Origin of the sequence: Pseudoalteromonas sp. MTN2-4, assembly GCF_042848605.1 — a bacterium.
Classification (GTDB): Bacteria; Pseudomonadota; Gammaproteobacteria; order Enterobacterales; family Alteromonadaceae; genus Pseudoalteromonas.
Genome location: NZ_BTGK01000002.1, coordinates 692,056 through 749,726 on the forward strand (window position 1 = coordinate 692,056; position 57,671 = coordinate 749,726).

At 37.9% G+C, this 57,671-nt stretch carries 45 protein-coding genes (2 of these 45 only partly in view); 11 read left to right on the top strand and 34 right to left on the bottom strand.

Going from position 1 to position 57,671, the window contains the following annotated elements; all coding sequences use genetic code 11:
* Window positions 1-398: the 5' portion of a hypothetical protein gene (locus ACGHEH_RS08030; protein ID WP_138634174.1), read on the bottom strand. 163 nt of this gene lie to the left of the window's left edge; the window shows 398 of its 561 coding nt (coding positions 1-398); the start codon lies at window positions 396-398; its stop codon lies off the left edge, out of view.
* Between the two features lie 103 nt (window positions 399-501).
* On the opposite strand from ACGHEH_RS08030, the gene ACGHEH_RS08035 reads away from it, so the two are divergent.
* Complete coding sequence (locus ACGHEH_RS08035; RefSeq protein ID WP_390443759.1) at window positions 502-1,455, top strand: GlxA family transcriptional regulator; 954 nt, start codon at window positions 502-504, stop codon at window positions 1,453-1,455.
* 209 nt (window positions 1,456-1,664) lie between these two features.
* On the opposite strand, the gene ACGHEH_RS08040 is transcribed toward ACGHEH_RS08035, so the two are convergent.
* The 15 genes from ACGHEH_RS08040 to ACGHEH_RS08110 all read right to left on the bottom strand — a co-directional run bounded on the left by ACGHEH_RS08040 (window position 1,665) and on the right by ACGHEH_RS08110 (window position 17,228).
* The gene (locus ACGHEH_RS08040; protein WP_390443761.1) at window positions 1,665-1,952 is read right to left on the bottom strand and encodes a hypothetical protein; all 288 of its coding nucleotides are present in this window, start codon (window positions 1,950-1,952) and stop codon (window positions 1,665-1,667) included.
* 87 nt (window positions 1,953-2,039) lie between these two features.
* Window positions 2,040-2,519, bottom strand: coding sequence for a cache domain-containing protein (locus ACGHEH_RS08045; protein ID WP_390443764.1), 480 nt, complete (start codon window positions 2,517-2,519; stop codon window positions 2,040-2,042).
* Between the two features lie 12 nt (window positions 2,520-2,531).
* Window positions 2,532-2,813 (bottom strand): hypothetical protein, encoded by a 282-nt coding sequence (locus ACGHEH_RS08050; protein ID WP_390443766.1) that lies wholly within the window; start codon window positions 2,811-2,813, stop codon window positions 2,532-2,534.
* A gap of 13 nt (window positions 2,814-2,826) precedes the next feature.
* Complete coding sequence (locus ACGHEH_RS08055; RefSeq protein ID WP_390443769.1) at window positions 2,827-4,275, bottom strand: SLC13 family permease; 1,449 nt, start codon at window positions 4,273-4,275, stop codon at window positions 2,827-2,829.
* A 284-nt stretch (window positions 4,276-4,559) separates the two neighbouring features.
* Complete coding sequence (locus ACGHEH_RS08060) at window positions 4,560-5,654, bottom strand: DUF1513 domain-containing protein (protein WP_390443771.1); 1,095 nt, start codon at window positions 5,652-5,654, stop codon at window positions 4,560-4,562.
* 12 nt (window positions 5,655-5,666) lie between these two features.
* Window positions 5,667-6,842, bottom strand: a complete 1,176-nt coding sequence (locus ACGHEH_RS08065; protein WP_390443774.1) for an imelysin family protein — start codon at window positions 6,840-6,842, stop codon at window positions 5,667-5,669.
* Between the two features lie 12 nt (window positions 6,843-6,854).
* The gene (locus ACGHEH_RS08070; RefSeq protein ID WP_390443776.1) at window positions 6,855-8,273 is read right to left on the bottom strand and encodes a di-heme oxidoredictase family protein; all 1,419 of its coding nucleotides are present in this window, start codon (window positions 8,271-8,273) and stop codon (window positions 6,855-6,857) included.
* A complete protein-coding gene (locus ACGHEH_RS08075) occupies window positions 8,270-9,976 on the bottom strand; it encodes a di-heme oxidoredictase family protein (RefSeq protein ID WP_390443778.1) in 1,707 nt (568 codons plus the stop codon). The genes ACGHEH_RS08070 and ACGHEH_RS08075 overlap by 4 nt, the downstream gene beginning before the upstream one ends.
* Window positions 9,977-10,048: 72 nt before the next feature.
* On the bottom strand, window positions 10,049-11,482 hold the full coding sequence (locus ACGHEH_RS08080) for an imelysin family protein (RefSeq protein WP_390443781.1): 1,434 nt from the start codon (window positions 11,480-11,482) through the stop codon (window positions 10,049-10,051).
* Between the two features lie 422 nt (window positions 11,483-11,904).
* Window positions 11,905-13,899: a TonB-dependent receptor plug domain-containing protein gene (locus ACGHEH_RS08085; RefSeq protein ID WP_390443784.1), complete on the bottom strand. Its 1,995-nt coding sequence runs from the start codon at window positions 13,897-13,899 to the stop codon at window positions 11,905-11,907.
* Window positions 13,900-14,023: 124 nt separating this feature from the next.
* Entirely contained in the window at window positions 14,024-14,284 is a 261-nt protein-coding gene (locus ACGHEH_RS08090) for a hypothetical protein (protein ID WP_138479577.1), read from the bottom strand.
* A gap of 217 nt (window positions 14,285-14,501) precedes the next feature.
* Window positions 14,502-14,906: a DUF1761 domain-containing protein gene (locus ACGHEH_RS08095; protein WP_390443786.1), complete on the bottom strand. Its 405-nt coding sequence runs from the start codon at window positions 14,904-14,906 to the stop codon at window positions 14,502-14,504.
* A 68-nt stretch (window positions 14,907-14,974) separates the two neighbouring features.
* The gene (locus ACGHEH_RS08100; protein ID WP_390443789.1) at window positions 14,975-15,502 is read right to left on the bottom strand and encodes a response regulator transcription factor; all 528 of its coding nucleotides are present in this window, start codon (window positions 15,500-15,502) and stop codon (window positions 14,975-14,977) included.
* Window positions 15,499-16,728 (bottom strand): sensor histidine kinase, encoded by a 1,230-nt coding sequence (locus ACGHEH_RS08105; protein WP_390443792.1) that lies wholly within the window; start codon window positions 16,726-16,728, stop codon window positions 15,499-15,501. Before ACGHEH_RS08105 ends, ACGHEH_RS08100 begins: the two co-directional genes overlap by 4 nt.
* Before the next feature lie 98 nt (window positions 16,729-16,826).
* On the bottom strand, window positions 16,827-17,228 hold the full coding sequence (locus tag ACGHEH_RS08110; RefSeq protein ID WP_138566634.1) for a DUF4440 domain-containing protein: 402 nt from the start codon (window positions 17,226-17,228) through the stop codon (window positions 16,827-16,829).
* Window positions 17,229-17,357: 129 nt separating this feature from the next.
* On the opposite strand from ACGHEH_RS08110, the gene ACGHEH_RS08115 reads away from it, so the two are divergent.
* Window positions 17,358-18,422 (top strand): ketoacyl-ACP synthase III, encoded by a 1,065-nt coding sequence (locus ACGHEH_RS08115; protein ID WP_390443795.1) that lies wholly within the window; start codon window positions 17,358-17,360, stop codon window positions 18,420-18,422.
* 72 nt (window positions 18,423-18,494) lie between these two features.
* On the top strand, window positions 18,495-19,964 hold the full coding sequence (locus ACGHEH_RS08120) for an aminoacyl-histidine dipeptidase (RefSeq protein ID WP_390444190.1): 1,470 nt from the start codon (window positions 18,495-18,497) through the stop codon (window positions 19,962-19,964).
* 64 nt (window positions 19,965-20,028) lie between these two features.
* Here the strand turns inward: ACGHEH_RS08120 and ACGHEH_RS08125 are convergent, their stop codons facing one another.
* Complete coding sequence (locus ACGHEH_RS08125; RefSeq protein ID WP_390443798.1) at window positions 20,029-21,393, bottom strand: leucyl aminopeptidase family protein; 1,365 nt, start codon at window positions 21,391-21,393, stop codon at window positions 20,029-20,031.
* A 59-nt stretch (window positions 21,394-21,452) separates the two neighbouring features.
* Window positions 21,453-21,824: a hypothetical protein gene (locus ACGHEH_RS08130; RefSeq protein ID WP_390443801.1), complete on the bottom strand. Its 372-nt coding sequence runs from the start codon at window positions 21,822-21,824 to the stop codon at window positions 21,453-21,455.
* Between the two features lie 84 nt (window positions 21,825-21,908).
* Between ACGHEH_RS08130 and ACGHEH_RS08135 the strand changes: the two genes are divergently transcribed.
* The 3 genes from ACGHEH_RS08135 (at window position 21,909) to ACGHEH_RS08145 (ending at window position 26,527) form a co-directional block, all read left to right on the top strand.
* On the top strand, window positions 21,909-22,070 hold the full coding sequence (locus ACGHEH_RS08135) for an oxidoreductase-like domain-containing protein (RefSeq protein WP_390443804.1): 162 nt from the start codon (window positions 21,909-21,911) through the stop codon (window positions 22,068-22,070).
* 278 nt (window positions 22,071-22,348) lie between these two features.
* Window positions 22,349-24,976 (top strand): TonB-dependent receptor plug domain-containing protein, encoded by a 2,628-nt coding sequence (locus ACGHEH_RS08140; protein ID WP_390443806.1) that lies wholly within the window; start codon window positions 22,349-22,351, stop codon window positions 24,974-24,976.
* A gap of 93 nt (window positions 24,977-25,069) precedes the next feature.
* A complete protein-coding gene (locus ACGHEH_RS08145) occupies window positions 25,070-26,527 on the top strand; it encodes a sulfotransferase (RefSeq protein WP_390443808.1) in 1,458 nt (485 codons plus the stop codon).
* Here ACGHEH_RS08145 and ACGHEH_RS08150 read toward each other — a convergent pair.
* Entirely contained in the window at window positions 26,487-27,392 is a 906-nt protein-coding gene (locus ACGHEH_RS08150) for an alpha/beta fold hydrolase (RefSeq protein ID WP_390444192.1), read from the bottom strand. The two genes, ACGHEH_RS08145 and ACGHEH_RS08150, sit on opposite strands and share 41 nt — an antisense overlap.
* A gap of 121 nt (window positions 27,393-27,513) precedes the next feature.
* Between ACGHEH_RS08150 and rlmF the strand changes: the two genes are divergently transcribed.
* A complete protein-coding gene (gene rlmF / locus ACGHEH_RS08155; protein ID WP_390443810.1) occupies window positions 27,514-28,410 on the top strand; it encodes a 23S rRNA (adenine(1618)-N(6))-methyltransferase RlmF in 897 nt (298 codons plus the stop codon).
* Between the two features lie 9 nt (window positions 28,411-28,419).
* Here the strand turns inward: rlmF and ACGHEH_RS08160 are convergent, their stop codons facing one another.
* Together ACGHEH_RS08160 and ACGHEH_RS08165 are read right to left on the bottom strand one after the other, a co-directional pair.
* Window positions 28,420-29,001 carry a thymidine kinase gene (locus ACGHEH_RS08160; protein WP_390443812.1) on the bottom strand — a complete coding sequence of 194 codons (582 nt, stop codon included), beginning with the start codon at window positions 28,999-29,001 and terminating at the stop codon, window positions 28,420-28,422.
* A gap of 138 nt (window positions 29,002-29,139) precedes the next feature.
* Window positions 29,140-29,334: a bacterioferritin-associated ferredoxin gene (locus tag ACGHEH_RS08165; RefSeq protein WP_349286917.1), complete on the bottom strand. Its 195-nt coding sequence runs from the start codon at window positions 29,332-29,334 to the stop codon at window positions 29,140-29,142.
* 269 nt (window positions 29,335-29,603) lie between these two features.
* On the opposite strand from ACGHEH_RS08165, the gene ACGHEH_RS08170 reads away from it, so the two are divergent.
* Window positions 29,604-34,100, top strand: coding sequence for an EAL domain-containing protein (locus tag ACGHEH_RS08170; protein WP_390443815.1), 4,497 nt, complete (start codon window positions 29,604-29,606; stop codon window positions 34,098-34,100).
* A gap of 284 nt (window positions 34,101-34,384) precedes the next feature.
* Here the strand turns inward: ACGHEH_RS08170 and ACGHEH_RS08175 are convergent, their stop codons facing one another.
* The 5 genes from ACGHEH_RS08175 to ACGHEH_RS08195 all read right to left on the bottom strand — a co-directional run bounded on the left by ACGHEH_RS08175 (window position 34,385) and on the right by ACGHEH_RS08195 (window position 41,549).
* The gene (locus ACGHEH_RS08175; protein ID WP_390443818.1) at window positions 34,385-37,141 is read right to left on the bottom strand and encodes an ATP-binding protein; all 2,757 of its coding nucleotides are present in this window, start codon (window positions 37,139-37,141) and stop codon (window positions 34,385-34,387) included.
* 75 nt (window positions 37,142-37,216) lie between these two features.
* Window positions 37,217-38,107: a cation diffusion facilitator family transporter gene (locus ACGHEH_RS08180; protein WP_390443821.1), complete on the bottom strand. Its 891-nt coding sequence runs from the start codon at window positions 38,105-38,107 to the stop codon at window positions 37,217-37,219.
* Between the two features lie 103 nt (window positions 38,108-38,210).
* Window positions 38,211-39,542, bottom strand: coding sequence for a nuclease-related domain-containing protein (locus ACGHEH_RS08185; RefSeq protein ID WP_390443824.1), 1,332 nt, complete (start codon window positions 39,540-39,542; stop codon window positions 38,211-38,213).
* A 91-nt stretch (window positions 39,543-39,633) separates the two neighbouring features.
* Window positions 39,634-40,620, bottom strand: a complete 987-nt coding sequence (locus ACGHEH_RS08190; RefSeq protein ID WP_390443827.1) for a WD40 repeat domain-containing protein — start codon at window positions 40,618-40,620, stop codon at window positions 39,634-39,636.
* Between the two features lie 11 nt (window positions 40,621-40,631).
* The gene (locus ACGHEH_RS08195; protein ID WP_390443830.1) at window positions 40,632-41,549 is read right to left on the bottom strand and encodes a WD40 repeat domain-containing protein; all 918 of its coding nucleotides are present in this window, start codon (window positions 41,547-41,549) and stop codon (window positions 40,632-40,634) included.
* Between the two features lie 1,404 nt (window positions 41,550-42,953).
* Between ACGHEH_RS08195 and ACGHEH_RS08200 the strand changes: the two genes are divergently transcribed.
* Window positions 42,954-43,130 carry a hypothetical protein gene (locus tag ACGHEH_RS08200; RefSeq protein ID WP_390443833.1) on the top strand — a complete coding sequence of 59 codons (177 nt, stop codon included), beginning with the start codon at window positions 42,954-42,956 and terminating at the stop codon, window positions 43,128-43,130.
* 139 nt (window positions 43,131-43,269) lie between these two features.
* On the opposite strand, the gene ACGHEH_RS08205 is transcribed toward ACGHEH_RS08200, so the two are convergent.
* The 5 genes from ACGHEH_RS08205 to ACGHEH_RS08225 all read right to left on the bottom strand — a co-directional run bounded on the left by ACGHEH_RS08205 (window position 43,270) and on the right by ACGHEH_RS08225 (window position 49,501).
* On the bottom strand, window positions 43,270-45,420 hold the full coding sequence (locus ACGHEH_RS08205; RefSeq protein WP_390443836.1) for a winged helix-turn-helix domain-containing protein: 2,151 nt from the start codon (window positions 45,418-45,420) through the stop codon (window positions 43,270-43,272).
* Window positions 45,421-45,675: 255 nt separating this feature from the next.
* Window positions 45,676-46,068, bottom strand: a complete 393-nt coding sequence (locus tag ACGHEH_RS08210; RefSeq protein ID WP_390443839.1) for a DUF3325 family protein — start codon at window positions 46,066-46,068, stop codon at window positions 45,676-45,678.
* Window positions 46,065-47,648: a PepSY-associated TM helix domain-containing protein gene (locus tag ACGHEH_RS08215; protein ID WP_390443841.1), complete on the bottom strand. Its 1,584-nt coding sequence runs from the start codon at window positions 47,646-47,648 to the stop codon at window positions 46,065-46,067. Before ACGHEH_RS08215 ends, ACGHEH_RS08210 begins: the two co-directional genes overlap by 4 nt.
* Window positions 47,645-47,941, bottom strand: coding sequence for a hypothetical protein (locus ACGHEH_RS08220; protein WP_390443844.1), 297 nt, complete (start codon window positions 47,939-47,941; stop codon window positions 47,645-47,647). Before ACGHEH_RS08220 ends, ACGHEH_RS08215 begins: the two co-directional genes overlap by 4 nt.
* Window positions 47,942-48,253: 312 nt before the next feature.
* A complete protein-coding gene (locus ACGHEH_RS08225; protein ID WP_390443846.1) occupies window positions 48,254-49,501 on the bottom strand; it encodes a hypothetical protein in 1,248 nt (415 codons plus the stop codon).
* A gap of 261 nt (window positions 49,502-49,762) precedes the next feature.
* Here ACGHEH_RS08225 and ACGHEH_RS08230 point away from each other — a divergent pair, with 261 nt between their 5' ends.
* The gene (locus ACGHEH_RS08230; protein ID WP_390443849.1) at window positions 49,763-51,958 is read left to right on the top strand and encodes a DUF5916 domain-containing protein; all 2,196 of its coding nucleotides are present in this window, start codon (window positions 49,763-49,765) and stop codon (window positions 51,956-51,958) included.
* Window positions 51,959-52,071: 113 nt separating this feature from the next.
* On the opposite strand, the gene ACGHEH_RS08235 is transcribed toward ACGHEH_RS08230, so the two are convergent.
* Together ACGHEH_RS08235 and ACGHEH_RS08240 are read right to left on the bottom strand one after the other, a co-directional pair.
* Window positions 52,072-54,234 (bottom strand): winged helix-turn-helix domain-containing protein, encoded by a 2,163-nt coding sequence (locus ACGHEH_RS08235; protein WP_390443852.1) that lies wholly within the window; start codon window positions 54,232-54,234, stop codon window positions 52,072-52,074.
* Window positions 54,235-54,345: 111 nt separating this feature from the next.
* A complete protein-coding gene (locus tag ACGHEH_RS08240) occupies window positions 54,346-55,059 on the bottom strand; it encodes a hypothetical protein (protein ID WP_390443855.1) in 714 nt (237 codons plus the stop codon).
* Window positions 55,060-55,283: 224 nt separating this feature from the next.
* Here ACGHEH_RS08240 and ACGHEH_RS08245 point away from each other — a divergent pair, with 224 nt between their 5' ends.
* Window positions 55,284-55,967, top strand: a complete 684-nt coding sequence (locus tag ACGHEH_RS08245) for a hypothetical protein (protein ID WP_390443857.1) — start codon at window positions 55,284-55,286, stop codon at window positions 55,965-55,967.
* A 497-nt stretch (window positions 55,968-56,464) separates the two neighbouring features.
* Here ACGHEH_RS08245 and ACGHEH_RS08250 read toward each other — a convergent pair whose 3' ends face one another.
* On the bottom strand, window positions 56,465-57,671 hold the 3' portion of the coding sequence (locus ACGHEH_RS08250; protein ID WP_390443860.1) for a S24 family peptidase. Its footprint extends 344 nt past the window's final position; 1,207 of the gene's 1,551 nt are visible here — the last part of the coding sequence; the start codon falls outside the window, past its right edge; the stop codon is at window positions 56,465-56,467.

Sequence of the window (57,671 nt, forward strand, 5' to 3'; positions counted from 1 at the left end):
ATGCCTAATGAAAAATCAGTTAGATCGGCTTTTCTGAAAGCCTCTGCAAGTATTTTGTGAGGGCCTTTATATTCAGTAATCAAATGGTGCATATCTATAATAATTTGAATTTCTTCTTTCCAGTCATCAAGACCTTGCTTTTCTAGCCACTGATGACAATCTTGATAAGATGGGACAAGATAATCCACTCTGTTATGAGTCCACAATGCAATATCATGGAAAACTGCGGCTATCTGAATTTTCTTACTTTCTTCTTGAGAAATATTTGGCAATAAGAAGTGACAATAATTAAGCATTCTGGTTATGTGATTTCTATAACCGTCAAAATCATTGTTAATTACATCACGAAACTCCTCTAAAATTTCATCAACAAGCTTATAACTAGTAACGACACTCATGCTTCACCTTTCAATAATTTAATTAGTGCACTCATTATATTGGTATGAATTCTATACGATATGGCTATAATGGCATTAAACATTACTATCTAGCCAAAATTACATGAAAGAAGTAGTCATTGTTGCTTTTGAAGGAATTAGCTTATTTCACCTTTCAGTGCCAATAGCTATTTTTGGAGACGCTGTACTGGAAGAAAAAAAGTTGTTTAATGTTCGTGTGTGTTCAGAAACAAACGGAAAAATAAACTCTGCAAATGGGTTAGGTATAGATATTGAAGACGACCCATCTATCATTCACCAAGCCGATATAATCATTATTCCTAGCTGGCAACCTGAAAAGCTTCCTAGCCCAAGTTTGATAGAACTGCTTGTCGACGCACATAAAAATAAAAAGTTAATCGTTGGTTTATGCTTGGGAGCTTATGCTTTAGCGTATAGTGGCCTACTGAAAGGTAAGAATGCGACAACTCATTGGAGATACGGAGATGATTTTAAAACAAGGTTTCCTCTCACCTCTTGCGATATTAATTCTTTATATTTATCTGAAAATAACATAATCACGTCTGCTGGAAGTGCTGCGGCAATAGACTGTTGCCTTTATATTGTAAGGCACTGTTATGGAGTTAAAACATCCAATAAAATTGCTAGAGTAATGGTTTCATCTCCAGAACGTAGTGGCGGACAAAAACAATATATAGAGAATCCAACCTTAGAAAAACCAAGAGATGAGCGGATTGCAAAGTTGATAGGTTTTGTTATGCAAAACACTACATACAATCATACTTTAGAAAGTGCTGCTAACTACTGCATGATGAGCACTCGTAGTTTCAGTCGAAATTTTAAATCAGCAAATGGTATCAGTTTTACATCTTGGTTGATTAACCTTCGGCTTAACAATAGCTTAGAATTATTAGAATCTACTAACTTTTCTATTTCCAAAATATCAGAGCAAATTGGCTTTAGTTCTGAGCAAGTATTTCGTAAGCATTTCAATAAAAAATTTGATACTACTCCAACGTCATGGCGAAAATTGTTCAATAGTTCTCACGGGAATTAAAAGTTATCTCTACGTCTGCTTTTCGCTCATTTGCGTAATTTAGTACAACGCCAATTAAAAACACTTTTAAAAGAGCTTGGTTAAAATTATTTAAATAAATCTCAGTTTTAGTGCCAAAGTGAGTAAAAAATCTCAAGTTGAGTGGCAAAATTAAAAAGTGACAATTTTTTAAGTCACTGAGAAGAGATAAGATAGTCTGCCTGAGATTCTCAAGTTAAGTGGCAGTCACCACTCATGGCCGTAAGCGGCTGACTGATCTCATGTTTAATTCCGGCACTGAGTTGACCTATGGTTGCCAATTTCGCTGCGCGCAGCAAAGCTTGATGTGTTTCAAGTAGCAGCTCAGAGCGGGAGTTAATTTGCGCCTCTAAGCTTCTTTGTGTAAAGAGAAACTGCTTGTAGCCTGCCAGCTTGACCAAAATCACTTCAAAAAGAATAAATAACGCAAGTAATAATACTGAACTCAGTGCCAAGCGGCTCCATTGATTGGCTGTCACATCATCAATTGCTGACAGAAAATATAATTAAGCATTGAGTGAATCAAGGGGCTTTTTGGCATACACAAAGTGTTTGGCTAAACGCTCTTATGTCGAAATTTGTAACTGTTCTACTTGCTCGTCAAAGCGCCAAGGTTGCGTGTTGATCTCACGTCCTGAGAATTGCCGAAAAGCATCAAATTCAGCGATGTCAGTTTGGCTTAAAGGTTGCGTTGAGACTAATCGCCATTTTTCTTGATCGGACATCAATACAATGCCTGATTTATCCATCAAGATGAAACTATGCTGATGACCTGTATCTAGGCTGTCACGAACCACTTCAAAATGGCTGGCGTTTACCTTAACAACAATAACGCCTTTAACTTCTCCTTGCTGCTCTATTGCCTGAGAAATATAAATGCCTCGAGCACCTGAGCGAAGCCCTACAGCAAAATCTATCGCACTATCCTTTTCAACCGCTACATAAAAGTATTTTCGAAAAGCAAAGTTACTTCCTATGTAACTATGTGGTGTTTGCCAGTTACTGCTGGCAGTCACCCATCCTTGCTCATTCAAACACATACACATCTGATGCGCCACTTAATGAATATCTGCAAGGTATTCATTAAGTGGCTTTAAATCATGACTTGTTTCGTTATCTAGTAGATCCAACATATGCGTGTTTTGTAGCACTAAATTTGGAATTGAAGTAAAACGCGCAAGTTCTGAGGTGAAATATTGATGAAGCTTTTCTAGATTTTCAGTGCTGTTTTGACGAGTCTGTTTGAGATCGTATTGCACGCCAACATGATAGATGGCGCACAACCCGATAATTAAACCCAAAAAATAAACACAAAGTTTGGTCGAAAGTTTTTGCTGCAAAAGTCTGCCTGTTTTAGTAACCAAAGACCCAAGAGCCGAGGGTCATAGTTAACAAGGTTATAAGCAATACTGCAATGATATTCATCATAAAGCCGGCTTTTACCATGTCTTTTATCTTTATCTCGCCGGAACCAAATACAATGGCATTTGGCGGTGTTGCAACTGGCATCATAAATGCGCAACTTGCAGCAATTGCTGCGGGTATCACCCAAATCAGTGGTGTGCCTGCAATTTGCTCTGCAACAGGGCCAAGTAAAGGTAAGAAGCCTGCGGCTGTGGCGGTATTAGATGTGATCTCAGTTAAAAAACAAATTAATGTCGCAACAACTAATACGCCTAAAATAAAGGGGATAGCAGATGCGCCAGCCAACATATCAGCAATAAATTGTGCAAGGCCTGAACTTTTGATTTGTGCAGCAAGCGCAAGACCACCACCGAATAAAAGTAATATCCCCCAAGGTACAGCTTTCGCTGAGTCCCAGTCCATCACCTTAGTCTTATTATCTTTCTTTGCAGGCAATACAAAAAGTAGTAACGCCGCAATAATAGCAATACCTGTATCTGTGATATTTAACCCTGTCCAGCTTGCTAAATAAGGCCTTAACACCCAGCTCACCGCAGCAAAAACAAACACAAACAGAACGTTCTTCTCGGCAAGTGTCATGCTGCCCAGATCATCTACTTGTTTTTGAAACAGCGTGTTTAGCTTGGCATTATTGCCAACTTGTTTTACGTTGAAAGCAAATCGAGTCAACCAATACCAACAAGTGACAATCATGGTAAAGACGAATGGCACAGCGAACATCATCCACTGAGCAAAGCCTATTTTGATTTGATGATTTTCCCACAGGTAAGCAGCCATCAGTGCATTTGGCGCAGTCCCTATGATGGTCCCCACTCCACCTATACTCGCACTGTAAGCAATTGCCAATAGCAGCGCCTTACCGTAATTATCACAACTACTATTGTTTTCTCGTAAAACGTAGATAACTGACAAGGCAATCGGCAACATCATTAGGGTTGTTGCTGTATTATTGATCCACATTGATAAAAAGCCACTGACCATCATCATGGCCAAGATCTGGAATTTTGGATTATTACCACTTTTCAGCATGGTGATCAGGGCAATTCGTTTATGTAAATGCCACTTTTCCATCGCAATAGAAATTAAAAAACCGCCTAAAAATAGAAAAATAAGCGGATGAGAGTACACACTCGTGACTGATTTTATATCGTTAATACCCGCCAATGGCACAGCAATGATCGGCACTAATGAGGTTACAGGAATAGGCACAACCTCACTCACCCACCACACACCCAACCACAGTGCTAAACCTGCGGTTTTCCAAGCAACCTCAGGCATACCAGATGGCGTATCAATTAAAAAGGTTGATAAGAAAATGGCTGGTCCGAGTAATAAATAAAAATAGTGGAAAAGTGTTTTATTGTTATCTGAAATCATATCCGTACATTACTTTATTATTTTCGTTGTTTTGGCTTCTGCCCTTTTTGCAACTACACTCAATACCGTTTGTATTGAAAGTAACCGCTAGAGATAAATTTACTATTTAGCGTGCAGATTACTTAGTAATTAAGGAGTGAGTATGAATGAGAGGGTTTTGAACGACAAGATGCAACTCTAAAAAAGAGGGTTCTAAAAGAGAAAATGCGCTTTCAGTCGTTAATAACTGAAAACGCAGCAAATTTTAACTGTGTTTAAAATGAAATTTTAAGCTTTATAGAAATTTAAGCCATAAAACTGATCAAGTGATTATCCCAGCGGATCTGATGTTGATTAATCGCATTTAACGCTTTGCCTACACCAACTAAGTTACCCCGCCCTGTTGTTGCGATAAATGTAGTTTTGCTACTCGCAACGCCAGCTGTATCATCCAGCGTTAATAAAGACTTTAATTCTCGTGTGCTTCTATCCCAAATACTCACCACTCCCCCGCGAGGAGAAGTGACAGCCAGCTCATTTTGGTCATTAACCGACAGGCTCGCAATGTACTGTTTAAAACGCATCCATTCATTATTAGTTGCTTGCATCGGCTGGAGCTGCTCACCTATTCTATGACCATAAATAAGCGGATTCACCTGATATACAGCACCTTGGTACTGACAACCAAAGTAAACGGTATCATCATTAGCCACACACAAGTGTCTAATACTTAAATGCTTGTCGCGCAGCTGATGCTTAGCAACAAGTTCACCATTAAGCGTATTAATATAGCTTAAGTTCGGTTGCATGGTGTCTAGGTTTAGCTTTTCTCTCGATTTAGCAGGATGAGTATGAATGCCGCCATTAGCAATCACCAAAGTTTGATTGTCACTTAACAGGGCTAGTTGATGTGGTCCTACGCCATGGCTTGAAAACTGCCCAACAATAGAAAAGCCTTTGGTATCACGAACGGTGATTAAACCGTCCCGTTCTGTCATATGTTCATCGAAGTAGTTTTCTGTTGTGAACAATAAACTTTCGTCAGCATTTAATACACCATGCCCAAAAAAGTGATGCTGAGGCTGGGCATTAATCTCTTGAACTACCAGCTTCGATGCGACATCAATAACGTGCAACTTAACGCCAGGCCTTCTAGCAAAGGCGATTATTCTATTTTGAGATTTAATATAGGCTAAATCGTGGGCGCGCTCAGAGATCTCAACGCGTCCATGTAGATGACCCTGCTCGTCAAACCAACCAACAAAATGTCGGTTTGCTTTATCTGTAAACGCACTAGCAAACACGGTTTTCGCCGGTACAGTACACGCCGACAACCATGGCATAAGAGTCGAACATGCACTTAATGCGACTGTGCCCTTAATAAAACTACGTCGATTCATATCGTCACCTTATTAGTCCCCATCGTTGGTGTTAAAACCAGGTGCTAAGTCGGTTACTTGCACAAAATCAGAAGCCATAAGCGCACGCAGCTCTGTGATCGAAGTACGAACAGCTGTCAGTTTTTCTCTGCCTGTCTCAGTTGCGATTAAATCAGCTAGAGTTGCGTTTTCGAGTGCATCAAGGGCCGAATGAACCGCTTTGAAGTGTAATGTAATTTCATTTTTAACGTCTTCTCGGTCATGTAACTCAATTAATAAATCATCAAAACCAAACTCAGTTGCACCATTAAACTGTTGCTCTAAAGCGGTGATGTTAGTTTTAATGTTATTCACTGAAACATGTGCAAAAGGACTTTCTAATAATTCTGGGTTACCAGGTAATGATGTATCTAGTGTCGCTTTTAGTTTTTCATCATTGATAATTTCCAGGTATTCAAACCAAAAAGTTAAATACTTTTCGATTGCACCTTTGTGCCCGCTAAAACTCCCAGTTCCAGCCTTGAATTGTTCGCCGTACTCACCTTGCCACTGCGTAAAGACTTCATCCATCAGTGTTACAGTATTACTTGCGATCACATTTAAATAGGCGCAGCGTTGCCCTTGGTTTTGAGATGAAAGAAATGCATTAGCTTCATCTTGATTAAAAACAACATATTCAAATGCAGGCAAACCTTGGAGTTGGTGTTTTGAACTTGGAAACCCATCTGTAAATGTTTCACCCTCAATCAAAATCGATTCAACATCATTGGCTAATTTAGTTGCCTCAATTGGCATATATTGAATTTGTGAGTAAATATAGGTGTCTGATATAGGCCCAAACTTAATGGTACGTGCTACCTGCCAAGCACTATTAGCTTTGCGCCAAGCTGTTTTCAAGCGGGTTAAATCTGCTTCTGTAAATTCTGATTTCTCACACACTTCACTTGTTGTATTTTGCAGGTCTTCGCTTTCGGTCAGCATAAGTTGATAACTCGGTAAGATCACATCATCAACTAATACTGATGTTATTTTTTCAAGTGCTTGTTCTTCAGTCAAACTATTAGAGTTATCTGTTGACCCACTTCCTTGATCTGTTGTTGGCGACGTCGTAGGTGTTTGCTCGTTAGAGCCGCCACCTCCACAACCTGATAATAAAAGGCTTAGCACGACTGCAATTGTTGTTGGCATTAAAGTATTGATTGTTTTCATTGTTTATCCGAATTAAATTTGATTTAAGAAGTACAACAGCGCTGCTCGTTGCTGCTTCGTTAATGATTTGAATTTTCGTTGATGCGGCTGAGCTTCACCGCCATGCCAAAGCACCGCTTCTTCAATCGTGCGTGCACGACCATCGTGTAAAAATGCAGAAAAGCCCTGAACTCTACGCTGTAAACCTATCCCCCAAAGAGGTGGGGTACGCCACTCACTCCCTAATGCAAGGTTTTCAATGCCTTTATCTGCTAAACCTTCGCCCATATCATGCAAAGCTAAATCGGTATAAGGCCAAATAGTTTGCCCTGCTAACGCTTTTACCTGGTAAGAGGTATCTGTAGTAAAACTAGGGGTATGACATTGCTGGCACTGCAATTTGTAAAATAGAGTTTGCCCTTGCTTTGACTTACTACTTTGTAAATCCCTTGCAGGAGGGGGAGCAATTAGTTGACTCATATACACAGTTAAATCATGCAGCTTTTTTGGAATGTCTAGTACATTGTCAGGGTCGACACTTGCAGCTTGTTTACAAGCGACTTGGTGAACTAAACAGGTTTCATCCTTAAAGATAGGATTAGTAATACCAATATCATTGACAAACGCACCTGCCACTTGTTGCTCTAGTGAGCTATGTAAGCCCTTAAAGCCAAACCGACCTATGTGCTTTTCACCACTTACTTCATCTATGACCTGATTATATTTACCGCTGATACCATCATTGTTAGCGTCGTTAATATCTTCAAGGCTCAGTAAATCTGTCTCCTGAATTGCATCCAGTAAGCCCATTCCATATACAGCTGGTGCATAGCGGGCAGATAGATAAGTACCTTTATCAAGTGGTCCATAGGCGAGATTTTCAATTTCGTAACGAGGCTTTCTTAGCGTATAAGTTTCACCGTCAGCGTAGTGCCCTGTTATTTCATCATAAAATACGCGTACTTGTGCCTCACCTTGAACAGGCTTAGTAAGCTTCTCATGAGACAAACGAATTGCCAGAGGCTGAAGTTGCCCGCCATATCTGCTATCTCCTTTGCTTGCATTTGCCTGTAAAAACCTAAACAGCAATGCAGGCTCTGCTATCTCTCCATGTTTTGACGGCCTGCCTCGTCCACCATCGGCATGGCAAGTTTTGCATGAGCGGGCGTTAAACAGCGGCCCGAGCCCATCTCTATCTCTGGTAATTGAGGGTGAAGCTACCCAGGGGTCTCGAAAAAAAGAAAAGCCATCCCAAAAATCCAACTGCTCCATGCGCGGTATATTTTTGGCAGGTTCAACAAAAGAGCGATAATTCAATCGCCCTGTTGCATCGCCGCCAGGCTTAGCCGCTTGCTCGTTTGATGCTGATGCTGATGCTGATGCATATACAGGTATAGACAAACAAATAATAGTGGCAGCTATCAAACTGCTTTTTTGTAGATTTAGCATCATAGTGAATTCAAGAAAGCCAATAGCGCATCACGTGCTGGTTTATCCATATTTAAATAAGCTTGCTTTGCTGATTCGGCTTCACCGCCATGCCAAAGGATCGCTTCAGATAAGGTGCGTGCACGACCATCATGCAAAAATGTTGCTTTTGGCGTTACCGTTTGAACTAAACCTAACCCCCATAAAGCTGGCGTTTTCCACTCAGTGCCAGATGCATCCCCTTCAGGGCGGCCATCAGCAAGCCCCTCACAGCGCTGCACGTAATAGCAACTTTCACCGCTGTCACACGCTTCACCACTTACCAACTCACGAGTTACTTTGCAACTGCCACCCATGTCATGGAGAAGTAAATCGGTATATGGATAAATCACTAAATTTTGTAAAGCTGAAATGTTGGTTCGTGTGTCTGTAGACACTTGCACTAAATCTACATCACCAAGTAAGCTCCCTTTCGCCTCACCTGTTTTGTATCTTGGCACATGACAACTGTGGCAATTTGCAGCAAAAAACTGGCTTCTACCTTTTAATACATCATCATTCCAAAGATTATTCTCAGTATCAAAACCGCGGCGATTTGGTACTGCTAATGTGCGGTTATAAAATTCGACTTGAGCCAAATCGACGTTGTTTAGATCAACGCCATCGTGGTGTTTGTTTTGTTCTTTTTCAGCTTGAGCAAGGCACGCAGTTTGAGCTTCAGTACAAGGCTCGCCTGTTGCAACCGTATTCGTCACCCCCATATCACCTTGGTATGCGCCTGAAATTTGTTGTAATACAGAGGCTGTTACCGCTTTTTGGCCGAAACGTGCAAGCATCTTTTCATTATTGATCGGGTGAGTTGTATAGGCAGCTTTACCAGATATACCATCATTGTTCGTATCATCAGGATCGGCATAAGCTAAAATACTTTGTGCTGGAATACTCTCTAATAAACCTGAGCCATAAACATGGGGGGATACACGGGCAGAAAACTGCACATCTTTATTAAACTCACCATAAGCAAGGTCTTTTACTTTATAAATCGGTTTTCTTAAGGAGTAATTTTCGCCATCTGCGAATTGACCGGTCACTTCTTCATATTCGACCCAAGTGTATGCCTCGCCATAAGCCAGCCCTTCTTCTATGGCTCCATTGTGTTTTGATAATACATTCTTTTGACTATCTATGGTGCCAAAAACTTGAATTTGTTCGCCATAAACCGGGTCTACATTGCCTTTACTATCACCGACTCTCAAAAACATGCTAATCATCGGCTCATTTGCAGATTTTGGCACAACGCCTCTACCATCTTTGATATGACACCCTTGGCAAGTGGTGTTATTGAAAATAGGGCCTTGCCCATCATGATTGGAGCGGAAAACATGGTCGCCCGCTTTGAAAACGGCATCAAGACTAGGCGTATCAACGATTGCTGGTAGCGCTTGGCTAAATGCATCTTCATTAAAAGTATTAACCGATGATTCCCCTGCTGCTAAATGCTCAAACTCGTCAGGTGTATCTTTGAGTAAGTCAGGTAGGCCATCATTTAAGGTGAGATCAGGAAAAGCCAAATTATCTTTACTGCCTTGATTGCCCTCAGAAGTATTGTCGCCGTTATTGTTTGAATTTGTTGGAGAGTTTGTATCTTGTGTGTTACTTCCACCACCACAGCCTTGCAGAGAAATAAGCGCGATGATTAGAGCTAACATTGATTTTTTGTTGTTCATTCAGTGCCCCTGAACTGCTTACTACTGTAACCAGAAACTGAAAAGGCTGACCAAAAGGCCAGCCATATTAAATTAGATATCTTCTTCTGTATCTTGTTTTAAATCTTCAGCTGAAACGCCAAGCTCATCGATGGCTTTTTGGATCAGATCTGTTTGTGTAGCAAGTGCAGAGATAGTCGCATACACTTCTTTCTTGTGATCTTCATTTTGAATTTGAACGTCAAAAGACACACCTAGCTTAGCATTTGTATCAATAACCGAGGCACTTGCCATTGACGCTTCAAAGGCAGCGCGCAGCTCGTTTGCAAGCTCAGGTTTACCCTCTTTTACTAATAGGTCATGGATACTTGCGCCTACTAACTCTTCACCATTAATACGTGTATATTTGCCTAAATAATGGTTTTGAACACCTTTGGCATTGAGGTAAATATCACGGTGTGTGTTATCTGAAAAGCACGAGTGTTCGTCTTCTTGACTATCGGTGCGAACAGCAATACTCATACGTTCACCTGCAAGCTCACCGAAACTCAAACGCCCCATGCTCTCAAGCATTGCACCTAAGTTTTTCTTTGCATTTTCAGGTTTTACATACTCTAAATAATGGAAGCCTGTGCCAGGAGTCCACGCTTCAGTCACTGCTTGCAGGTCATCAACTAATAACTCAGCAGCTACTTTTAAGTATTGACCACGACGCGCACAAATTGCGTCAATTGCGCCTTGCTCGCCAGATGTACAAGTTGCACCATTTGAATCTGTTGGCATATTGTCAACAGTATAAAAATCAGAAGCTTTACGGTGACCTGCAGTGTAATCACGCGTTGATGTATAAGTAAGGTCTTGGTTTAAATCTTGACCCCACAATAAGAATTCGATTGCGTGATAACCTGACGTTACATTGGCTTCTTCACCATCTAATTCAAATTTATCTTGTAATAACTGCTTTGTAATTTCTGGGAAGTTTTCTTGATCTGAAATGATGTTACCACCGGCTTGATAAACCGCAGCAGTACCACGCGCCTGATGACCGTCCATATCAATCGTGTAGTCGATCAACGCTTCAGCTAAAGGCCAAGCATTAATTGCGCCTTCTGGGCCTTCGCCATCAACTAATGTTGGTTGACCATCAACTTCTGTAAGTGCGTCGATTGGGCCTTCACGGAAACGGTAAACTTCAGTTTGACCATACGGTTCACGTGCAAAAAGCCAAGCTTGTTTTGCAGCAGTGAAGTTTGCTTCTGTCGGATTTGCAACAAATTCATTAATCGCTTTTTGCATTGTTTTTGCTGCAATCAGAGAGTCTGCGAAAACAGCATAGGCATGCTGTGCGTTAGTTTTAACAACATCTTCCGCTGTTACATAATTTGCAACCCCATTTTGACCTGCAGCACCTTGCTCCCCTTGAGGACCAACCGCACCTACATCACCGTCTTTACCATCATCACCATTACATGCAGATAATACTGCTGTACAAACTAGCGTAAGCGCAAATTTCTTAAAGTTTTTCACTCTTATCCCTTTAATTATCAGTTAATAGTTTATTATTCAGCAAATATTAACGAACCAAGCAAATGCATTCAAGAATTATTTTCATTTACATTATCTGTGGTGTTTATTTTTGATTTAGATCAAATATGATCAGTTCTGTATGAATTTGATTATTTAATGAGAAGTGCAACTGAAGGATATTGGAGAAAATTTAAAAACTTTTTATACCAATCCGCTTAACTAAGTAGTCTATTTTGAGGCAAGAAAGCCTTGTTGGTAGCTAGACAAATATTTCGTTATTTAGTTGTTTTAAATGAGAAATCTTTAACTCAGCTATCAACAGGTTTAATCCCTCAAAATGATTAAGTGTTATTGCGGATTGGTATTATTAGGCTAAAAACAAAAAAGCGCCGATGTCGGCGCTTTTAATGAAATTTTAGTATTTAGAATGTTTGACGATACTGAAGTAATAATTTTCTTGATTGAGTCGGTACAATGCCGTCGGTCATTCTTGGATCAAACACTTTGTATTGCTTATCGAGTAGATTTTGAGCCTTGAGAATTATCGAACTATCACTATCAATATTCCAACTGGCGGTTAGCCCTAGCAAGAAATAATCTGATTGCTTAAAATCTCCTGAAACGTTTTTGTCTTGCGAAGCAACAAATACCTCATCACGCCAAATTGTATTCACACTCAACTGTAACACGTCGAATTGATGAGTAATGGCCGCCGCAGCGAATCGCTTAAAGCTCGGATTAATGGGTTCATCAAACAATTGAGTAAAACCAGCTTCAAACCAAGTATTCTCTGTTAAGTTAAAATTACTATTAACTTCAACCCCTTGCATACTTGCTTCAAACACATTGTCAAAAGTAAAACGTGTTTGAGCTTGATCTGTCGCCACTAAGTTTATGAAATCTTTCAACTCATTATTAAAAAACACCACATCCATCTGCCAATTTTGTTGTTCAGTGTGCCAGACCAATTCCGTCGTTTTAACATACTCTGATTTCAGATCAGGGTTACCGACAGTGACATCGTCATTTGAATAAAGCTCATTGCTTACGGGTGTTCTAAAAGATTCACCATATTGCAGCTTTAAAGTATGTTTTTCATTTAGGTCATAAATGAGAGCAAGCCTGGGTGATAGCTTGCTATCAATACTTTTCACTTCATCAAAACGTGCACCAACAAACATCGTTAATTGTTCTGACGCTACATACTTAGCCTGAGTATACAAAGCATAAGAATCAAATGAGGCCAACAAATTTTTAAACGGAGGATGAGATTCAATCGTCCGCGTCTCGCCTAAGTAATATTGATTTTCAACTAAGGTATTGCCAGACTGATAGTCATAATAACTACTGATAACGCCAGCTTTAAATTGCTCTTCTTCAGAATATTCAGCACCAAAGTTGACTTGCAAAGAGTCACTAAGTTGATAGCTGCCATCAACTTTTACAGCAAGATCTTTAGTTGACCATGCAGGACCAACAAAAAAATCACCAATTAAGTTTGTGTTTTGCGCAGTAACAATCAAGCCCTTGCTCTCAATTTCATGTCGGATAAAATCGAATGAAGTAGATAAATGCCATAAGTCATCGTTTAACCAAGTATAAGTCGCCTGCAAAGCGATGTTTTCACTGTGATGATGGTTGCCTCTTGACGCACCCGCAAGGTTGATGAATTCATCTAATTGTGTCGCGTTTTTCCTTACATTAATGTCTAGATTATGCCATTGAGCACCTAGTTCAAAAAAATAGGATTCTAGGGGGTCTTTCGTGCCAAAAGAGTAAGCCTCGCCATCGCGTTTATTAAGCGATAAATTACTGTAAATCTTTAATCCATCGTTCAATTCTTTATTGAATGAAAAACCAGCTTGAAGCTCTCCATGCTCACCGATTGAGGCACTAAACTGAGTACGTTCAGAAGTGGTAACAACATTCATGACGCCCAAAAATGCATTACTACCATAAAGCGCAGAACCTGGGCCTCGAATAAACTCAACACGTTCAATCAGTTCAACAGGAATAAAAGGCATATAAACTGATGCCTTGCCAAAAGAAGGATCATTCAGTCTTTGGCCATTGATCATGACCAGTACATTACCACTGTCTAGATAAATACCTCGAGTATGCTCTTTCGGCACAGCCCCCACCCAATCACCTCGAGTTGACTGAAAACCAGGCACAAAGTTCATTAACTCATAGGCATTCGATACGCCTAAAAGTGCAATATGTTGTTGATTAAATACAGTAATACTCGAAGGAACAGACGAGCGAGTTTCATCTGTTTTAGTGGCAAGAGAAATATTGACGTCTAAAAGTTGCTCAAATGATAAGTCAAATAGATCTTCATCACTTTCAATATTTGATAACGCATGACCTGGATATAAAATTGAAAGTAAAAAAATCGTAGGTATTGTTATTCTCATAGCTTGGCTCATTATTTCAGCGATAGAGCAGCTAAATGCAATTCCATGCACAGCCTATTTACATTGTTTTAATAATACTAATGTTAACAGACTGTGCAAGTTTTATATTTCTATTTTGAGAACATTATGCGAGTTGGGTACGTTTTCCTTTGAAATATTTGTATAAACCAATCAAAGACGCAGCTATCCAGAATAATTCAATAACAAAACTAGCAAGGTTAAAGTTGTAGCAAAGACTGATTAGCAAGAGTATTGCGCCACTTAAATTCATTAAGTTATAAACAATACCGGTAGGTTCAGCTTTGCCTAGTTGAAGCATAAAGAAAGCACCAACTACAAGCGCTGTTCCTGTCATACCAATGACATCAAAAAGAATATCGATCACGTTTTGTATCCACTATCAATTGCTATCTGCCATCATTAGCAGAGTTTGAAGCAATATAAGATTAGTTAACCCGGAAATACTGGCCCATTCCATGGGAAGGGTTACTTTCACTCATTGAAACAGCAAAACGTATCTAAATTAAATGAGAGTGAGACATGAAAACAGGGCAAATGTCCGCCTCGAAGATAAGTATTCCAACAATTCTGAGTTAATATTACTAGCCTGTGACACTAAGTATCACTGCCATAAGGATAAACTGGAAGGTATGGTAACCACCATTAACTAAAAACAAACTTAGCGGCCTTTGCTCGAATATGTATGAAATACCCAATGAGCTTGACGCTAAACCAATGCCAACCGCCGCGCCAATAGTTATTGATTGTGTGATGTTAGGATCTGGCCCTAATATTAACGCCAAAACAAACGCAGCAAGTAATGACAATATGAAAGCTAAACCATAGATTAATTTTGGATCGCTGTTTTGTAAATCAAGTTCAGTTAACCCGCACCCCTCTAGCCAAGTTCTACCAAATAACATCGGGGAATACCATAAACCACCCAACATAAATGAAGATAACGCGGCAAGTAAAATTGCCCAATAATTAAGTTCTGCCAACTGCATAATAATAAAGCATCAAACCATTCGTAAATTCAAATCTAGTTAATAAACGTCAAACTCGCAATTATTGACTATTTTTGTACAGGTTTTTTCTGTAATTTACGTTGCAGTGTTCTTCGATGCATGTTTAGCTGTCTTGCCGTTTCAGACACATTGCCATTGTTGGCTTTTAGCACCTGTTGAATATGTTCCCACTCTAATCGCTCTGCTGACATTCTCGTTTCTGATTGCAATTCAGTTTTTTGAACGCCTTCTGTCCCTAACAAGGTTTGAACTATCAACAAAGTATCAGCAGGCTTAGTTAAATAATCATCAGCGCCCAGTTTAACCGCTTCAACAGCCGTGGCGATACTCGCAAACCCAGTTAACAACACAAGTTTGATACTTGGTTTATATACCTTAATCGGTTCGATGAAATGTAACCCTGATTTAGTCTGCAGTTTCATATCTAGCAACACAAAATCAGGGGAAATTGTTTCAATAGCAGGCATTACATTCGCTTCGTTGCTTTCAACATGGCCATCAAATCCATGCTTTTGCAGTCGTCTAGCAAGTGTTCTTGCAAATGCTTCATCGTCTTCAATGATAAGTAATTTCATAACTCATTTTCTTTAATCGGCAAGGTGATTGTTGTTTTAGCGCCATATTTACACTGGTTTTCTAATCTAATAGTTCCTTTTAATCGTTCTATTGATGCATGAGATAAAACCAACGCCATACCAAGACCCGACTCACTTTTTACTATTGTATGACCCAAGCGTTCCATCTTTTTAGGGTCGAACCCCGGACCATGATCAATTATCGATAGCACCCAAGTGCCTTTTTCAATTGAACTTTGTAAAACTATCTCTTTTGCATTGGTTTTAATATTGGCCTGCGCGGCATTTGCGAGTACATTCAATAAAGCAGGGATCAGCATGGGGTCATCACTGACGAAAGTATCAACTACTTCGTCCATAATTAAGCTCTGTTCAGGGAATTGTAAGGCCATCAAGGTTTCAAGTTCTTCTAAAATCGCCAGTGTGCTTTGCACACCAAAACTATCTGAAGATTTCAATTTTTCTGTTTGTGCTCTAAACAAATCAAGTTGCTCTTTACAAGTAGTGATGGCTTTTCCCATATCTACTAATGCGGGGTGTTCTGGATAGTCTTCTTTCAACTCTTCAAGCAATAAATTAATGTTACCAAGTGGTGTTGCCAGTTGATGAGTTGCCTGCGCAGCGGCACTCCCCAACGCAATGAGCTGCTCGTTTTTAAGTTGTTTTTCTCTTACCTTAGCTAAAGACTGCTCTTTAACCTTTAGTTGCTTCGCCATTGCCATGACAACCATAACAACAATAAATACACTTAATACAAAATTTGCCCACATGCCTTTAAAGTGTAACTCCATGTCCATGTGATGCATGTGATGCCCCCCCATAGTCACAAATAAATAACCATATGCGACTAATGAACAGAGCGAGATAATTATCACAAACTGGCTAGGCAAGGTCACAGCAGCAATGACGATTGGAATAATCAGCATTGACACAAACGCATTACTCGCACCACCTGACAAGCTCAGTAGAATCGTCATAAACATGATATCGGCTAGCAACTGCAGCATCATGCCCGAAGGAGCTGCTTCACTGGTTTTTCTATAGGCGAACACACTGACCAATTGGAAGCAAGATTCAATAGCAATAACAGTCAATACTGGTAATAGCTCAATGGACTTATCAAACCAAAATGCCGAAGCTAATACCAAAAGCAATTGTATCAAAATGGCGATAGTTCTAAGTAATAACAAGCGACCAATGGCTGATTGCGGCGAAAAGCTGATCATGTAATACGCTCAAAAAAAATTTGAGCAACACTTTAACTGACTCTGCTTAACTGGTAAAACTAAACCTCAGTTTCGTTGATATGAAACAAAAATTGCAGCTACTCTTCATAGCTCAATGTAAACTCAGGACAAGGTGTGCCCTGATGAAAAAATAACTGCCACCCTTTCTCTGTTTTAGCCCAAATTGACATTCGAATTGAAAAATTCAAGGCATGATGCACATTCATTCGATAGGCTGCATGATAGGTCAGTTGGGCAAGCGTGTCGCTCAATACTTGTCCCTTAAAGTCTTGGTTATAGATCTGTGGAATTTTCTCGAGCGGTAACCTACCAATCACATGTTGCTTATTAAACATTAAGCCATTTGCCGAAATCTCATAAAAGTCGTCATGAAGTAAATGGCTTAATTGGTTTTTCGATGCTCTAACAACTGGGTCCAGTAACTGCCTCTCCAATTCAATAAGGTGGCTTATTAGCGAAGTCGTCATTTTATTTGCCATAATCACCCCAAATTCAAAGACTTTAATCTAAGCTTAGACTACTTCTTCACACTACATAAAGTATCCTTGACTAGAATTACAAAAAGAAGTTTGTTATAAACGCCACCTGGTCAGATGAGATAAGAAACTATGCAATACGCCAAAATTATTGGCTGGGGTAAATGTACACCACCAGCAACACTTTCAAACGAAGATATAAGCACAGTAGTAGACACCACCGATGAGTGGATTTCAACGCGCACAGGCATAAAATCGAGAAGAGTCAGTCATGTTGGTACTTGTGAATTAGCGACTGTTGCAGCTAAACGTGCATTGGATTGTGCTGGTATTGCAGGAGAAGACATTGACCTTGTGTTACTTGCTACTTGCACCCCTTCTACACTTGTCGCAAATACAGCCTCATATGTTCAGCAACAAATCGGGGCAACCGGTGCAGCGGCATGTGATGTAAATGCAGCATGTTCTGGTTTCTTATATGCATTACAAAATGCGACCGCTCAAATTCGTGCCGGTATGGTAAAGCGCGCAGTGGTTATTGCTGCTGAAAGAATGCTCTGGCATGTAAACTGGGCAAAGCGTGACAGTGCGGTTTTATTCGGTGACGGCGCAGGTGCAGTTGTGCTTGAAGCATCAAGTGAAGAACTAGGCTTGTTAGCAACAAAAACTGGCTGTGATTCAGAAGACAGAGAGATTCTTCATATCCGAAACTTCGGCACTGACATAGATAAACACGATTCAGCACAACCCTCTGATATTTTGTTCCAAGGTAAAGATATCTTTAAGCGCGCGGTAAAAGGTATGAGCGAAGCCTGTGATGATGTGCTATCACAAGCAAATTTAGCACTCGAAGACATCGATATGCTTATCCCTCATCAAGCAAATCTAAGAATTATTCAAGCCATTGCCAAACAATTGCAGCTTAGCGATGACAAAGTGATGGTCAATATCCAGCATTATGGCAACACCTCTGCTGCAACGATCCCAATTGCACTGTGTGAAGCATTAGAGCAAGGTAAAATCAAACCACACAGTCATATAATGAGCGCAGCATTTGGTGCAGGATTAACTTGGGCTGCAAGTTATATAAAATGGGGCGAACGCGTTACGCCTATCATTGAAAGTAAAGCTGAGCTGCCAGAGTGTAAACAAACTGGACTAGAGATAATGGCTGACGCCATCAAGTACTGCCAGTAAGCTATCCTCTGCCCTTATTTGAATGGTAATATTAAGCGGTTACATTTAAATAAGGGCAAAACATTGAAAACATTGTTCACTCCACATTCAGAAGTTAGCCAACTAGAACCTCAAGCAATTTGGCAATTCTTTGATCAAATTTGTTCTATTCCGCATCCTTCAAAACACGAAGAAGCACTTGCACAGTTCATTATTGAGTGGGCAAAAAGCCAATCTCTCGAAGTTAAAAGAGATGATACGGGCAACGTATTTATCAAAAAGCCTGCTTACCCTGGCATGGAAAATAAAAAACCGGTTGTGCTTCAAGCCCATATTGATATGGTGCCACAAAAGAATGACGGTACTGATCACGACTTTGTCACAGACTCGATTAAACCTTACATCGACGGTGAATGGGTTACTGCAACTGACACAACTTTAGGTGCTGACAACGGCATTGGTATGGCGTCGTGTCTTGCTGTATTGGCTGCTGATGACATTAAACACGGCCCGCTAGAAGTACTTCTAACCATTGATGAAGAAGCGGGTATGACTGGCGCATTCGGTTTAGAAGCTGGCTGGTTAGAAGGTGACATTCTTCTCAATACAGACTCTGAGCAAGAAGGTGAGATTTACATGGGCTGTGCCGGTGGCGTAGATGCAAGTCTTACTTTACAACTAGAACGCCAAGCCATCAATGAAGATACAACACGCCTTAAACTTGTTTTAAATGGGTTAAGAGGTGGTCATTCTGGCGTAGACATTCATACTGGCCGCGCTAATGCTAATAAACTCCTTGCACGCTTTTTGAAGAATCACACAGCCAACTTAAACGTTCAGTTAGTCGCTTTTAATGGCGGTTCACTAAGAAACGCTATTCCTCGTGAAGCATATGCTGAAGTGTTAGTTGAAAATGCACAATTAGACGCATTTCATAACTTAATATCTGAGTTTGAAACACTCACAAAAACCGAATTAAGTGCAATTGAAGCAAACTTAGCTTTTAAAGCCCAAACACTGGAAAGTGATGCCTTGCCATTAAGCGCAAGCAGCCAAAATACTGTATTGTCACTACTCAATGCCTGTCCAAATGGTGTAGTACGCATGAGTGATGATATTCAAGGTGTAGTTGAAACATCACTAAATATGGGTGTCATCGAAACAAATGAAAACAGCATCGAAGTACTGTGTTTGATCCGCTCTTTAATTGACTCTGGTCGTTCAGACGTAGAAGGCACACTTGCTTCGCTAGCAAGCCTAGCTGGCGCAACGATTGAATTCAGTGGTGCATATCCGGGATGGAAACCAGATCCTGACTCACAAATCTTACATACTTTCCGTGACGTGTATGAAGATATTTATGGTCATAAACCACACATCATGGTTATCCATGCTGGCCTAGAGTGTGGTCTTTTCAAAGAACCATACCCAAAAATGGACATGATTTCTTTCGGCCCTACTATCAAGTTCCCGCACTCTCCTGATGAGAAAGTAAACATTGAATCTGTAGGTTTATATTGGCAACAAATGAAAGCTATCTTAGAGAATATTCCAGCTAAATAATGCTTCCTAATAAAAAATGCGAACCCATTGGTTCGCATTTTTTATTTTATAAGTTTACCTATATCTATTTATAACGTGTAGCTAAATAGTCAAACGTAGCACGGACACCTAAGCCTTCACCACCTACTGGGCGACCCGGTAATGGTCTGATGTTATAAGCCATCACATCAAAATGAAGCCAAGGCGTAGTTGCTGGCTCAACAAACTCTTTCAGATATAACGCAGCTGTAATTGACCCACCAAACGGCGTTGAACCACAGTTGGCAATGTCTGCAACATCACTCTTAAACAAAGCTTTATATTGGTCGAAAAGAGGAAGTTGCCAAACTGGATCTTGGTTTTGTAAACCTTGAGCCATTATGTCACTTGCAATTGCTTGGTCAGTCGAATAAAAACCTGGAAGCTCTGTACCTAATGCAATGCGACAAGCGCCTGTTAAAGTTGCAAAGTCGATAAGTAAATCAGGGTTTTCAGTTTGTGCTTCAGCTAATGCATCACACAATACTAGGCGACCTTCTGCATCAGTGTTATCAATCTCAACCGTTATGCCTTTACGTGTTTTAATAACATCGCCAGGTCTAAAAGCATTTCGCGACACTGCATTTTCAACAGCAGGAACGAGTACACGAAGTCTAACAGGTAGATTTGCAGCCATGATCATTTGCGCAAGACCGATCACATGAGCAGCCCCGCCCATATCCTTCTTCATATTACGCATACCTGCAGCAGGTTTTAAATCTAAACCACCAGAGTCAAAACAGACACCTTTGCCAACAAGTGTCAGTTTCGGCGCATTCTCATCACCCCAAACTAAATCGAGCAATCTTGGTTTGTTGTCACTTGCACGACCCACCATATGAATAGTTGGGTAGTTTTGTTCTAGTAATTCATCACCAATAATTTGGCTAAACTGACCACCAAAGCGAATTGCCAATTCTTCCATAGTTTCAGCAAGGTGCTGAGGCATCATGTCTGCTGCTGGCATGTTCACCAAATCACGAACTAAATAAATAGCCTCAGCTTGCTGGTTTACTTTATTAAAGATTTCTTCATCTGCAATCGCGATTTTAGATTCAATAGCAGGTAAAGACTTATAGACGGCAAATTGATAAGCACCTAATACAAAACTAAGCGCATAACCAGGCAAAGAGTCACCATTAACATCTAGCGTATACTGACCCTTAGGTAATTGCTTTGCTAAATCACCGGTATTCCACATATCTGTTACATCATTAACAGTTACAACAACGAATTCAAGTCCGGTTGCATTTTGTTTAGGTACCAAAATTATATTGCTATTAGCAGAGCGCGTTGCTTCAACATAATTTTTTACAAAGCTTTCTTGAGAAGAAAGCCAAGTATCAAAATTTGATTTTTCAATAAATTTAATCGGTGTACCTGTATCGGCATGAATGATTGGAAGTTGCATATTATTCTCTGTGTTTTTGCGTCTATTTAGAGAATAACAATTTAGCGTAAAGAGATCACTTATTTGCGAGATTTAGAAGATTTGTTAGATAATGAAAATGAACTTGGTAATACATCAACACCAACCCACTGACCCAGCTTAACAATAAGCGGAATAGTAATGGGAGCGAATGGAAGTACAGCAAATACGCCTAAACCTAACCCTTTTAGAATATCGACAAGCTGCTCGTTAGCAACTTTTAGCTCTGATTTATTCGCCTCACCAAAGCTATAGCGCTTGTAAATATCCAACATTTCTTTGGTTTCTTGCTTTTCTTGCGCAAGTGCAATTTTTAGCGCGAGCATCGAGCGCCTTAATCTGATTTGCTGCCGTCTTTTGCTAATTTTGGCAACCCTAAGAGGGGCTTTGTGTACTACTTTAATTAGGCGCATTATAAACCAAATTTATTTATCACTCTGACAGTTTAGCAAAACTTGATAAACTCTATCTATGTATATCATTAATCTCTCACATTCATGCTAAATAATAAAGTAAAACAAATACCTAACCCAGAACCCCAGAAACCTAAACCAGACGAATGTTGTGGTGGAGGTAGTTGCTGCCCATGTGTTTGGGACACTTATAGAGACCAGAGAAAAGCTTGGTTAGAAGTTAACGAAAAGCTTAACAAAACATAAATTAGACCAAAGCACAAACTTTAGTAGGAATGCACATGCATTCCTATCCTTCCCTATTTTAGAAAAATATTTCATACTTAACAGAAAGTTACGTTTTCAATTTGCGCTTTCCCATTGTCATGTCTACTTTTAACTTTAATGCAAATTTTATTTGCATTATGTGTTAACTAAATGTATCAATAATTAACAGGTTATATTTGCTTATTGCATAAAAGCTTATCGTGCTTGTTAAAAATTTATAAGAAACCTTAATGACAACATTAATCTGGGGAAACAGGATGAAGTTAAAATTATCAAACGTAAGCCGTGCTATTACTTACGCACTTGCATCTACCGCTTCGGTAGGCTTGTTAAGCGCAACAGCCTATGCCGATGAAAGTGGCGATGGTGCTGAAAAGAATATAGAAAAAATCGCAGTTGTAGGTTCACGTTCTGCGCCAAGATCTGTCGATGATTCGCCAGTGCCAATTGATATTATTGGGGGTGATGAGCTAGATAAAAACGCATCAACTGATATGTTAGACATGCTACAGGCATCTATCCCATCCTTTAACGTTAGACAGCAGCCTATTTCAGATGCAGCTTCTTTTATCAGACCTGTAAACTTACGTGGTCTATCATCAGATTCAACACTTATTCTCTTAAATGGTAAAAGGCGACACAGAGCTTCTGTTATAGCATTCCAAGGCGGTGGCGTTAACGATGGTGCTCAAGGTCCAGATATATCAGTTATTCCTTCTGTTGCGCTAAAGCAGGTTGAAGTTTTACGTGACGGTGCCGCTGCACAGTATGGCTCTGATGCAATTGCAGGTGTAATGAACTTTGTATTAAAAGACAGTTCAGAGGGTGGCTCAATCTCTGTTCGTCATGGCGAGTATTTTGAAGGTGATGGGACTCAGTTTGTTGTTGATGGTAACCTTGGTCTTCCATTTACTGATGACGGCTTTGCTAACTTATCTTTCCAATACAAGTCTGCAGATCCTACAAGTCGATCAGTTCAACGCCCTGATGCGGCGGCTTTGATTGCAGCAGGTAATACTCATGTTAATGACCCTGCTCAAGTTTGGGGTAACCCTGAGATTGAGGACGATATTACTTTATTTGGTAATGTTGGCCTAGATCTAGGTAACGATAAAGAGTTTTATATGTTCGGTAACTATTCTGATCGAATAGCTACTGGTGGTTATTATTACCGTAATCCTCAAAACAGAGGTGGAGTATTTACTGGTACTGATGCCGATGGAAATGACATACATTTAATCGGTGATATGGATGGACTCAATAATGGTATTGAATGCCCTAGTATTCCTAAACTACCAAACACAACCAATATTTTAGACAACGAGACATATAAGCTAATTGCAGATCCAAATACTGCAGTGGGTAAAAACTGTTGGGCATTCAATGAATTGTTCCCTGGAGGTTACACTCCACAATTTACTGGTGAAATAAACGACACGTCATTAACAATGGGTACTCGTGGAGATATTACTGAAGGTTTCTTAGAAGGTGCTTTTATTGATGTCAGCGGCTCATATGGCCGAAACAAATCAACTTATACACTTGTTAATACTGTTAACCCTTCTATGGGTTCATTGAATGCTGACCAGCCAAACAATGCATTTGAAGCAGGCTCTTATATTCAACTTGAAAAATCTTTCAACATTGATTTAACCAAAGGCTTTGATGTTGGTTTAGACGACGACCTAAACTTTGCAACGGGTATTGAATGGAGACAAGAGTCATTTGAAATAATTTCTGGTGAGCAAGCCTCTTGGGAGCAGGGTCCATTAGCATCACAAGGCTTCAGTGTTGGTTCTCATGGTTTTGCTGGTTTCTCACCAGAATCACAAGGGATCAATAAGCGTCAAAGTTTCTCAGCTTATGCTGATGCAGAAACTTACTTTACTGAAGACTTGTTGCTTGGAGCTGCATTACGCTATGAAGATTTCTCTTCATTCGGAAGTACAACAAACTATAAAGTAACTGCACAATATCAACTTACTGATGATCTATCCATCCGTGGTTCTCATAGTACTGGTTTTAGAGCACCTACAGTAGGTCAAGCTAATGTTGTAAATACTCAGACATCTTTGGTAAATGGTGAATTGATTCAATCAGCTACATATCCACCAACTCACCCTGTCTCGGCTGAACTTGGTGGTAAAGAACTAAATCCTGAAGAGTCAACTAGCTATGCTGTCGGTCTTGTATATAAAACCGGTGAGTTCTTCATGACTATCGATGCATACAATATTGAAGTTACTGACCGTATTGCACAAACAGATAAAGTATTTATCACACAAGCTAACGTTGATAATCTTCAAGGTAAATACCCTAGTCCAGAATTGCTTCTTGGTGGCTCTGTTACATTTTTTGCTAATGACTTCGATACCACAACCCAAGGTGTTGACGTTGTCATGAATTATGGCATGGATATGTTTGATGGCTACAGCAAAATTAGCTTGGCTTATAACTACAACACAACAAAAGTTGATGACCCAGGTCAGTTCACTTCAGCGTTCAAAGTACGCCGCTTGGAAGAAGGAATCCCTGAGCACCGTGCAACATTAACCTTCGCACAAAATTGGGAAGATGTAAGCATGTTCTTACGAGCTAACTACTTTGGTGAATGGTTTGCTACACACGCAGATGAACCTGATGTAGATAGCTCTTACGGTTGGTCTGAAACAGTTGGGTCATCTTTCACATTAGATGCTGAAGTAACATACTACTTTAACGAAGAGTGGACTATGTCAGTTGGAGCAAACAATATTTTAAATACTGAGGCTCAAGAACTGCAAAAAGATGGTGCATATTCAATTGTTAGCGGTAAATACTATGAGAGTGGACCATTTGACTACAACGGTGGCTTCTACTACGTGAAAGCAACTTATAAATTCTAGATTACTGTAACCCAGCAGCAAAAGGCGAAATGGCATTAGCTATTTCGCCTTTTTATTTTTATGATTAGTGCAAAGCAATAACTTAAAACAACAATGCTATTACTTAAAAGAGCCAACGAATTATTAGAACAAGGGAAACTCAGAGAAGCTGAGTTTATGTTTAAAGCAGTATTAAAGGAAAATAATAAAATTGGTCCCGCATTATTTGGTCTTGGCCGAATTTGTATGCGCTTAGAAGATTACGACAGCGCCATTTATTATTTAAAACGTGCCTGTGAGCACTTACCTAAAATGCTCGAGCCCCTGTTTGCACTCGCAGATGCATTTATGGCTGTAGGATCTTCTGTTGATGCTAAGACTGTACTCGAGTACACCTTAAGCGTTGCAAGACACAATGCACAAGCACATTATCAATTAGGATTATTCTATTTAGACCACGGTTTTATTGAAAATGCAGAGCGTACCTTTGAAGCTGGCTTAGCGTGTCCGCCCAGTGCGGTTACCGCTTTCATGTTACATGAACTTTCTCAGATTTCAGCAACAAATAAATTAGAAGCGCATATTGAAAAACTCCATTCACTGTTAAATGAATATGATAACAAACGCTTAAAAATCGTTGTTTATTATTCCTTAGCAAGATGTAATCACAGGTTACAAGCTCACACTCAAGCATTTGATTATTTTAAACTTGCTAACGAACTACAACTCAGTCTATGTGAGTTTAAAACTGCCGATATGAGGTCTTTTTTTGACGAACTTAAAGAGCAGTGTTCAGAAGCTTTCTTTACACATCCCAATGATAAAGTAAAGGCCACATTCACCCCTACTTTTATAGTTGGACTGCCAAGAACAGGTTCTACATTGCTAGAACAAATGCTCGTTCAGCATAGTAACATTGGCAGCATGGGAGAAAGTACCGTCATCAGCGACAAAATTGTACCTTACATACAGATGCGTAATGAAGCACCTTTTCCTCAAAGCCTCCATACATTGACCACATCTATGCTTGACCATTGCCGCAGCTTGTATGTAGATGAAATTAAGAAGCATCGGGTTAGTGAAGAAGTTGTCATTAATAAATTACCAGCCAACTTTCAAAATATAGGACTAATTCAAAAGATATTTCCTGATGCTCGGATCATCCATTTAACCCGCTCGTTTAATGCCAATGCTTGGTCTGTTTATAGTAATCATTTCGCTGAAAACGAACCCTACTTTTGCTCATTAACCGAATATAAGCAGTATGCTGATTTTCAAGAAGAAATGATGGCACATTTTAAACATTACCTGCCTAGAAACATTTACACCCTCAGTTATGAAGATTTATTAGATGAGACCCCAAAAGAGCTGAATAAATTACTTAATTTCTTGTATCAAAAATTTGAGCCTGAATGCTTAGAGTTTTATAAATCTAAGCGTCCAGTATCGACACTTAGCAAAGCTCAAATTAGAAGGCCTTTAGATCAAGGCCCAAGATCAAACTGGCAGGTTTATGAAAAACAAATGCTGGCTATACTCGATGCTGAGCAAACCAATCTAACAACTCCTTAAACTGATCGCTGTGGGCATGCGGACTCGTCAGCATATTAATATGGTCATAATCAATTTTATGACCATATTTTTTTCCATATATTCTCAAGTCTTGTATGCCTTTTCCTGACTCTTCTATAAAAGCCTGAATATCAATTGGCTGTGCAAGGGCTTTATCCTTTGTACCTGCGATATGTAAAATAGGCGGTAATGCTATATTTTCTATTGCGCTTGCGTAATCAAAACCATCATCACTGTCTATCCAAGGCTTCTTTTTCGCCCACAGCATACTTTGATAGTGTGACTTAACAGTCTCGTTATCACTGCCCCATTTCAATTTGCGCGCATCTAGATAACCTTTGCGTTTACTTAACAGTGGCGCCAATGTGTACCAAATTAAATTGGCTTGTAAGAGCTTGCTTGGGTGGTTGTTAAATAAACTTCTTTTTGTTCCAAAATAGCCGCATGCTGAAACATACTCTTTATGCTCAGGATAACGCGCTAAAAAGCTATTAAGTAAAACTCCACCCCAAGAGTGCGCAACCCAAAACTTCGGAAAGTGACCTGTTTGATCTTTAACAAAATTGAGCATAGTGGGAATATCTTCAAGGATGGCTTCAGTTTGACCGTATTGAGAGGAAGAAGATATTTTAGGCAAACTTTGTCCACGACCACGTAAATCAGCGACAAAACATTGATAACCTTGCGCCGCTAAAAATGGCGCTAAGCCCTTATTTGACTCTGTGTAGAAAATCTTGCCATTTTCGACAGCACCATGCAGAAAAAAAACAGCATCACCTTTATTTTCAGGATTATAAATGTGTCTCAGATGAAGAACTTGCTCATTTTGTAAGGGAATAAAGTGTGAATTTTGCGTGATCATGATTTAAGTCTTTTTAACTCGTCTTACCAGTTACTGTATTTGATAGCAATTGTCATTTCAACACTATTTAAGCTATTTCAAGAACTCGGTATAATCCACGCTTAAATTCAATAAAAGTAATGATATGCACCCAAGAAACGCGCACAAACAAGGCTATGACTTCGATAAGCTCATCAATGTAACGCCTTCATTGAAAAAATTCCTTATTAGAACACCTGCAGGCAAAAAGAGCATAGACTTTAGTAATGCGAATGCTGTCAAATGCTTGAATCAAGCGCTACTTAAACATCATTACAAACTTAATTACTGGGACATATCTGAAGAGTTTTTATGTCCGCCAGTTCCTGGGAGAGCCGATTATATTCATGCGTTGGCAGATCTACTAAAAAACGATAACCAAAATAAAATAGTTAACAATGTTAGAGCACTTGATATCGGCACAGGTGCGAACTTGATATATCCTATTCTTGGAGAGAAGATTTATAATTGGTCATTCACAGCATCGGATATAAACCCAAAAGCATTAGAAAATGCAGTTAATATTTGTAAAAAGAATGCTTTAAATACCAAGCTTGTTTTACAAAAAGACAATGAAAAATATTTTCATGGTGTTCTTAAACAAGATCAAATATTACATGTGACTATGTGCAATCCCCCTTTTCATGACAGTGAGCATTCAGCAAATAAAGCAACACAAGAAAAATGGCAAAAGTTAGGTAAAAACCCTAAAAACACACTTAACTTCGGCGGGCATTCACCTGAGCTTTGGTGTAAAGGTGGTGAGGTGTTGTTCATCAAGAAAATGGTTAAGGAGAGTAAGCATTATGCCAAGCAATGTGCATGGTTTACTTCTTTAGTATCTAAAAAAGACTCACTAAGTAGTTTAAAGCTTGCACTTAAGAAAATTGGTGTTGCCGAAATAAAGGTAATAAAAATGACCCAAGGTCAAAAAACAAGCCGATTCATCGCTTGGAGCTTTCAAACTCACTCCGAGCGACAAGCAATCTACAATGCTAAATAAAGATATTATTTATAAAAGAGACAAGGCTTCTTTATAGTGGGTGCGGCAAACTGAAACATATCTATCGTTGCCGCCAATTTCAACCTGATTACCGTCATGAATTGCATTGCCATGCTCATCCGTTCGCAAAACACGGTTTGCTTTTCTACCACAATGACATATTGTTTTAAGCTCAACTAATTTGTCAGCCCAAGCCAACAAATATTGTGCACCTTCAAATAACTCACCTTTAAAGTCAGTGCGTAATCCATAACACAATACGGGTATATTCAACTTATCAACAACATCTGTTAAGGCATTAACCTGCGCTTTACTCAAGAATTGACATTCATCTACCAATAAACAATCTAGTTTATTTTCAAGATTTAAATGCTCAACTAAAGTAAAAACTTCTGTATCTCTGTCATAAATATGCGCATCAGCTTCAAGGCCAATTCTAGAGGCCACCTTCCCAACTCCAGCCCTATTGTCTATGGCAGCGGTTAGAATGAGTGGTGTCATACCTCTTTCTCTGTAGTTAAAGGCAGATTGTAAAAGTGTTGTTGATTTTCCGGCATTCATCGCCGAGTAATAGAAATAAAGCTGAGCCATAATAGAACACTGAAAATAAATATGGGTGAGAGTCTACATAAAACTAGACTTGAATACTATGAGGGAAGGTTTTCTATGTTAAGAAAGACACTAAAAGCAATAGTATCATATTGAAATATATAATTATGCTGAGTCTAATTAGGCAACTTGTTCTGTTATATCGACAATTTCAATTAGCTTCTGGTTAAGAATTTTCTTTGTACAATTTGTACACTTACCGCATTGTGTACCAACACCAAGTTCTTTACTCAAATCACGCATACTTGTAGAACCAGACTCAATCGCCTGTTCAATTTTTGAATCAGTCACACCGTGGCAAATACAGATATACATGAAAGTTACTCTTCACTTTAAAAACTAGGTGAATTTTATTCTAAACAAAAACAATTATCAATAACAAACCACGAGTTTAATAAGAATAATTTTTATTGCTGCAACTATCATTAATAAATTTGGTGTATATATAAGCAGTTAATGATGTAGAAGTGTATAAATCTAGCTCTACTTAGATGACTATGCTAAATTTATGACCATAATGTTAACTATTGTTTTCGACAAAATTCATAATTTGAAAATTGTGAATTTTTGCTTGGTAGAGTTTAATGCATTTAAAGCCTTACTTTTTTTTTATCATTTTCTTATTTTTTATAAGCTTTAATACGTTTTCAAATCAGCAAATCTATCGTCTTTCAACAGAAGAAGGCCTCTCTCAAGCTAATGTGAATAACATAGTTCAAGATCCTCTTGGCTATATTTGGATTGCCACAGAGCAAGGTTTAAATCGGTATGATGGTATTGACGTATCTCTGCCGAAACAAATAAAAAACTTCCTTCACGAACAAATCTTTCATATTAATATGGTAGATGATACGTTTTTATTCGTGTCTACCAGCTTTGATGGTAGCTACTTGATTAATGTTCACACATTAGAAAAGAAGAAAATTTATTCCGGTAGATTGTCTGACAGCCAAAGTTTTACTTCTCCAATTAATGCCGTATTAAAGGTTGGCAAACATTTGTACGCTGCTATCAATAATCATGTCTATAAAATTAGCCTGGTAAGCTATGAATCCAAACTCATTGGTTCTGTTGAAACAGGACAATTCATCAGAACTTTCTTATACCATGGTAAACACTTATTTGTAGGCGCTACTGATGGGCTTTATTCACTATCTGCAGATGCTGAAGTTTTAGCTAAGCATGCTTTTTTAAAAGAACAAGAAGCCAATAAGCTTAATCAAAATGTAAAATTGCTAAAGTTAGATCAAGAGCTGGGCTTACTTATTGGTACAGTTGAAGGTTTATATGCCACGCCGATACTTGATGTAGGCTTTGATTACGAACAAACTTCAAACCTTATTGCGTCTTTCAATATATGGGACATTGAATCAACCCCTGCTGGAGATTTTGTCGCCACAGAGTTTGGTCTATATAAATTCAATAGAGAGACTAAAGCACTGACAAAGGCGCTATCCCTCGATAAAACGAAATTTAAACTAAATCAACCTAATATACTTGCGCTTGAGCTTGACGCCAATAATGTACTTTGGATGGCAACTCACAATGGTACATATTATTGGCCTCTATCTTCTTTAATGTTTAATACGGTAAATCAAACGGGCTCTGAATTTATAAGCAATAACGTTTGGTCTATCTATCAACTTTCCGACGGTTCCATTTTATATGGTACCGATAATGGTGTTGTTCATATCTCATCTTTAAATAGTACTTCTAAGCCTGAATTTTACTTTCAATCTCGAAATAAAAAAAATATGTATGGAGAAAATGCTGTATACGAGGTTTTTCAAACTGACACAGATTCTAACCTAGTGTATTTGGATACATTCCAAGGATTAAAGCTATTAGATTTAGAAGCCCGAACAGTAACAAACCCTCCGGTTATGAAAAGCAGCATAGATGCACCGTTTGATGTTTTAAATAGTTCAGCACTACAAATTAATAATAGACAAATCGCTTTTTTAACTGAAAGTGATTATTACATCTACGATACATCTGTTCAGAGTGTAGAAACCATAGAAGGTTTAGCAGAACTTTTGCCAATTTCGTCTGCTTATCGCTTCCTCTCTCCTTTACCCACCAGACCAGATGATATAATTATCAGCACGATAAAAGGCCTATATGCATATTCAGTCGGTTCGAAGGTCCTAACTCCAATTTTCGAATTTGGCAATGCAAACGACAAAGTTTTTCAAGTGATTGATGACTGGGAAATTGTAAACGAAAGTCTTTGGTTAACTTCATCTCACCATGGCTTAATTGAATTAGACTTAGCCACTTTTAAAGTCATTAAATCACTGAACGAAGACTATGGCTTAGATAAACAACCTTTGTATGAAGTAATGTCTGATCCTTATGGCTTTCTTTGGTTTACGGCACAATCAGGATTATTTCGCTACGAGTTAAACACTGGATTTCTCGAAAAATACACGATTAAAAACGGCTTGCCAAATAATGAGTTTAATGCAGGCGCCAGTTTAAAGCTGAATAATCAAACTTTTGTGTTTGGAACTGTTTCAGGTTTAACCTGGTTAAATACTGCAGATTTTATTGATTATGACAGCTTAATCAAAACACCACTGAGTGTAACTGACATTAAACTGAAGTCCTCAACACTTGATTATAGCCCCTCATTTTTATCAAAAAATCGGCTTAAGCTAGCTCATGACGATGCCGGACTCGAAATAAAATTTACGAATTTTGACTTTACTCACCAGCGTATCAGTAAATTTAATGCTCTGATGACAGGTCCTGAAGAGGTGATATTAAATAACTTAGATAGGACTAAGTTATTTTTTCCAAAGTTAGCGCCTGGAAATTACACCTTAACAATAAGCGAAACCAGCTTAGACGGAAACAAGCTTATAGATAGTTTAACTATACCAATAGAAGTCGAGTACTACTTTCTAAATTCTCCAACATCATGGCTTATCTATTTTATTGTCGTGGCCTCACTATTATTGCTTTCATATCGGCAGGGAAAGAATAGGCAAACTACAATTCAAAAAGCTTTATTAGCTGTAACTACCTCAAAGCAACAAACAGAGATGGCGTTAAAATCGACAAAAAGTGGTACCTGGAAGGTCGATCTTACTAAAAAGTTGATTTATCAATACAGAAATAAAACGTCAACTAGAGAGTCTGGGCAGCAAAACGAGTTACAACTTAACCGATTTATCGAACTGGTGCACCCAGAAGATAGACAAAAGGTATCTTCACAGTGGGGTGCTTTATCAGCATCAAAAAACCCAAATATCAATTTAACGTATCGATTACAGAACTTAATCGGAGAATGGTTATGGTTTCAAGATATTGGTCAAGTAACAGAGTGGGATAATGAAGGAAATCCACGCATTGTATCCGGTATTTATTCAAATATTACCGATAGTAAAGCAACTAACTTACAAGCAAGTATATTAGGACAAGCATTTTCACAAATTGATGAATGGCTGCTCATTCTCGACACACGGCTCACCCCTATTTCAGTAAACCACAGTTTTTGTGGTGCATTTAGCTTAAACGAAAAAAATGCGTTAAAAGACTTAACCTTTATGACGTTTGCCAAGATTTTAGGGAAAAAGAAACTTAGGCAGCTTATCAATAAAATTAAGACATTAAATGCGAATCAGAACTTTAAGATGGAATTAACGGTTGAAACGAAAAATCACCTAGTTAAGCCAATCCATGTAAGTGTCAATGCCATTGCGAATGATGCTGGCGTGATTGAGCATTATGTTATTGTCATGTCTGATCTGACAGAGCAAAAGAAAGCTGAAAACGAGCTTCGGTATTTAGCTAATTATGACAGTCTAACTAACCTTCCTAACCGTAATTTAATGTTGCAACACATTGAGTTTGCAATATTTGATGCGCAAAATAACAGTTCTACTTGTGCGTTATTATTCATTGATTTAGATAAATTTAAGCCAATTAATGATGCGTATGGGCATCAAGCTGGCGACAAACTGTTAATTAAAATTTCTGAAAGAATAAATGAATTGTTACCTGAGCATTGTGTTTTGGGTAGGCAAAGCGGTGATGAATTTTTGGTATTAGTCAAAGATGTGACGACCCCAGAAAGCTTAACTGCTTTAACATCAAAGCTTATTTCCGTCTTACCCGAAAAGATTGATTTAGATGGGATATCGGTGAGTGTATCAGCCAGTATCGGGGTTGCTCTTTACCCATTTGATGCCAAATCATCAGAAGAGCTAATACGTCATGCAGATATAGCTATGTTTCAAGCTAAACAGCTTGGTCGTAATGGTTATAAATACTTCACAATATCTATGATCGAACAGTATAACCGCAAGATGGTGCTAGAAACCGCCTTGAAAACAGCTTACAAAGACAGCGCTTTTTATAATCACTATCAACCAATCGTTAATACTTCGAGTGGTAAAATGATAGGTGTTGAATTGCTATTAAGATGGCAATTAGAAGGCGAAAATATTTCGCCTGCAGACTTCATTCCTATTGCCGAAGAAACTGGGTTAATTGAACTAATGACTGAGCAAGCTCTAAAACGAGCGCTTGTTGAGCTTAAGCCTTTGTTTGATAAAAATGACCAGTTTTATCTATCACTAAACTTATCTCCTATTCATATCATTAGAGCTGAAACGGCTGAGAATTTGTGTAATATTTTGACTTCTTATCAGTTACCAACATCAAGATTAAGGCTTGAAATTACAGAAACCTCGTTAATGGAAGATAAAGAAAAAGCGAAAGCTTCGCTTAATAAGTTAAAAGAAGCAGGGTTTAAACTTCTGCTCGATGACTTTGGCACAGGTTATTCTTCGCTTACTTATTTGAACCAATTCCCAATAGATATTATTAAAATAGATCAGTCTTTTGTGAGAAAAATGGATGAACAGCATACAAATAAGTCGATTGTAAAAACCATCCATTCACTGGCTAGTAACTTAAATATGTTTTGTATTGCTGAAGGGGTTGAAACGCAAACTCAATTAAAATTCTTAACTGATTTAGGCTGCCACTATATGCAAGGCTACTTCTTCTCAAGGCCGCTACCCATTAAAGCACTGTTAGAAAAAGATGTGAATACAACAAGTTGGAGATAATTTATCTTTCTCAAGCCGTTAATTGCAAAGCTACCAGCTTTGCAATTAACAGTGAACCAATCTGCTATTGAGACTGAAAACTTTCAGATGACTCTGACTCATAATTTTATTTCTACCCTTCTCAAATAAGTTATCTATTTTCAAGTAACGAAAGCTTGCGATATCACCGAGCACGCGAACTAGCAATGCTAAGGGACCTGAATCAGTTTAGACGATGTTGGTTGTAGTTCCTAAAAATAGCAAAATATTATTGAGAATTGATATTTTAAGTCATTAAATCATGTTCAGGCTTTTGATATATATTTAGAAATGGCTTTGTTTAGTAGTTCGAACTCAATTGGTTTAGCTACAAAATCGTTCATGCCCACTTCTAAACAACGCTTACGATCTTCGTTATAAGCATTTGCAGTAATTGCGATAATATACGGTTCACCATACTTAGAAGTTTGCTCTCTAATCCTAATAGTGCAATCAAAACCATCTAAAACTGGCATTTGGCAGTCCATAAAGATTAAAGAAAACGGTTTGTCGGCTAACCTTTGTAACGCTTCTTCGCCATTAGCAGCAGTAAAAACTTGGCAATTAAACTTTGCTAGCATCTTTGTGGCTACAATCTGATTTACCAAATTGTCTTCAACTAACAACACATCTTGACCATTAAGATCTGTAATATTCGTCGCTTCATCTACATTATTTTCTTGGGCAGATACATTGGCAGGAATACAAACAACAAAAGTACTCCCTACCCCTTCATTACTTTCAAGCTCGATTGTTCCGCCCATACGTTCAGCCAAACGCTTACAAATTGTTAAGCCTAAGCCTGTACCACCATACTTTCTGGTTGTTGACACATCGGCCTGAGTAAATTCACTAAATAGCAACTGCTGCTGTTGATTAGAGATACCGATGCCAGTGTCTTTTACTGAAATGAGTAAATGATTATCTCGATATTCAACTAACAGACTTACTTCACCTTCTTCAGTGAATTTAATTGCGTTACTTAACAAGTTGTTAGTAATCTGCGTCACTCGAAGTGAATCTAACTCTAAAAATTCTGGTAAATCAGATTTCAGCTGATAGCTGAAATTCACCTGCTTTTGAGACACATAAGAGCTGTGTATTGCTGATAGATCATCAAATATTTTTACCGGGCTAATTGCTCGAATATCCAACTTTAAAGCCCCGGCTTCAATCTTTGAGTAATCTAATATGTCATTTAATATTAGAAGCAAGTTTTTAGCTGATGTTTGAATTATTCCTAGCTGCTTTGCATTACCTGAATTTCCTTCACGCTCATTAATTAGTAACTCTGTTAGACCTATAATGCCATTTAACGGCGTTCTTATTTCATGGCTCATATTTGCTAAAAACTGGCTTTTTGCCTTGCTGGCATTTTTAGCATCCGCGACAGCTTCTGTTAGTTTTTTGGTTTTTTCATTAACTTGCTGCTCTAATCTAAGATTAAACTCAGTTAGTCGTTCATTCAATTTTTGGTTTTCTGAATTTGCTTTATCAAGTTTATTAAAGCTGAGTGTTAAATTTTTCGTCAATTGATTGAACTGTTGCTGTAAGGTCAAAATCTCTAAAAAGTCATTGCCTTTGTTATAACCATTTCCACTTTGTTTAGTTGGATCAAATTTATTTATTGCAGTACTCAGAGCTGTTATAGGCGCAACGAGTTGCTTAGTTAATACACCAATTATAAACCGACAAATAATGATAATAATAAGCGTCAAAAATAAAGGAGTAAGTAGAGAATTTATAGTTGTAATATTAACGTGAGCTCTGTCTAAAAAAGTAACAACTGTCCAACCCAACGTATCTGACTCAAATACTTTTTGATAGAAAACGCTCCCCTGCTTATCTGTATAAATATCTTGCTGAGAATTTGCTATTGAAGCGTAAGTTGACGAGTCAAGCACATCTAAAATGCCAAACTCATTTTCCATTGAGCTGTAAACTACTTGATGTTTAGTATCTAATACGACTAATTCCCCGTGATGAGATAACAAAGTCGGAATAAATTGCTCAAATGACTCAAACTTGAGCGATGCCTCGAGCACCCCAACTAAACTATCATATTCATAAACGGGCACCGACAAAGCAACAATTGGTTCATCACCAAAGCCTCGCCCTTTGAACACGCTTGAAATATAACCTTCAGGGTGACTTGGTGCTTCAATAAAATACTCACGGTCTGCTACGCTAGGAAAGTCACCTACAAAGCTATCTCCCAACAATTGAGGATAGTAATTTATCACTTCAGCTTCAGGCGAAATATAAATACTGGTTCTAAACCCCTCATGCATTTCGACTAGCTGCTCAAGTGTTAAGTTGATATCAACACCTTGAGATATGCTATGCCCACTTATGAGTACAGCTCTGAGGTAGCTTTGTAAATAGTCATCGATTTGTTTATTAATATTCTCTGCAGAGTCTAGCAACTTAGACTTCACTTCAGACTCTACTCTGCTGTAGTGGTTATTTGTTAAAACAATCGAAGTCGTTACAATAATAAGGATAACCAGTAAATTAACTGTTCGATTGAGGATCGAGTAAAGTGGCATTTCCTGCCACCTTGCTTTATTTACAAATAGACTGACTAAATCAACGACTGCAAGGCAGACAATCGCATTCACCAAGTATTTAGATAACGCAGTAAAGACCACTAAGTTTGGAAGTTGTAATTGAAAATGGCCAAGAAAATAAAGTAGAGGCAATCCGCATATTAGCCAAAATAATATGCCTCGGAAAAATACCATTTTACCTTTTGATAAAGCAAACTGATTGAGCCAAATGATTTCGAGAAGAAAAACAATTGTTGGCCAAGAGTGACCCCAACGATAGAAAATAAATGATGTAACAATTGTCAGCACCAGTAAGCTATGTTTAAAACCAATCGTTACCAACGCGCCGAGAACAAACGCTTGCCCAAATAGAAACTCAGAGTTATCTAAGAACCATAATGGTAATAGATTGATAGCACCACCCAAAATACCGAGCAAAAATGCAAGTACAATAGGTGAAATAGTTTTATTCAAAGCAAATTTAGACTTGTTTTTTCTATGTATCAATAAAGTAAAATAAAAACCATTCTCTGCCAAGCATTCATTAAGTTAATGTTCAGGGCAATTATGACTTTCGACTTGAAGTACACACTGAGATACGCCAAAAGTATCATTTAATACTTGCTCAACCTGCTCTCGACAGGATTGATCATGCAAGTCAATTGTACAGTGATGCTTCAAAACAATATGTGCACCAACAGCAACCTCATCATCTACTCGCGAAATCGTGACACTATGCACACTTTCAACATGATCTGTCGTTAAGATTTTTTCTTCTATTTGAACAGAAGTGGGAAGATGCATTTCTTTGGTTAAAATTCCTTTTAAGCAAGTTTTCACTACTTTAAAACCCGTAAACATCACAAACAAAGAAATAAGCATGCTAGATATAATATCTATAACCTGAAAACCTGTGAGGTAAATTAAGATGCTTGCAATAAATGTTGATACCGTCGATAACAAATCGAAAAATGAATGAAGAAATACAGCATAGACATTGATGCTTTCTTTTCGGCCTTTATAAAGTACCCAAGCAGACAAACCGTGAAATAAAAACCCTAATGCAGCTATAACAGACATAAGATAAGTATTAACAACTTCACCATTTCCGTCATGATGATGACTTAATCTTTCACTGCCTTCATACAAAATCACAACAGAAATCATCAAATAAAGCATGCCATTAATCAAGCCACCGGTGAATTCAGCTTTTTTATAACCATCACTGTAGTTTTTAGCTAAGTGCACTGCGATAGAGGAAGCGATGAGCGCGATAAAAAGAGAGCTATTATGGACAAACAAATGGCCTGCATCCGCTAATACAGCTAGAGAATTTGAATAATACGCGCCTGCCAATTGGATCAACATGAAAGTACAGGTAATAGACAGAGCGATTAATAGACGTCTTCTGGAAGCCTGGTGAGTAGTGATGTCAGTCATTTAAGAAGCGAGTACCTGAGAAAAGAGGAATGATATACAGTCGCAATTGTATCTTAAAATGCAGTCGTTGTGCACAAAAATATAAATACAAAACTTATATATCTTAACTTTCCCACTCAGAATTTTGAGAAGACTTATCCCCTATTTTGCTCAAAATATCCTTAAAAGGATTACTCGGTTTATATTCACTCAATAAAAGAACAAAATGTGAAATTTGCTCTTTCGTAAACACTTTGTCTTCATAATGCTCAATATTGGCAAGCAACTGACCTGTATGAAATACATTATTTGGCATATTCGTTCTGAAGTCTGCTTCTTGGTCAAACACTATCAAGCCATGAATGTGCTCTTCAATACCAAAGAGTTGTTTTACACCGACAAGCTTCATCGGTAATTGCCTGCTTGGATTTGGAAAATTGTTTCTATCTTTTCCAATTTGCTCTGACCAAACTTCTGATGTCGTATCAGCATAAATTCGGCCTGTTTGTGACTGGCAAATAATCACAAAAATACCATAAGGAGATAAAACTAGCTCATCAATGTCTGCCATACCACTCGGGATTGGTAAACTGATTTTGCTATACAGTGTGTAATCATCAACTGATAAATGTTTCATCAAATACTTATTGACCGCCACATAACTAAAGTGCCTTGTAAATAGTTTCTTCGCGCTCGGAAAAATATATTTAATAGAAAGCAAAAGTAGTAACAATAAGATGATCAAGTACAGGTAATCTTTTGCATAGTAAAAAAGCGTATCTAACCCCGTCGTTGTAGTTTGATAATTTTGCTCTGTGGCTAAGTGAGTAGTTGCAGTAATCTGCTCGCTTTTAGGGTTTGAGTTTTCATTTAATTGATTAGATAGGTTGGCTTTAGTGCTTGTATCATTTTTTTCTGGCGACTTGTTTAGCTCAGACCCTTTTGAGTTTGCATCTTGCCGTTCTAACTCCAAAGCCTCTTTTGGCTCTGTGTCCAATTGAGTAGGACTTATATCTTTGTTTTGTTGCCACTGCTGCTCGAACAACTCCTTAAATCTGCTTAATTCATTATTACAGCGTAGTTTATTGATTGAGCTGAGCGGATTAGACAAACAATAGCTTGGTGCAGTATAAAATGCTTCCCATGCTTGTTGCTTGATGTCATCTGAAAATAGGCGCTGTGTTTGTGACTCACTTTGAACCGAAGAACTGGTTTTGCTTGTTTCAGTGTTTGAAAACTCTGTGTCTTGACAGAATGCTTCTAGCCTCTCTTGCAAACGTCCATAACGATTACCTAGGGATTGAAGAGCAACACCAGTTGCTGAGTCCATCTTTACAGCAATGCTTTGATATTCTTTGTAGAAGCGAGCACATTGCTCATAAGATAAATTTGATTTAAAGGCTATTGAAGTAAACGAAATTACAACAAAAAAAAATAATGCAATTCTATTTAACATGTTTGTCCTTCAACTCGTTTAACTAATTTGCCTTTAATATTTGATGCTACAACTTTATTTTAGAACCAAACTGCTCATTTTAGTAGTTTAATTATTTCTTTCTTAGACTCCATTTTTGGTAAACGCCCTCACTAGTTATAGTAACAGCCTTCTTACCCAACACTTTAATGTCTAAATTTGTACTCCCTAAAGACAAAGTTTCACTATGCCATGTAAATATCTCTTTCCCAGAAGACAAATTCCACAAAGAGATGTCCGTTTTTGGGGTAGTAGTTATTAATAATCGACCACCATCATAAAATTGGCCACTTCTAAACCATCTAAATCTAGCTGTATAACTTAACTTAGATAACAATTCTCCATTATCTAGCTTGTGAATTTGTTGATTGTCTAAGACATCCGAAACAAATAACCTATTACTTTGTTCATCAATAACCAGTGAACTTATTCTTGTATTCAATTGCTTTGAGTAGCGTTTTTCTAGGTTATTCACTGATGACCTAACGACCTTACCATCGGTGCCAGTCGTCACAACATATCTATCAGTGCTATTGAAGTAAATATGGTTAACCGTTCCATCATGCACTTTTTTCTTTGTTGATGAATTACTCACCCTATTAAAGAGAAAAACTGTCCCATCGGTCATGCCAACTGCTACAAGTCCACCATAATTGGATAAATTTATTGATGAGATCTTTGCTAGAGGCTCATCGCTTTGTACCTTTAAAGTGCCGATATGAACACTGTGTTTTAAATCCCAAAAATCTACATGATTTTCGCCACTAAGAAGTAATAGGTTTTCAGATTTTTTGAAAAAAGTAGCCCTTAAGTCTTCAGGTGTATTTGCAGGAAGCAAAGTAAATATCTTTTGCCTGCTATTAACTTGCCATAAATGTATTTGCCTCTTTTCATCGATCACCAATAATTGTTCTAAGTCATCAGAAAACTGCGCTTTATAAACAAGATTTTGACTAAAACGATGAATATCTAACTGCTCTATCTCATACTGGCTAGGCTCTTCACATCCAACTAAAAATAACATCAATATTGCGATTACAACCCTAATAAATTTTATCATGTAACATCCCATTACAGCTTATTCAACTGAGTTAGATCCCACTTTTCAACTATTGCATCAGAGTTAACTGTCAACAATACCCCTCTGTCGTTGCTGTGCATTGCCAAAATTGTTGCTGAAGGTGTTTGTACTTCACTAGTCCAAGTCCCTAACTCTTCCCCCGTTACTGTATCCCAAAATGTTAAATGGTTTTTAGATGATGAGGTAGCTAGTATGTTGGCATAATTAATAAAGTAAGCATGTCTAAAGACCATAAAACGCGCCATATATTTAAGCTGTACATGCGCATTTTGGTCTTTCTTAGATTTAATTAACTGTGTTTTTAATGCATCAGAAACAAACAAGCGCTCTTTTTGTTCGTCCAAAGCAAGTGTTGTGATCCTATGGGAGAATTCCTGTTCGGTTAATGGTTCGGGCGAAGCAAAAACACGATGGGCCAATAAACCATCTTGTGATGCTGACCAATAATGATCATTATCTGTGAACACTATATGGCTGACAGGTCTGGTATGAGGTTTAAAGCGGTTATTTAATCTTGTTGAAATAGTCGCCATATTAATGGCGCCATCAGACATACCTACAATTAATTTGTCGTTGTCATTCGAAATTGCAATAGACGATATAGTGGCAAGAGTTTGCAGGCCAGCGAAACTTGTTTTTCCAATTAACACTTTTCCAACAACCGACCATATTGCAACTTCATTATCATTTGCAACAATCAGTCTAGTTCCATCTGAGGAAAGTCTCGCAAGTTTGGTGTTCTCTAACTGCTCTTTTTTAGCGATCTGAAACTCTAGTGAAAAATCATTAGCATTTAAAACAAGCACTTGCCCTTCTAAATCTAATGTCATTAACAACTTACCTTGATTCGCAAATTGAGCTTTGAGTAACTGACGCTCATTGAGATCTGATACAACACCTTGATTCAAGACAACCTCTTTATCACAACCAGATAAAGTAATGATTATAAAAATGAAGAAAATATTGAAATAATGCAAAACGAACCCCAAGACACTGCTGCTAAACAGAAACAGATATGCAATTTTAGTGCTGAAAATAAAATCAACTTTTAAAGATTTGATTGTATGTTTTATGAAATGATAAAAATAGCTAGAATTTAAAGATTTAGTAAATTAAACGAAGAAAGCCAATCTATCAGACTGGCAATGATTAATGACTTTAGCAGTGGTAAAGTTAGCATCATTTATTGTTACGGTTATGTGCCTAACTTTTTGTAGTTTAATATTATTGTTAGGAACAACAATGTTTTTTACTCTATCAATGCAAACTTAAATTGAATTCAACAGCAAACATTATGCGTCCTTGCCATATAATCTCCTTGATCAATCCTTGTTATTAAAACGCATTTACCATCCTTGCGACGTTGCGAGTTGTGTCATTCCTTGATTGCCCTAGCCATTCCTTGATTGCCCTAGCCATTCCTTGATTGCCTTAACCTTTCCTTGATTGCCTTAACCTTTCCTTGATTACTTCAACCTTTCCTTGATTACTTCAACCTTTCCTTAATTACTTCAACCTTTCCTTGATTACTTCAACCTTTCCTTGATTACTTCAACCTTTCCTTGATTACTTCAACCATTCCTTGATTGCCTTAACCATTCCTTGATTGCCTTAACCATTCCTTGATTGCCTTAACCATTCCTTGATTGCCTTAACCATTCCTTGATTACTTCAACCATTCCTTGATTGCCTTAACCATTCCTTGATTGCCTTAACCATTCCTTGATTGCCTTAACCATTCCTTGATTACTTCAACCATTCCTTGATTGCCTTAACCATTCCTTGATTACTTCAACCATTCCTTGATTACTTCAACCATTCCTTGATTGCCTTAACCATTCCTTGATTGCCTTAACCTTTCCTTGATTGCCTTAACTTTTCCTTGATTGCCTTAACCTTTCCTTGATTGCCTTAACCTTTCCTTGATTGCCTTAACCTTTCCTTGATTGCCTTAACCTTTCCTTGATTACTTCAACCTTTCCTTGATTACTTCAACCTTTCCTTGATTACTTCAACCATCCCTTGATTGCCTTAACCTTTCCTTGATTACTTCAACCTTTCCTTGATTACTTCAACCTTTCCTTGATTACTTCAACCTTTCCTTGATTACTTCAACCTTTCCTTGATTGCCTTAACCATTCCTTGATTGCCTTAACCATTCCTTGATTGCCTTAACCATTCCTTGATTGCCTTAACCATTCCTTGATTACTTCGACCATTCCTTGATTACTTCGACCATTCCTTGGCTGAAAAATTAAAAGCACTCTGTAGTAAGAGGAGAAACTTTAACTGGTAGCTCATCAGGAGCACATTTGAAATTCGATGTTTTAGATGGAACTAGAGTATCATTACCAGTATTAGTAGGTTGCCCGCCATTAACTACAGTTGCTTCTGAAAGCGTAAGTTTAGAGATAGAGAGCTCTTTTAGTTTTTTCTTATTAATGGCTAAAAACATTGTTGGCCTCATTATTGATAAAAACGTAATTTAAATTAAAAAATGTTTTGATTTAACAGCATTCAAATACGAGCTAGCTTTAAAAAGCTGAGCCCATATTAACGAGGGATTATGAAAATTGTCATGAGGGATTAATTACAAATACCTGATAGAGCAAACTCACTTTTCAGTAACTATTTCACAGGCTCAAGTAAAACAACCTCATTACTTCTTAACCTATGAATTTGAAGGATAATATTTTCTAAATCAGAATTTTTGACAATCGAAAAGTCAAAAATAAAACTATCTTTTACTGAGAACTCATCAAAGACAACTGTCTCCTTGCGTGTCTCCAAACCGAATTTTAGAAGGTTATTTCCTGTAGTGTAGTAGATATGATTATCTAAATAACGCCAGTTTATATATGCATGACCTTTCAAAGAAAGTAGTAGTTGTGAAGTACCATCGGTTAAATCAAACAAGTGGAGGTTATTGTAGAAATCTTGATAAATTATCTTACTATTATCCATCTTTGCTACTCGACGAGCATCATTATGAATGATTTTTTGAAGCTTCTCGGTTTCTAAATCAAATGTCCAAATATGTTGCTCACTTTGATTCCCCTCTAATATGAGCAAAAGTTTTGCCTTGTTTAGCCATACTAAATGAACAATTCGGTTTTCTATCATAAAGCTGTCAAGCTCTTCATTGTCTTTAGGGTGGTATAGAACAATTCTATTTCTTTGGAATAAAGCTAATTGCCCATCACTCTTTTTAAAGTCCCCACCCACAAGACTATCCATATTCAACGCACTAGCTAATACATTTAGCTCTCCATTTGTGTAAGAACTTAACATTAACCCTTCATTATCACTGAAAAAATAAAAGCCATTTTCGCTTGATATAGGTGAAAATTCATTCTTTCTGGTATCTGTCACCTGCTCAAATTTGTGAGCATTAGCATTATAGATATAAATATCAGCATCCGAAGCTTTTGTCGTCGCGATAAACGCATCTCTGCTTACTAAAATATTACTGTAGTTATTGCGTGAAACTGCAGTTTTCTTCAAAGAAGCTAAATTCGTATCATAAGAATAAAATTGCTGAGAATTAGGTAGGTACCATAAAAGTGATTGCGAATTGTTGTCCCACTCTACTCTATTAATCCTTTCAGTAGATTCATAAACTTTCTTTTGCATACTGCCGTCTGGGTTTGCAATGTATATTTGACTTAGACCTGTTTGCATCCGTACAAACGCAATTTTTTCTTTGTTAGGTAAAAGTGAGACAAACCTGTCTCCATAAGAGTCAATATTTGGTGAGGTAACCTGAAACTCTTCACCCGTTTCTAAATCTCTTGCAACAAGCGCCGCCAAACTAGGTACGTTTCGATAACCAAATTTTGTATAAATTATTCTGTTGTGTTGTTCATCTGTAACCGTGCTCAAGATGTATTGGGAGTCACACTCAAGAACTTTCTCTTTAGTTGAGACTTCGTTATTAACTTTAAAATCTGCGCGCCATATCTCACAAATTTTCATAGCATTATTTATAATTTGGTAATAAATACTGTTACTATTTGAAGCCCAACCAATTGGGTAACTATCGTACTGCTCTGAAATTATTTTGGTGTTTTTATGCGTATCTAAATCAATCAGAAATATTTCATCTACACCAGTTTTCATATTTTCTTTTGTTACAGCTAATTTCTCATTTGATGGAGAAAGGCTCAAATTACTATAAATACTATCATCTGAGATTGAGAGTTTTTTTGATTCAAATTTGATAGGGATAGGCTCCTTTAGGAACCAATAGCTACCTGCTAAAACAAATAAAAGAATTGTTAGAATTGAAAGGAACAACCTAGTTGAGAGAATTTGAAAAATCTTTTTTTGTGAGTCCGCGATCTTCTCTTCTTCGTTTGTAGTTAAGGAAGGTTCAATACGATTCTCATCTTGTACATTTTGTTCTGATGCCTGATTTAGAAGCTTATCTGCCTCTTCTAGATCAGCTTCTCTAACAAACTCCACATCACCAACAAAACTATAACCTTTCTTGTAATGTGTTTTAATTAAAATTTGTGCACTGTCAGATGACTTTAAGAGCCTTCTTAAATCTGATATTGCTTTATTAATTGCATTATCATCCACATAGTGGTTTTCCCAAACACTACTGATAAACTCATCTCGTGAAACGATACGATTAGGGTTCAGAATAAAGTAACAGAGAATCTTATAGTTAAGTGGCGTTAACTCTTGTGTCGTACCATCGCTGACTAAGCTACAACTTCTTGTTAAAAGCAACCAGTCTGCAAATTTAACCTGAGTAATATTAGCATCTAACAAAATCAAACCACCTTTTTAACTAAGCAGCATTATTATAAATTTAAAATATTGCATATCAATCAGTTATTCATAATTTGATACACTCAAAAGCAAATCTATGTAAATGAGTTATGTAGGATACTCAGCAATCGCTCAGGAAAACCGAAACACTAGAACACCTAAAAAATTATGTTAAATTGAGTGCGTTATTAATAATTTCATAGTGTTCTCACTAAAAATTATCAATAACATTAGTGGAATTTAAGGGTAAGCTTTTTAAAAGTGAATAGTAAAGCTTGCAATTAACACTGTATAACCTACTAAATAGAAATAAGCAGAACTAGGTGAAATCACACCAAAAATCTTTTTTGGTAACCAAATTAAACTAGCCGCAGTATTTGTCTGGTTAAATGCATACATCAAACTCACGAGACTTCCTAATAATGTGAGTAGACCACACACCCAAGCAATACCAACACCTACTCCATTATCAAATATTAATAGCGCAATACACATAGCCAGCAATGCGTAACCAACATGTCTAAAGTTAGATTCTAGTTTTTTGTCTCTTTTAGGAAAACTTGAGATCTGTTTGTTGTACTTCGGCATTGCAAGCAATAAAAGAAGTAACGCATGAAACATCATTAACATTGATAAAAGAATAATCATAATGCACGACCTCTTTTAAAATCTACGCTTATTGAGTGTTCATGTTCCTCAAATTTTACATTGAATACTTTGTTTAGATATTTACCTAGAATAAAACATGCCATTGCAACGACAATACAAACTGCATCTACTCCAACAAACACCCAATTTTGATTAAGTACACTAAACAATAAATTGCGCTCTGTGGTAATAGCATTCACTATTGGCACTAAGGCGTACAAAAAGCCAGTTAGGATCGTTAAGCTTACCCAAGCACTATCCGCTTTTTTGGCAATAGCCTTTGCAACTGCAACTAAAATAAACGCTGCGAAAGTTATAAATAGCGAGTTAACTTCCCACAACGCACGTTCAGATAGCTCGACTGGCAGAACCCTATTAGCAATCAAATACATAGCAATACCTGCAGGTAAACCTAGCAAACAAGCTAAATTAAGCCCTTCCGTAAAGCGATAGCCAAAACTACCGCCGCCACTTTTTATTGCTTTGGCTCTTCTTTTCACCGTCCAAAGTACCATGCCAGATGCAATCATGCCTGTACCCAACAAACCTGTTAAAAAGTACAACCACCTTAAAGACGTCGAAGCAAACAAACCTTCATGCAAAGAGCGAAGTACGTAGTAGAATGACTTTGAAGATGCGTGACCTATTTGAACTTTTATTAATTCACCGTTATTTGCATCAAATACCCATTTATCTCTGCTGTCACTTAAGCTTTTGTGAATACTCCCAGCTTCAAAAATGGCATTTTTATCGCCGACATTCGAAACAGAAAGCCAAGCTAGAGGCTTACCAGCCATCTCTGCATCAGCACGCTCTAATAACGTTTTTAACTCTAATGAGGGCTCATGGATACCAGACGCTTTAACATTTGTACGACTGAAATACTCTTTAAAAAACGCATCTCGGCCCTCTTTTCCCTCGCCATAATGCGCGTTCATTATGAATGGCATTAGAGTATAAAGAAGCAGTAAAAAGCCCGTAAAAGTGATCATGAAATGAAAAGGCAATGACATAACACTCATTATATTATGCCCATCTAACCATGCTGTTGGCTTTTTGCCACGTCTGAAAGTGAAGAATTCTTTGAAAATTTTCTTGTGGATCACTACACCTGTGATCAAAGCCAAAAACATAAACATAGTCGCAACGCCGACAATATAGTAAGCAATTTTTGTGGGAATATATCTAAGTCGATAATGCATTCTATACAATGTTTGCCCACCAGCAGTCGCTCGTGGGTGGAATTCTTCACCAGTATAAGGGTTTAACTTGACGCGTTGTCGCTTGTTATCTGCATCACGATAAGAAATCGTCAAAAATGGTTGCGTTCTATCAACAGGGAAGCTGACTGAATAGCTTTTTAAATCAACGCCCCTAGTCACTAAAAACTGTTCAAGCACTGGCAGTGAATCATCGGCAGTTGCATAAAATGTAGGTGTTTCTGGTGTCATCCAATCGTCGAGTTCATCATCAAAATAACCAACAGTGCCAGTCAAAAAGATAAAAAACAGTACCCAACTTAACAGAAGCCCAACCCAAGTATGCAACCAGGCCATCGATTGTCTAAATGCGCTTTTCATAAGGGCTTACCTAAATCTAAAAGTAACCAACAAATAGCACCTAAAAATACAATTAAAAAAGAAAGAAAACTCGCGGCTTTTTTAAGGTTATTCACCCCAAAAGACCACATAACGACAGCGGGAAACACAATAAAAACCAGCATGGTCGACCATGCAACTGCATGCATTTTCTCAATTGGGAGTAAAAACGACACGCATAAGCACAACAAAATTGAAAAAGCAGAACCACCAATAACAGCAAGTAACGTTCTATTCATTACTTCTACTTTGTGGGTATTAAAAACTAAGCGCATGACAATCCAAGGAAAAACACAAGAAGCAAAATGATAATAATTCTCAGTTTTTATATCAATAATTTATTTGCAATAATCATTAATAAGCGCAACTTTTACAAATGTAACAGCTGTAAGGTGGTGTAATTGCTTAGTAATACATTATTAGTCACACTAGTGTGGCTTTTGTGAATGGATGAATAAAAGCGGGTAACACTGTCGTTCACCCACTAAGTTGACGTTGTATTGCAACACTGTCTCTTAGAGCAAATAAGCTACTTAGTTATAGCCTTACCAATTCATTTTGGTAAGGCTTTTTTATCTCAATTAAATTTAATGAGTCGCTGAATTATTTTGGTTCACCTTGTCATAGTCGGCCTTACGATCTGAATGATAGATAACGGTATATTCGAACCAATTTTGTATATTTGTGTATAGCTGGTTGTTTGGGTCCAACTGTGACGCGCTCCATTCTTTATTCAGTACCGAGCAACGTTGTTTTAGCTCAGTATTTAACACTGAAATAAGATGATTTTCAGCCTGAGTTAAAGAACTAAAATATTGAACATAAGCAAAGCTGGACGCATATAAAGCACTGCGGTTTTCTAACCAATAGCCACTTGGTTCAATCAGTTCTTTAAAACTAAGTGGCTCGCCAAGATGTCCACTTCGCTGTGCCCATTGTTCATAATCTACAAATAATTCTGGCGTTTTATGATCAACATAATGTGCAAAATATTGTGCTAACCCTTCTTGCGCCCAGCGATGCATATAACCAAATTGAACAAAATTAATTGCATGAACAGACTCATGCACCAAAACCTGAAGTAAACGCGTGCCCTGTATTTGATTTTTATCATTATGAGGGATTTTTACAAATCCAGTATGTAACCTTGGTAAGTAGACTCCTTGCACTTTTGCTGACTCTTCAGCGTCATGTTCAGCAAGCGCATTAAAGTACTGAGTGTGATTAAGGGCCAATTTAATATTTACATCTGTCTTGAAAAGCTTTTCAGGACCTAACCATTTTGAATACGTTTCATAAACTCGGTTAAGGTAACCGCTCACTTGAGTTTTTATCCATTTTTCAGTGCCTTCGTTATAAACTGAAGAAATAGAATACTCCCTGCCATTATGTAATATCACTAAATTTAAATCGTAATAATCAGAATAGATTCGCTTTGTTTGCTGAGTGTCTGGGTCATATATCTCTTCATAAGTTAGAGGTGTTAATTTCATATCTTTACAAAGTCTTTCTTGGACTGGAGAGACTTCAACCAACTCCCAAGGGTGAGGCTCATGTGCTGTAAAAGAATGATCTTGCTCTATAAACTTCTTCCCTACTCGAGTGACTTCTTTATTAACTTCCTTCGAATCAATAGGCAACTGTAATGTGTTTGGTGTTAGCGGTTGCTCAACTTCAATATCATTTATCTCTAATTCTGAATTTTCAGTTATGTCAGTTTGTTCTTCTTGCTGTGAGACTGATGTGATAAAAAATTGCACAAGAACAACTAGCACGATGATGATTATCGCAACAATTGAAAAAACACGAACTCCTACCCTATTGTTATCACTCATATAATTTTGCTAGTAGTTTAAATGATGAAAGTAACTATATAGACTCCAGCCAAAATAAACCAAAGCTTTATGTTGTCACGCCTTAGAATTCCATCTATGAAAGTGTTTTGAAACCTTACCAAAACTATACCAAATCAGTTAAGCTTCTGTAAAAATTGAATAAATCACGTTTTTGTCACTTTTTTTCTCAGCTTTATCACTTATTTCTCTAAGAATACTTTCACTATGACTCCTGTGTTTAATCAACTTAGTAGTCGAACCATGAGCGATATCAAACAAACAAAATTTAAGCTATCAGCTTTCACCCAACACTTTGCTATTTTAGGGTTAGTAAGTTCACCATTTATTTATGCAAGCGATATTTCAAACTATCAGAATAGAAGTGTCACACCTCCTAAAATAATAAGCTCACCAGAAATCGACGGCATTATCACATCATCTGAATGGAAAAATGCGCTAGTTATTGATGACTTTGTCGAATTTCGCCCTGAAGTTGGCCAAGCGCCTGACCATCCAATAAAAGCATTTATCGCATATGATGATGAGTATTTTTACGTTGCGGCTCATATTACTCAACCTCATAACACCATTACAGATAGGCTACTAACCCAAGGCAGTAATGCTTGGAATGAAGATTATTTCGGTTTGGTGCTAGACACAAACTACGATAAATCTGATGCCTACCTTTTCCATGTCACGCCTTCGGGGGTAAAAATTGATGGTCTAGTCGACGGTTCAAATTACATAGAAGAGTGGAAAACAATCTGGTATGCAAAAACAAAGAAAACTGGGAAAGGCTGGGACATTGAAATAGCTATCCCAATGCAGTCTATTTCATTTGATGAAAAAAAACCGAGCTGGGGCCTGCAATTAAGATATAAAAGCTCAAAACCATACCAGCAATATTATTGGAACCTCAATAACACACAAGACAGCCCGTGGAACGCAAACCAAGTTGGTGAAATCAAAAACATTAGGGGGATCAAGCAAGGTAAAGGCATTGAAGTTCGAACAGGTCTAAGTGCAAACAAGGTAGGCGAAGATTCAAACTTTGAGCCTAGCATGGACATTGGATATAAATTCACCCCAAATCTAACAGGATTACTCACGCTTAATACTGATTTCAGCGGAACAGAAATTGATGCCCAAGACGTAAACATGACTCGCTTTAGCAGCTATTTTAATGAACAACGAGATTTCTTCTTACAAGATGCTCAACTATTCCAATTCGGTCAATTCGCGCCTTTTTCAACTAATGGCATGCCATTTTATTCACGTCGGATCGGTTTAAGTCCGCAAAGTGAAGTATTAGATATCAATTGGGGCACAAAATTAACTGGCCAAGTCAGCGAAACGCAACTCGGTGTTTTAAGCGTGAATCAAGATAGTGCACAAAACAATGAAGAAAGTAGTAGCACGCAATTAAGTGTTGCTCGTGCAAAACAACTTATCAATAAAAATCATTCATTTGGCGGCATTTATACACAAGGCTCATCAACCGGTAATGACGACTCAACCATAGGTATTGACTATAGTTATAACGATATAATTTTTGACGATCAAAGTATCCGATTCAACACTTGGTACAACAATGTAGATAATGAAATGGCAACAGGCGATGACACAGCATCTTATGGCCTGCAATTAGAATTACCAAATGATACCTTTTATTGGCGTACTCGTTATCAACACATTGGTGAAGATTACAACCCATCTCTAGGCTTTGTTAGTCGTAAAGGTATTGAGTATAGCGAACATGTTACTCACTACAGAGTTAGACCGAGCGAAGGCGTATTATCAGAGCACCTAAACTTTTTCATGTTTGTAGCAGGTCGTTTTGCGACTCATAATTTAGAGGGGGAACTATTAAGTGAACGTATTACATTTCAACCACTAAGTTTTCAAACCAAAAATAGTGACAGTTTTAGAATTGCTTACAACCGGAAAACTGAAAAATTAGTACAAGACTGGGCTTTTTCAGATTCAATTAGCTATAAAGCAGGTGAGCACAAATTTGATAGTTGGCAATTCGTAGCAAGCACTGGCACACAAAGGCCTTTTTACACTACTTTCACCGTTAACTATGGCGAACATTTTAGTGCCGACCTAGTCGATTACTATGCTAACTTATACTATCAACCAAATCGTCATGTTTACTTAAATGTAGGTCGCGGTAGTTATTACTATGAGCAAAGCAACAATAAGTATGCAGTACACCGCAGTCATATTCGTTTAAATGTCGCTATTAATGCCGACTGGTCTTGGAACACATTATTGCAGCACAACACGAGAAGTGAGCGGTTTTCATTATTCAGTCGATTAAGATATCAGAGTGCACCTGATGAGCTTTATCAAATCAGCATAGCTAAAGGGTATGACGTCAGTGAAGGTTGGTCTGACAGAGTCGAAACCAATGATGAAACAAGTCTAAAAATAAACTATATCCATCGATGGTGATCTGAATAACAAGAAAAAGGGCTTAAAACAGCCCTTTTGTTATTGAGTTTTTAATAGTTACTCACAAATATCGAAACCCACCAGTGCAAAGTTACGCTTAATATTCAAATAAGTTACTGCGCAAGAGTTCTATGCACTTCACTGCTTAAATGCACTAATTTACTGTGAACAAATCTGCCATCTTTGGCTGTTAATTCACGATCTATATCGAATGGAAGAAAATGAGGTTCAGCGCCAATCGTTAATTCAACCCCCATCCACTTTCCTCTTTGTTCACTTGGGTATAGAAATTGGTTTTCGTCGATCACAGCAGCCAATAAAGGAATTGGCTCATTTAAGCTCACCAGCTCAGACGCTTCATCAATTGAGCCATCTATAGTATTTGCGTCAAATATTGAGGAAAGTGGTAAATCATAAAGTATTCGCTCGTTCACAATCATAATTACATCTCTGCCACCATTTCGTTTCGACATAACTCGATTAATAGCAAAACGATCGCTGCCAACCAAGGTATGAACCTTTTGCATTTGCGTATTATAAATATCAACGCGAACCTGTCCGTTTTCTCTCACTGACACTGCAAAAAGCTGATTGCTTAACCAGTCTAAGCTTAAAATATTGCCCGTCACTGAAATTGTTCTATCGTCCAGACTTTTATCAGCCGCTAATAACCAGATCACTTTACTTTCAAAGCTCGTTATCCACTTATCATCTGGAGACAGAGCCAAGCCATAAAACCTTAAGTAAGCATTAAAATCACTCACTTGCTCGGCTTTACTTTGCGCTGATTGTTTATAAATTTGTGTTTTACCTGAACGTTTTGAGAGAAAATATAAATCGTCAGATGTGTTTGCAAATGCAGGGATAAAGTCATAACTACTCGAATTGTCTATTTCGAAATCAATACCTGAGTTTTCAGACTTGCTGAGCCATTCAATGTTATAGTCAGCAGCTTCAGTGGTAAATACAAAGTCATCATTTACGTTGATCCGTTCGATATTACAGCAAATATAGTCACTAAAACTGGCCACTAGCTTAGGCTTAACATCGGTCTCTAAGCTTTGATAAAGTAACTGAGTCGCTGGCGGCGCATTCGTGTAAATTACCCCTTTTTTATCGTGCGACCAAGCCACATTGTTAGAGCGGTAAGGCAACGTAAACTCAGGAATTATGTGTGAACGTGCCTTATTTTTATCTTCAAACGTAAGCTCAGATTCTTTTGCCGTAATATCTGATAAAGCCAATTTGAAAACACCACTGTGGCCAATCGCCGTATGGGCTAATAAAACAACGTCATCACCTGCAATTTCGAACCGTGACGCTGTCCATTTTTTTGCTAAATTAAGTGAAGCTGTTTTAAACGCAACGTCATCAAAGTGCGCATATGAAAGGCTATTCGCTTCATAGCCTTGGCTGCTATGGTTAATAAAATAAATACTATCGGTATTTGCAGCATACTCGTTATCTCGCAGTATGCGCTTTGGACATTCAAGTTGACTTTGCTCAGTGATCACAAAAGCACCTGACTCAATATTCCCCTTGAACCAACCACATTTACCCGCTTTATTTGCTCTCACAACTAACTGCCCACTTTTATCAAAACCAAGTAGATACGTAATCGATGAGAATGGGGTAATGATTGGTTGAACAGCGTCTTTCCCTAAATCAACTGGTCCCTTAAAGAGCTGCCCTTCACCTTCAGCGAAATTAATAAAAAGCACAGACTCTTGATCTAAAGTCACAACCGGCGATTGTTTGACTCCTGTCATGCGAGTTAGCGTTTGCGTATGACCATATTTAGGCTCAGGTTGATTATCTGAATAGGCAACATAGCTCATAAGTACAACGAACGAACACAAACATAAAGACGCTACAATCTTGGGCCAAGTTGTTTTTTGTGCGCTTTTTGAAAAAGAATCATGCTGCTCAAGGGACTCAAGATGGTCTTTTTCAACCCTAACTGTAATCTCTTTAATTTTTGCAACAAACCGGTACCCTTGCTTAGGCACAGTTTGAATATATATAGGTGACTTAGGGTTATCATCTAACGACTTTCGAAGGTTTGCTACTAGCTTATTAATCGCATTGTCACTGACAATAACTTGTTTCCAAATTGCTTGTTGAAGCTCATCCCGAGAAACAATACGCTCAGGGTTAGCAATAAAAAATTCAAGCAAAGCGAGCTGGCGAGGATCTAGTTCAACGACCTTACCTTCTAGTGTTAAAATTTGAGTGGTTTGGTTAAACTCACAACAACCAAACTGAATAGACGACATAAAACGATCCCTATAAAACAAGCAAAGCCACTTTAGTTGATTAAAGCGGCTTTGTTAATAGCTTTGGGACAAAACAGACTTTTGGTTTAACTCACTTAACCTAATGAATAGTTACATCTCTCTTCGCGTAAGTTCTATTGTTCCAATGGCAAATGGTCCAGTTCTAGCAGGATCTTTATCATTATGAATAGTCATCCAATACCCATTTGCATCACCCGAACGAGGCATATACATCATCGCCGTTCCAATCCACACCTCTGAATCAACTGGATCTTTAACGGTATAGACCAAGGCTGCAGTATCACCTAAATGTTTACCTTCGGCACTGAAGTCACTCAACCTTGTTAATGTGCTATCTCGTTTTAATGTCCAACGCATCTTACCAGTCAAACTGATGTCTTCACCGAGCGTTTCAACGGTAATGTCTAAGAACTCATAATCGTATAAAGAAGAATGAAACGCCGTTTCTTCGCCTAAATCACTCGGTGCCAAATCAACCCCTGCACCAATATAACGCGCTCTATATTCTGGTAAAGATAGCCGCTCACCTTTACCAAGCTTAGTATCCGGTAATAAGTGCAATACAAGGCTTAACAGTACAACGCCTAAAACGACCATTACCAATAAAACGCCAGAGCGAATATGAAAGCCTTTAATACTCTCTATTTGCTGCTCTGCTTGAATTGAGTCTCTATTTTTTGTCTCGACACACAATGCACTGGCTTGTTCATAGTTAATGCCGAGTACATTTGCAATACGTCTTAGCTCAAACTCAGTGAAACTCTGCGGTTCACGCCACTTTTTATATAGGGTTGACTCACCCATTCCCACGTCTTTAGCAAATCTCCGATTCGTCAGTCCTTGAGTCTTAATGTATTCCTTTATCCGCATCTCAATTGCACTTTTCAAAATAATATCCTTTATATTCAGTAAAATAGAGTTATATAGAGCGCTATGGATAGTACAAATTTACTTTTAGAAACGCAAGGTTAACATCTTGAAACATCTGCAATCGGGCAGATGATTAAAACTTTTAAAGGAAATAAAAAATGAAATTATTAAAAACAACTTCACTCTGCGCATTAGGTCTATTATTAAACACCTATTCAACCTCATCTTTTGCTGGTACTTCATATAAAGTTGATAACCACGAATTACCTTACAGCTATGAGGTAGTAAACCAACTTAAATACCGAGATATGCCAAGTTACCCAGGTAAAGATGGTAATGTAAATTGGTGGTTGTGTGGCCATGCAGCATTTGCAACTGCTATGAATGTCTTAAGAAATAAATACGCAGATCATGCGAATCAGCTTGAGTGGTTTCATACTGAGCTTTCAAAGAATTTTAACTATGATAATACGGTCAACAATCCTCGTCGCGAAGCCTCAGGAGATCAATTACAAAGCATTGTGAATGCAAGAACAGACGGTTTTAATGTATCAAAAATTACAACTACCACAAGAAGCTCTATTGAAAGAAGCTTAAAAAACTCATTAACATCTAGTACTACCCAGCAGCTCATAGCATTGACTAAATTCAATGGTTATGGCCACTTTGTAGTGGTTCATGAGATTTATTATGACCAAAACAGAAGTGACAAAGGTTATGTAAAATATGCCGACCCTTATGGTGGTTATGCAAGCAGAACAATGAGCTATACTAAATTTTTTGATGGTATGAGAGATGCAGGAACTGTAGGACGTTACTCGTATTGGTCAATGACTAAATAAAGTTTGAAGGTATTAGAATCATTGATTCTAATACCTATTCTATGAATTAATAGAAACTTTCTAACTACTTTGGTGCTTTACCAAAATATAGCCAATAACAACCACCAAAAATGCTAATCAAAGACTCAGACAAAAAATACTTTAAATGGTTGAACGAAAATCCAAATGGCTATGTGGCCAACATGGAAAGAAACTTTAGACCCAAATATTTTGTACTACAACGCTCCACTTGCTAAACCATTAATGGAACCACTCACAAAGACAAACATGGTTTATTTACTGAAAGAAACTACATTAATTACGTAGCTAACAGTTTACAAGAGCTAGAAAGTTGGGGCTTATAAAATGATTATGATCAACATAGTTTTAAGTTCTGTAAAACGTGTAAGGTTGCAATCTAAGGCATATTTATCAAGTATGAATAAACTAAGCTCTTTCTGGCTAACCAGCAAACAAATTATATTATAGGCTAGCCGAAAACCTAGCCCATAACTAATTTATTGAATTCGCTGCTTCAGCCTTGCAAAGGTTTTCATACTTTCATCTGCAACCAAAGTTTCATAGTCTGGATTTTTCGCAATGAGCTGATAGCAAGTGTTACCACTTTCATCCGTTGCTTTTTTAATATCTCGCAATAAGTATTGGCTGTCGCCTGCACTATCAAGTCTCTCAACCGCTATAGTTTGGTTTTGTAATGATCCTGCACTCTCAGGCGTAATAAATTCCAATAACAATAGATCACCATCAAAAATTGGACTCTTGCCACCATTCATAGAATTACCGCTGGCTCTTGCAAAAAAATGCTTATTAGGATCAACCTTGCCAACTCCATCAGGTATACACATATACTCAGCATCACTTTCATCGCCAGTCTTGAAGTGTCCGCAAGCAATTTTTAAATTAGGGAAGTAGAACAGTTGAGGTTTTGGCTCTACAATTTTTTCGCTCTTATTAGCCTCAATCTTATCTTCTCTTTCACCATGTTTCTTTTTAAACGTCAAAACTTTAGCAGTAAGTGTGGAGTCAACAAATGTATCTATCCCATGCCAAAGTTTTGCATGGTTACTTCTTGCTACTTCATAGGCCCAATTACTGACTGCAATACTTTGATCAGCACTACAATCAAAGTACCTACTTAATTCAGATTCAATAACTTGATTGTGCTTAACTAAATTACTTTCTATCCAATTATCTCTATGTTCATAAGAAGCAAGAAAATCTCGTTTATTATTGTTACACCTACGATGTGCTGCAACAAAGTTATGCGCTAAATCATTACTATAACGAGAAAAAGGAATAAAATGATCAATCTCAACATCATTCTTAAATGGTTTTTGACAGTAGAAGCATTGGTTCTTTTGTAAATCTACTAGTACTGGCTTAACTTTAGCTAAAGATTGCCTGTCCTCTCCAAACAAAAATGACTCGAGCTTAGATTGAGGCCCAATTAACGCTTGATTATATTTGATGCTCTGAATTTTTTGTAGCCATGCATTTTTAGAGAGGTAAACAACCAAATCATAAAACCTCCTAAAGCATGCTGCGATACCTGACTTAAGTTCAATGTATTGCGGTTTTTTGTCATGAGGGTAAAGAAAACATTCTTCTTGCTTAGCTAGAATTTGAAGCCGCCAGAGAGGTCCTGTTTTCAAGGTATTTAACGCTGCTCGATAACTTTCATGCCAGTAACTACTTCTCTTTAAT

Excerpts from the sequence above, each read along its gene's own strand:
- ACGHEH_RS08035 (WP_390443759.1), top strand. The coding sequence starts at position 502 with ATGAAAGAAGTAGTCATTGTTGCTTTTGAAGGAATTAGCTTATTTCAC.
- ACGHEH_RS08045 (WP_390443764.1), bottom strand. The coding sequence starts at position 2,519 with ATGTGTATGTGTTTGAATGAGCAAGGATGGGTGACTGCCAGCAGTAAC.
- ACGHEH_RS08055 (WP_390443769.1), bottom strand. The coding sequence starts at position 4,275 with ATGATTTCAGATAACAATAAAACACTTTTCCACTATTTTTATTTATTA.
- ACGHEH_RS08060 (WP_390443771.1), bottom strand. The coding sequence starts at position 5,654 with ATGAATCGACGTAGTTTTATTAAGGGCACAGTCGCATTAAGTGCATGT.
- ACGHEH_RS08065 (WP_390443774.1), bottom strand. The coding sequence starts at position 6,842 with ATGAAAACAATCAATACTTTAATGCCAACAACAATTGCAGTCGTGCTA.
- ACGHEH_RS08070 (WP_390443776.1), bottom strand. The coding sequence starts at position 8,273 with ATGATGCTAAATCTACAAAAAAGCAGTTTGATAGCTGCCACTATTATT.
- ACGHEH_RS08075 (WP_390443778.1), bottom strand. The coding sequence starts at position 9,976 with ATGAACAACAAAAAATCAATGTTAGCTCTAATCATCGCGCTTATTTCT.
- ACGHEH_RS08085 (WP_390443784.1), bottom strand. The coding sequence starts at position 13,899 with ATGAGAATAACAATACCTACGATTTTTTTACTTTCAATTTTATATCCA.
- ACGHEH_RS08095 (WP_390443786.1), bottom strand. The coding sequence starts at position 14,906 with ATGCAGTTGGCAGAACTTAATTATTGGGCAATTTTACTTGCCGCGTTA.
- ACGHEH_RS08100 (WP_390443789.1), bottom strand. The coding sequence starts at position 15,502 with ATGAAATTACTTATCATTGAAGACGATGAAGCATTTGCAAGAACACTT.
- ACGHEH_RS08105 (WP_390443792.1), bottom strand. The coding sequence starts at position 16,728 with ATGATCAGCTTTTCGCCGCAATCAGCCATTGGTCGCTTGTTATTACTT.
- ACGHEH_RS08110 (WP_138566634.1), bottom strand. The coding sequence starts at position 17,228 with ATGGCAAATAAAATGACGACTTCGCTAATAAGCCACCTTATTGAATTG.
- ACGHEH_RS08115 (WP_390443795.1), top strand. The coding sequence starts at position 17,358 with ATGCAATACGCCAAAATTATTGGCTGGGGTAAATGTACACCACCAGCA.
- ACGHEH_RS08125 (WP_390443798.1), bottom strand. The coding sequence starts at position 21,393 with ATGCAACTTCCAATCATTCATGCCGATACAGGTACACCGATTAAATTT.
- ACGHEH_RS08130 (WP_390443801.1), bottom strand. The coding sequence starts at position 21,824 with ATGCGCCTAATTAAAGTAGTACACAAAGCCCCTCTTAGGGTTGCCAAA.
- ACGHEH_RS08135 (WP_390443804.1), top strand. The coding sequence starts at position 21,909 with ATGCTAAATAATAAAGTAAAACAAATACCTAACCCAGAACCCCAGAAA.
- ACGHEH_RS08140 (WP_390443806.1), top strand. The coding sequence starts at position 22,349 with ATGAAGTTAAAATTATCAAACGTAAGCCGTGCTATTACTTACGCACTT.
- ACGHEH_RS08145 (WP_390443808.1), top strand. The coding sequence starts at position 25,070 with ATGCTATTACTTAAAAGAGCCAACGAATTATTAGAACAAGGGAAACTC.
- rlmF (WP_390443810.1), top strand. The coding sequence starts at position 27,514 with ATGCACCCAAGAAACGCGCACAAACAAGGCTATGACTTCGATAAGCTC.
- ACGHEH_RS08160 (WP_390443812.1), bottom strand. The coding sequence starts at position 29,001 with ATGGCTCAGCTTTATTTCTATTACTCGGCGATGAATGCCGGAAAATCA.
- ACGHEH_RS08165 (WP_349286917.1), bottom strand. The coding sequence starts at position 29,334 with ATGTATATCTGTATTTGCCACGGTGTGACTGATTCAAAAATTGAACAG.
- ACGHEH_RS08170 (WP_390443815.1), top strand. The coding sequence starts at position 29,604 with ATGCATTTAAAGCCTTACTTTTTTTTTATCATTTTCTTATTTTTTATA.
- ACGHEH_RS08180 (WP_390443821.1), bottom strand. The coding sequence starts at position 38,107 with ATGACTGACATCACTACTCACCAGGCTTCCAGAAGACGTCTATTAATC.
- ACGHEH_RS08185 (WP_390443824.1), bottom strand. The coding sequence starts at position 39,542 with ATGTTAAATAGAATTGCATTATTTTTTTTTGTTGTAATTTCGTTTACT.
- ACGHEH_RS08190 (WP_390443827.1), bottom strand. The coding sequence starts at position 40,620 with ATGATAAAATTTATTAGGGTTGTAATCGCAATATTGATGTTATTTTTA.
- ACGHEH_RS08210 (WP_390443839.1), bottom strand. The coding sequence starts at position 46,068 with ATGATTATTCTTTTATCAATGTTAATGATGTTTCATGCGTTACTTCTT.
- ACGHEH_RS08215 (WP_390443841.1), bottom strand. The coding sequence starts at position 47,648 with ATGAAAAGCGCATTTAGACAATCGATGGCCTGGTTGCATACTTGGGTT.
- ACGHEH_RS08220 (WP_390443844.1), bottom strand. The coding sequence starts at position 47,941 with ATGCGCTTAGTTTTTAATACCCACAAAGTAGAAGTAATGAATAGAACG.
- ACGHEH_RS08225 (WP_390443846.1), bottom strand. The coding sequence starts at position 49,501 with ATGAGTGATAACAATAGGGTAGGAGTTCGTGTTTTTTCAATTGTTGCG.
- ACGHEH_RS08230 (WP_390443849.1), top strand. The coding sequence starts at position 49,763 with ATGAGCGATATCAAACAAACAAAATTTAAGCTATCAGCTTTCACCCAA.
- ACGHEH_RS08235 (WP_390443852.1), bottom strand. The coding sequence starts at position 54,234 with ATGTCGTCTATTCAGTTTGGTTGTTGTGAGTTTAACCAAACCACTCAA.
- ACGHEH_RS08240 (WP_390443855.1), bottom strand. The coding sequence starts at position 55,059 with ATGGGTGAGTCAACCCTATATAAAAAGTGGCGTGAACCGCAGAGTTTC.
- ACGHEH_RS08245 (WP_390443857.1), top strand. The coding sequence starts at position 55,284 with ATGAAATTATTAAAAACAACTTCACTCTGCGCATTAGGTCTATTATTA.